49 protein-coding genes, 2 tRNA genes and 3 pseudogenes (1 of these 54 running past the window's edge) are annotated in these 57,671 nt (G+C 68.4%); 32 read left to right on the top strand and 22 right to left on the bottom strand.

The window, feature by feature from the left end:
• A protein-coding gene (locus tag AB1K54_RS14570; protein WP_371203482.1) for a Fic family protein crosses the window boundary here: on the top strand, positions 1–866 show its 3' portion. Its footprint begins 424 nt before the window's first position; only the last 866 of its 1,290 coding nucleotides appear in the window; its start codon lies off the left edge, out of view; the stop codon is at positions 864–866.
• A gap of 192 nt (positions 867–1,058) precedes the next feature.
• Here the strand turns inward: AB1K54_RS14570 and AB1K54_RS14565 are convergent, their stop codons facing one another.
• Entirely contained in the window at positions 1,059–1,559 is a 501-nt protein-coding gene (locus AB1K54_RS14565) for a DUF1990 family protein (protein WP_371203498.1), read from the bottom strand.
• Positions 1,539–1,985, bottom strand: a pseudogene (locus tag AB1K54_RS14560) (cyclase); the annotation flags it as partial. The gene AB1K54_RS14565 and the pseudogene AB1K54_RS14560, both read right to left, overlap by 21 nt.
• Positions 1,986–2,377: 392 nt before the next feature.
• On the opposite strand from AB1K54_RS14560, the gene AB1K54_RS14555 reads away from it, so the two are divergent.
• The 3 genes from AB1K54_RS14555 to AB1K54_RS14545 all read left to right on the top strand — a co-directional run bounded on the left by AB1K54_RS14555 (position 2,378) and on the right by AB1K54_RS14545 (position 5,498).
• Complete coding sequence (locus AB1K54_RS14555; RefSeq protein WP_371203481.1) at positions 2,378–2,896, top strand: ArsR family transcriptional regulator; 519 nt, start codon at positions 2,378–2,380, stop codon at positions 2,894–2,896.
• Between the two features lie 64 nt (positions 2,897–2,960).
• Positions 2,961–3,344, top strand: coding sequence for a hypothetical protein (locus AB1K54_RS14550; RefSeq protein ID WP_371203480.1), 384 nt, complete (start codon positions 2,961–2,963; stop codon positions 3,342–3,344).
• Positions 3,345–4,208: 864 nt separating this feature from the next.
• Positions 4,209–5,498, top strand: a complete 1,290-nt coding sequence (locus tag AB1K54_RS14545) for an ABC transporter substrate-binding protein (RefSeq protein ID WP_371203479.1) — start codon at positions 4,209–4,211, stop codon at positions 5,496–5,498.
• Between the two features lie 115 nt (positions 5,499–5,613).
• On the opposite strand, the gene AB1K54_RS14540 is transcribed toward AB1K54_RS14545, so the two are convergent.
• A complete protein-coding gene (locus tag AB1K54_RS14540; protein ID WP_371203478.1) occupies positions 5,614–6,582 on the bottom strand; it encodes a fumarylacetoacetate hydrolase family protein in 969 nt (322 codons plus the stop codon).
• Between the two features lie 101 nt (positions 6,583–6,683).
• Here AB1K54_RS14540 and AB1K54_RS14535 point away from each other — a divergent pair, with 101 nt between their 5' ends.
• Both AB1K54_RS14535 and AB1K54_RS14530 read left to right on the top strand, forming a co-directional pair.
• Positions 6,684–7,421, top strand: a complete 738-nt coding sequence (locus AB1K54_RS14535) for a phytanoyl-CoA dioxygenase family protein (RefSeq protein ID WP_371203477.1) — start codon at positions 6,684–6,686, stop codon at positions 7,419–7,421.
• A gap of 23 nt (positions 7,422–7,444) precedes the next feature.
• Positions 7,445–8,242: a helix-turn-helix transcriptional regulator gene (locus AB1K54_RS14530; protein WP_371203476.1), complete on the top strand. Its 798-nt coding sequence runs from the start codon at positions 7,445–7,447 to the stop codon at positions 8,240–8,242.
• On the opposite strand, the gene AB1K54_RS14525 is transcribed toward AB1K54_RS14530, so the two are convergent.
• From AB1K54_RS14525 to AB1K54_RS14475, 11 genes and pseudogenes are all read right to left on the bottom strand, one after another.
• The gene (locus AB1K54_RS14525) at positions 8,220–10,775 is read right to left on the bottom strand and encodes a family 78 glycoside hydrolase catalytic domain (protein WP_371203475.1); all 2,556 of its coding nucleotides are present in this window, start codon (positions 10,773–10,775) and stop codon (positions 8,220–8,222) included. The two genes, AB1K54_RS14530 and AB1K54_RS14525, sit on opposite strands and share 23 nt — an antisense overlap.
• On the bottom strand, positions 10,772–11,653 hold the full coding sequence (locus tag AB1K54_RS14520) for a 3-hydroxyacyl-CoA dehydrogenase family protein (protein WP_371203474.1): 882 nt from the start codon (positions 11,651–11,653) through the stop codon (positions 10,772–10,774). Before AB1K54_RS14520 ends, AB1K54_RS14525 begins: the two co-directional genes overlap by 4 nt.
• A gap of 36 nt (positions 11,654–11,689) precedes the next feature.
• On the bottom strand, positions 11,690–13,177 hold the full coding sequence (locus tag AB1K54_RS14515; protein ID WP_371203473.1) for a M81 family metallopeptidase: 1,488 nt from the start codon (positions 13,175–13,177) through the stop codon (positions 11,690–11,692).
• Positions 13,174–14,457, bottom strand: a complete 1,284-nt coding sequence (locus tag AB1K54_RS14510; protein ID WP_371203472.1) for an aspartate aminotransferase family protein — start codon at positions 14,455–14,457, stop codon at positions 13,174–13,176. Before AB1K54_RS14510 ends, AB1K54_RS14515 begins: the two co-directional genes overlap by 4 nt.
• 6 nt (positions 14,458–14,463) lie before the next feature.
• Entirely contained in the window at positions 14,464–15,786 is a 1,323-nt protein-coding gene (locus AB1K54_RS14505; RefSeq protein WP_371203471.1) for a hypothetical protein, read from the bottom strand.
• Positions 15,783–16,964, bottom strand: a complete 1,182-nt coding sequence (locus AB1K54_RS14500; protein WP_371203470.1) for a mandelate racemase/muconate lactonizing enzyme family protein — start codon at positions 16,962–16,964, stop codon at positions 15,783–15,785. The genes AB1K54_RS14505 and AB1K54_RS14500 overlap by 4 nt, the downstream gene beginning before the upstream one ends.
• Positions 16,965–16,986: 22 nt before the next feature.
• Positions 16,987–17,745, bottom strand: coding sequence for an SDR family NAD(P)-dependent oxidoreductase (locus AB1K54_RS14495; RefSeq protein WP_371203469.1), 759 nt, complete (start codon positions 17,743–17,745; stop codon positions 16,987–16,989).
• Entirely contained in the window at positions 17,742–18,677 is a 936-nt protein-coding gene (locus AB1K54_RS14490) for a carbohydrate ABC transporter permease (RefSeq protein WP_371203468.1), read from the bottom strand. The genes AB1K54_RS14495 and AB1K54_RS14490 overlap by 4 nt, the downstream gene beginning before the upstream one ends.
• Complete coding sequence (locus AB1K54_RS14485; protein ID WP_371203467.1) at positions 18,674–19,540, bottom strand: carbohydrate ABC transporter permease; 867 nt, start codon at positions 19,538–19,540, stop codon at positions 18,674–18,676. The genes AB1K54_RS14490 and AB1K54_RS14485 overlap by 4 nt, the downstream gene beginning before the upstream one ends.
• Positions 19,541–19,735: 195 nt before the next feature.
• Positions 19,736–20,278 carry an IclR family transcriptional regulator gene (locus AB1K54_RS14480; protein WP_371203497.1) on the bottom strand — a complete coding sequence of 181 codons (543 nt, stop codon included), beginning with the start codon at positions 20,276–20,278 and terminating at the stop codon, positions 19,736–19,738.
• Between the two features lie 78 nt (positions 20,279–20,356).
• Positions 20,357–20,500: pseudogene (locus AB1K54_RS14475) on the bottom strand (helix-turn-helix domain-containing protein); the annotation flags it as partial.
• 264 nt (positions 20,501–20,764) lie between these two features.
• Between AB1K54_RS14475 and AB1K54_RS14470 the strand changes: the two are divergent.
• The 5 genes from AB1K54_RS14470 (at position 20,765) to AB1K54_RS14450 (ending at position 28,901) form a co-directional block, all read left to right on the top strand.
• On the top strand, positions 20,765–24,073 hold the full coding sequence (locus tag AB1K54_RS14470) for a GDSL-type esterase/lipase family protein (RefSeq protein ID WP_371203466.1): 3,309 nt from the start codon (positions 20,765–20,767) through the stop codon (positions 24,071–24,073).
• Positions 24,074–24,428: 355 nt separating this feature from the next.
• The gene (locus AB1K54_RS14465) at positions 24,429–24,746 is read left to right on the top strand and encodes a hypothetical protein (protein ID WP_371203465.1); all 318 of its coding nucleotides are present in this window, start codon (positions 24,429–24,431) and stop codon (positions 24,744–24,746) included.
• Entirely contained in the window at positions 24,733–27,579 is a 2,847-nt protein-coding gene (locus AB1K54_RS14460; protein ID WP_371203464.1) for an FAD-binding and (Fe-S)-binding domain-containing protein, read from the top strand. Before AB1K54_RS14465 ends, AB1K54_RS14460 begins: the two co-directional genes overlap by 14 nt.
• Positions 27,576–27,926 (top strand): hypothetical protein, encoded by a 351-nt coding sequence (locus tag AB1K54_RS14455; RefSeq protein WP_371203463.1) that lies wholly within the window; start codon positions 27,576–27,578, stop codon positions 27,924–27,926. The genes AB1K54_RS14460 and AB1K54_RS14455 overlap by 4 nt, the downstream gene beginning before the upstream one ends.
• Before the next feature lie 51 nt (positions 27,927–27,977).
• Entirely contained in the window at positions 27,978–28,901 is a 924-nt protein-coding gene (locus AB1K54_RS14450; protein ID WP_371203462.1) for an SMP-30/gluconolactonase/LRE family protein, read from the top strand.
• A gap of 487 nt (positions 28,902–29,388) precedes the next feature.
• Here the strand turns inward: AB1K54_RS14450 and AB1K54_RS14445 are convergent.
• Together AB1K54_RS14445 and AB1K54_RS14440 are read right to left on the bottom strand one after the other, a co-directional pair.
• Positions 29,389–29,461, bottom strand: a tRNA-Met gene (locus tag AB1K54_RS14445).
• 89 nt (positions 29,462–29,550) lie between these two features.
• Positions 29,551–29,724 carry a hypothetical protein gene (locus AB1K54_RS14440; protein ID WP_371203461.1) on the bottom strand — a complete coding sequence of 58 codons (174 nt, stop codon included), beginning with the start codon at positions 29,722–29,724 and terminating at the stop codon, positions 29,551–29,553.
• A 94-nt stretch (positions 29,725–29,818) separates the two neighbouring features.
• On the opposite strand from AB1K54_RS14440, the gene AB1K54_RS14435 reads away from it, so the two are divergent.
• On the top strand, positions 29,819–31,222 hold the full coding sequence (locus AB1K54_RS14435) for a hypothetical protein (protein ID WP_371203460.1): 1,404 nt from the start codon (positions 29,819–29,821) through the stop codon (positions 31,220–31,222).
• A gap of 103 nt (positions 31,223–31,325) precedes the next feature.
• On the opposite strand, the gene AB1K54_RS14430 is transcribed toward AB1K54_RS14435, so the two are convergent.
• From AB1K54_RS14430 to AB1K54_RS14420, 3 genes are read right to left on the bottom strand one after another with little or no spacing between them, the layout of a single operon-like run.
• On the bottom strand, positions 31,326–31,721 hold the full coding sequence (locus tag AB1K54_RS14430) for a YccF domain-containing protein (RefSeq protein WP_371203459.1): 396 nt from the start codon (positions 31,719–31,721) through the stop codon (positions 31,326–31,328).
• 12 nt (positions 31,722–31,733) lie between these two features.
• Positions 31,734–32,171: a hypothetical protein gene (locus AB1K54_RS14425; protein ID WP_371203458.1), complete on the bottom strand. Its 438-nt coding sequence runs from the start codon at positions 32,169–32,171 to the stop codon at positions 31,734–31,736.
• Positions 32,172–32,202: 31 nt separating this feature from the next.
• Entirely contained in the window at positions 32,203–33,840 is a 1,638-nt protein-coding gene (locus tag AB1K54_RS14420) for a PspC domain-containing protein (RefSeq protein WP_371203457.1), read from the bottom strand.
• Between the two features lie 114 nt (positions 33,841–33,954).
• Between AB1K54_RS14420 and AB1K54_RS14415 the strand changes: the two genes are divergently transcribed.
• A complete protein-coding gene (locus AB1K54_RS14415) occupies positions 33,955–35,196 on the top strand; it encodes a PspC domain-containing protein (protein WP_371203456.1) in 1,242 nt (413 codons plus the stop codon).
• Entirely contained in the window at positions 35,189–35,863 is a 675-nt protein-coding gene (locus AB1K54_RS14410; RefSeq protein WP_371203455.1) for a LuxR C-terminal-related transcriptional regulator, read from the top strand. Before AB1K54_RS14415 ends, AB1K54_RS14410 begins: the two co-directional genes overlap by 8 nt.
• Before the next feature lie 24 nt (positions 35,864–35,887).
• Here AB1K54_RS14410 and AB1K54_RS14405 read toward each other — a convergent pair whose 3' ends face one another.
• On the bottom strand, positions 35,888–36,601 hold the full coding sequence (locus AB1K54_RS14405) for a DUF1684 domain-containing protein (protein WP_371203454.1): 714 nt from the start codon (positions 36,599–36,601) through the stop codon (positions 35,888–35,890).
• Between the two features lie 42 nt (positions 36,602–36,643).
• Here AB1K54_RS14405 and AB1K54_RS14400 point away from each other — a divergent pair, with 42 nt between their 5' ends.
• From AB1K54_RS14400 to AB1K54_RS14365, 8 genes are all read left to right on the top strand, one after another.
• Entirely contained in the window at positions 36,644–39,274 is a 2,631-nt protein-coding gene (locus tag AB1K54_RS14400) for an ABC transporter substrate-binding protein (RefSeq protein WP_371203453.1), read from the top strand.
• A 53-nt stretch (positions 39,275–39,327) separates the two neighbouring features.
• Positions 39,328–40,266 carry an ABC transporter permease gene (locus AB1K54_RS14395; RefSeq protein WP_371203452.1) on the top strand — a complete coding sequence of 313 codons (939 nt, stop codon included), beginning with the start codon at positions 39,328–39,330 and terminating at the stop codon, positions 40,264–40,266.
• Positions 40,263–41,123, top strand: coding sequence for an ABC transporter permease (locus tag AB1K54_RS14390; RefSeq protein ID WP_371203451.1), 861 nt, complete (start codon positions 40,263–40,265; stop codon positions 41,121–41,123). The genes AB1K54_RS14395 and AB1K54_RS14390 overlap by 4 nt, the downstream gene beginning before the upstream one ends.
• Positions 41,120–42,685 (top strand): ATP-binding cassette domain-containing protein, encoded by a 1,566-nt coding sequence (locus tag AB1K54_RS14385; RefSeq protein WP_371203450.1) that lies wholly within the window; start codon positions 41,120–41,122, stop codon positions 42,683–42,685. Before AB1K54_RS14390 ends, AB1K54_RS14385 begins: the two co-directional genes overlap by 4 nt.
• Positions 42,686–42,687: 2 nt before the next feature.
• Positions 42,688–43,758, top strand: a complete 1,071-nt coding sequence (locus AB1K54_RS14380; RefSeq protein ID WP_371203449.1) for a peptidase C39 family protein — start codon at positions 42,688–42,690, stop codon at positions 43,756–43,758.
• A gap of 148 nt (positions 43,759–43,906) precedes the next feature.
• Positions 43,907–46,399, top strand: a complete 2,493-nt coding sequence (locus AB1K54_RS14375) for an ATP-dependent helicase (RefSeq protein ID WP_371203448.1) — start codon at positions 43,907–43,909, stop codon at positions 46,397–46,399.
• A 28-nt stretch (positions 46,400–46,427) separates the two neighbouring features.
• A complete protein-coding gene (locus AB1K54_RS14370) occupies positions 46,428–47,309 on the top strand; it encodes a CHAD domain-containing protein (protein WP_371203447.1) in 882 nt (293 codons plus the stop codon).
• 50 nt (positions 47,310–47,359) lie between these two features.
• Entirely contained in the window at positions 47,360–48,373 is a 1,014-nt protein-coding gene (locus tag AB1K54_RS14365; RefSeq protein WP_371203496.1) for a zinc-dependent alcohol dehydrogenase family protein, read from the top strand.
• Between the two features lie 69 nt (positions 48,374–48,442).
• Here the strand turns inward: AB1K54_RS14365 and AB1K54_RS14360 are convergent, their stop codons facing one another.
• On the bottom strand, positions 48,443–48,931 hold the full coding sequence (locus tag AB1K54_RS14360; protein ID WP_371203446.1) for a YajQ family cyclic di-GMP-binding protein: 489 nt from the start codon (positions 48,929–48,931) through the stop codon (positions 48,443–48,445).
• Between the two features lie 236 nt (positions 48,932–49,167).
• Between AB1K54_RS14360 and AB1K54_RS14355 the strand changes: the two genes are divergently transcribed.
• The 7 genes from AB1K54_RS14355 to AB1K54_RS14325 all read left to right on the top strand — a co-directional run bounded on the left by AB1K54_RS14355 (position 49,168) and on the right by AB1K54_RS14325 (position 54,928).
• Positions 49,168–50,397, top strand: a complete 1,230-nt coding sequence (locus tag AB1K54_RS14355; RefSeq protein ID WP_371203445.1) for an extracellular solute-binding protein — start codon at positions 49,168–49,170, stop codon at positions 50,395–50,397.
• 82 nt (positions 50,398–50,479) lie between these two features.
• On the top strand, positions 50,480–52,096 hold the full coding sequence (locus AB1K54_RS14350) for an ABC transporter permease subunit (protein WP_371203444.1): 1,617 nt from the start codon (positions 50,480–50,482) through the stop codon (positions 52,094–52,096).
• Between the two features lies 1 nt (position 52,097).
• Positions 52,098–53,096, top strand: a complete 999-nt coding sequence (locus AB1K54_RS14345) for a sugar ABC transporter permease (RefSeq protein ID WP_371203443.1) — start codon at positions 52,098–52,100, stop codon at positions 53,094–53,096.
• A gap of 3 nt (positions 53,097–53,099) precedes the next feature.
• Positions 53,100–53,276 carry a hypothetical protein gene (locus tag AB1K54_RS14340; RefSeq protein WP_371203442.1) on the top strand — a complete coding sequence of 59 codons (177 nt, stop codon included), beginning with the start codon at positions 53,100–53,102 and terminating at the stop codon, positions 53,274–53,276.
• Positions 53,277–53,291: 15 nt separating this feature from the next.
• Entirely contained in the window at positions 53,292–53,786 is a 495-nt protein-coding gene (locus AB1K54_RS14335) for an FBP domain-containing protein (protein WP_371203441.1), read from the top strand.
• A complete protein-coding gene (locus AB1K54_RS14330) occupies positions 53,783–54,754 on the top strand; it encodes a PfkB family carbohydrate kinase (RefSeq protein WP_371203440.1) in 972 nt (323 codons plus the stop codon). Before AB1K54_RS14335 ends, AB1K54_RS14330 begins: the two co-directional genes overlap by 4 nt.
• 89 nt (positions 54,755–54,843) lie before the next feature.
• Positions 54,844–54,928 (top strand) — tRNA-Tyr (locus AB1K54_RS14325).
• A gap of 128 nt (positions 54,929–55,056) precedes the next feature.
• Here AB1K54_RS14325 and AB1K54_RS14320 read toward each other — a convergent pair.
• Entirely contained in the window at positions 55,057–55,272 is a 216-nt protein-coding gene (locus AB1K54_RS14320; protein WP_371203500.1) for a hypothetical protein, read from the bottom strand.
• On the opposite strand from AB1K54_RS14320, the pseudogene AB1K54_RS14315 reads away from it, so the two are divergent.
• The 3 genes and pseudogenes from AB1K54_RS14315 to AB1K54_RS14305 form a co-directional block, all read left to right on the top strand.
• Positions 55,219–55,488 (top strand): annotated as a pseudogene (locus tag AB1K54_RS14315) (IS30 family transposase); the annotation flags it as partial. The gene AB1K54_RS14320 and the pseudogene AB1K54_RS14315 overlap by 54 nt on opposite strands.
• Before the next feature lie 654 nt (positions 55,489–56,142).
• Positions 56,143–56,826, top strand: coding sequence for a hypothetical protein (locus AB1K54_RS14310; RefSeq protein ID WP_371203439.1), 684 nt, complete (start codon positions 56,143–56,145; stop codon positions 56,824–56,826).
• Positions 56,827–56,985: 159 nt separating this feature from the next.
• The gene (locus AB1K54_RS14305; RefSeq protein ID WP_371203438.1) at positions 56,986–57,552 is read left to right on the top strand and encodes a hypothetical protein; all 567 of its coding nucleotides are present in this window, start codon (positions 56,986–56,988) and stop codon (positions 57,550–57,552) included.
• Positions 57,553–57,671 lie beyond the last annotated feature (119 nt).

Genomic DNA, 57,671 nt, shown 5'->3' with positions numbered 1-57,671 from the left:
AGCACGTCATCGAGCCATCCCTCGAGCGCGGGCTTCGCACCGAACAGAACTGGGTCGGCGGAACAGGCTGGAGCCCTCTGCGCGCCGAGTTCGTTCCTCCGCCAGAATCCGAAGTTCCTCGGCTCGTGGCCGATCTCGCCGCGTTCCTCACCGAGACGTCGGGAAACGCCGTGGTCCGCGCTGCGATCGCACACGCACAGTTCGAGACCATCCACCCGTTCATCGACGGAAACGGTCGCACCGGGCGCGCACTGATCCACACGGTGCTGCGGCGCGCCGATGCGCTGCGGAATGTCCTGATCCCGATCAGCACGGTGTTCGCCGGCGACACCGACACGTACATCGCGGGCCTCACGGCGTTCCGCGCTGACCCGCCGCGACTCGACGAATGGGTCATCTCATTCGCGCGCGCGACGGAACTCGCGGCCGGCAATGCGGTCAGGCTGGCCGAGGACGTCGCCGCGCTGGAGCAGCAGACGCTCGACGACCTCATCGCCTACCGCCGCGCACACGAACTGACGCCGGCGGTTCCGCGACGCGACGCTGTCGTCCTCCGCATCCTGGCCGCGCTCGCCACCGAGCCGGTGCTGACGATCGACGGTGTGGCGCGCAACCACAACGTATCCACCACGGCGGCACACCGCGCACTGAAGGAACTCGAGGATGCCGGCATCCTCGGCCGCACGAAAGATCAGCGCGGTCGCCTTGTCTGCTGGGCCGCCGATCGTCAGCTTGCGCTCGTCGCACTCACCGAGCGCAGCAACCGCGTCGGAGCCGGTGACACAGCCAAGAGAGTGCCCAGCGCCGGTCCGCCTCGCCCCGAGTCAGCACGGGTCGGCTCCCTTCGGCCTGCGGGCGACCATTGAACGCATCCGGTCAGATCAGACGCGACGCCGGGAGTCAAAACCCGCACACAGCTCGGAGGCGAGTTGGGTGCGCCGCGGGCAGCCGGCCGACGGCTGGTCCGGCGTCGTTTGATCCGAGGAGCCTCGGCCAGCTCCGGTCGAAGGGGTTAGGGCTGGGATCACGCTTCAAGAACGCACGATCTGCGTGAGGTTCTATCGCAGCGCCCGCAGATACCGGCGCCGCGCGACGACCTGCGCGATCCGCAGGACGGGGTAGAGCGCCCGCCACGGTTGGGCGGATGTAGGCGCGGTGAGCGAGCGGACCGTGAGGAACACGTCGTCGCCGTCGCGGTGCACGATGAACGCCTCCTCGCCGGTGACAGGATGCCCCGGAAGGGTTCGGTACGCGAAGCCGACTCGCGTGGCAGTCTCGATGACGGATGCCACTTCCACGGGCTCGCGGACGGTGACGCCGAGCAGTCGGGCCGTGATCGCAAGCTGCTGGCCAGGCGTCACCGGGTGCAGGTCTTCGACGGTGAATCCGCTGCGCGTCTTCACCTTCCACCGGAGCACATCGTGCGTCGCGCGATCCCAGACCTCGTCACCGTGCCCGATGAGCGCCGAGACCTCGGAGCGGCGGAATGGGGCAGACTCGTCCGCGGCCCACGCGGGCGACTGCGGGTGCGTGCACGGCGTGGCGTCGAGCGACGCCAGGAGGTGGTGGTTGCGTCGGCGGATCAGTCGGCGCAGGTACGGCACGAGCACGATCCGCTCCGCCAGCCATCCGAAGACCGGCGATGCGAACGTCAGGGTGTCGATCATGACGGTCGAGTCGCCGTCGCGCGTGAAGGTGTGCTCATGACGGAAGGTGCGAAACGGCCCGCGGACCTGTTCGTCCACGAACCTGCCCGGTCGTTCGAGGCTGGTGATCCGCGACGTCATCGTGAACCAGACTCCGAAGTGGCGTGCTCGCCAGGTCACACTCTCGCCGAGCGAGATCGCTCCGGCGGTGACGCCCGCGACGGCGCGCTCGCCGGAGTGCGCCATAGAGGCGACGTGCTCGTCGATGCTCAGGCTCGCGTCGAACAACTGCTCCATCGGCGCCATCGCTCGGGTGACGAGAGTGAAAGAGCTGGGCACCCGTTGATCCTCTCAGAGCGCCGAGGAGGTCGTTGATCGCTGCGCGATGCGTCCGTTCCTGGGCCGTTGCGTCGCGTGAACGTTCACGGAGTGGCGCGGCATTCTTCACTCCGCCCCCGCCGACGGGCTTTGGTGCGCGGAATCGGGCCCCCCGTCGGTCCAGGTTCGAAGCGCCTGGATCGACTGTTCGTCCAGGCCTCGCAGGAGGAGGCTCTTGGGCGCAACCCTGGCGCGTGTGCAGGCGTGCTCAAGACATGTGCCGACCACGCAGGGCGAGAGGGTCGACGGTCCTGACCATCGGTATAACGGACAATAACATCAGCTATATGAGAACCGAGGCGCCGCTCCTCGCTCCGATTTTCCGGTCGGATGGATAGGCGCGCCTGCTGTCTGTGATCCTGCTCGGCGCCGACGAACTGAGCCTGACCGATATAGCTGCCCGGGCAGAGCTCGCCTATCCGACCGCTCACCGCGAGGTCGCGCGGTTGCTGGATGCCGGCATCCTCGTCGAGCGAAACGTCGGGCCAACGCGGCTGCTGTCCGCGAATCCGGACAGTGCGCTCGTCCCTCCCTTGTGGGACATCCTTCAGATCGTCGCAGGTCCGGTCATCCTGCTCTCCCGCGAGCTCGCCCGCATAGACGGGATCGAGTCGGTGTTCTTGTATGGATCGTTCGCGGCGCGGTTGCGAGGCGTTGACGGTCCGGAACCGAACGACATCGACGTGATGGTGATCGGAACGCCCGACGCTGAGCTCGTCTATCAGGCCTGCGATCGGATCGAAGAGTCGGTGCACCGCCCGGTGAACGCGACGATTCTGACGCGCGCTGAGTCGGCGATCGACTCGGGCTTCCTCGACCGGGTGCGCTCAAACCCCACGGTGCCGATCATCGGAGACCTTCCGTGGCCGTGACACCGCTGACCGAAACGCAGCAAAGAGGCCGCCGACGCCCTGGTGTCTGCGCGCCGCCTCGACAATGCCACGCCTGACCCGGCACGCGCTGCTGCGTCTCTCGCGGCGGCGCGTGCGGATCGGCCAGCTTCCGCTGCTCACCAGCGTGGTCGTCGCGTACGACCTCGCATATGACGCCGCGCACGACGTCGGCGAAGCACTGCTCGCCGCCCACGGATACCGCAGCCGCAACGGCGCAGGCCAGCACGAAGCGCTCGGACGATACTTGCGCGCCGTTCTTGACTCGCCGCCGGGTGATCGCGCCGCGAGGCGCTTCGATCGGCTGCGCCGTGCTCGGAACAAGAGCCACTACGACGCGATCCCGCTGGGCTCCGCGGAGGCGGCGCTCGCGCGGCAGACTGCGCAAGAGCTTCATGCCGCTGCTCTCGCACGCGGGATCGGCACATGACGTGCGGGACCTGTACACGGACCTACTCACGATGACCTCGACATCGGATCGGCATCACTGAGCGAGCCGCAGAGGCTCGCGGCCGGCCTTGAAGGCGCGAGTGAATCGGCGACGAGGCTGGATCTGGCTTGTCAACGCTTCTGATCAGGCGCTGATCTCTCATGGAGTAGACGCGACGGCGGGAGTCGAATCTCCGGTTGAGCATGCCGCCGCCTAATGGGGCAGGCGCAGTATCCCTCGGTCAGCGGCCGTCTGCCGCGTGATTACGCGGGTGTCGGGGGAGTGCTCGCACCTGGCCTCGGGCGGATTGAATCAGCTCGTTCGTGCGGCTTGCGCGGGGCTTGTGTCCAAAATGTGTCCACGCCAGTGCGCCTCGAGGGTGAGGCACCCCAACCGACGGGGGCGACGCCGATGCTGTCGAACAGGAAATGTACGCACGTGCCTTCCAGTCGACGAGGTGCGAGTGGGTGGCCGGCACGCGCTGCGTGGAGACGCGTGGGCGGATGGTTGAATCGTTGTTCCTTGGCGATCACCCCGCTTGCGAGGAACTTAGGGCGTGACGGATGGCCAGTGCGCCAATTCGCAGCTCGGTCGGCGCCGCGAACGAGTTCGGTCGTACGGGCGTCCGGCCTCGACTGGGAAGATTCTGGGTCAACGCGGGTTTCGTCGACACCACGGGAGATGCCGTGATCTCCGTCGTCAACCCGTGCGGTGGGCGTCGCTCCCATCCTCTCCGCGTACCGCGCCATGAAGGGCCAACTCCGTCAATGACGACGTCGAACCCGCGACGCTGAATCGTTACATTTACTATGCAAGTTCAGCGTTTATTATATGATCACCCAAGCCTGAGCAAAGGAGCACGTCTTGCAGAACAAGCGTCTATACCCGCTGGTGCTGGTGGTCTCTGCCGCCACCCTACTTACTGCCTGCGCCTCTGGTGGCGACACGGTCGCCCCGGACGGAGAGGCCTCCGGCAAGATCACCGTCTGGAGCACATCGCCCACGGCGGAGCACCTCGTCGAACTCTTCGAGGCGGAGCATCCCGACATCGACGTCACCCTCAACAAGACGGCCGAACCTGCCCAGCTGGAGACCGCCTTCCAGGCGGGGTCCGGCGCACCCGACGTGGCGATGGTGGACTACAGTCTGGTTGGGCAGTACGCGCGAGCCGGCTACCTCGCCCCGCTCGACGACCTGGGCGGCGCAGAAGTGCGCGACGACTACATCGACAGCCTCATCAGTCAGGTTTCGGTCGAGGACAAGCTCTACGGCATCCCCCTTGACGCAGCGCCTATGGCGATGATGTACCGCTCTGACCTCCTCGAAGCGGCAGGTGTGGAGCCGCCCACGACTTGGGACGAGTTCGCGGAAGCGGCGAAGACCTACCGCGCCGCGACGCCGGACGGGTACTTCGTAAACTCGGCCCTGAGCGACCAGGCGCTGAACGTCATGCTGTGGCAGGCAGGCATCACGCCGGTGACGACCTCGGGCGAGGAGATCTCTGTCTCCTACGACAGCGACCAGGCCGTCAAGGTCGCTGAGTATTGGACCGACCTCACCGACGCCGATGCGGCAGCGAGTCTGCCTATTGGAGCGCCGGAGTGGATCCAGGCGGTCGCCGAGGGCAAGATCGCGACCCTACTCGCCCCCGCGTGGTTCAGCGGAGTGCTCTCGAACGTCGCTCCCGACAGCGCCGGCTCCTGGCAGGTCGCGCCCATGCCCACCTGGAAGCCTGGCGAGCGCTCGTCCGCGCAGAAGGGCGGCAGCGCCTACACGGTCAGCGAGCAGAGCAAGAATAAGCTCGCCGCGGCGACGTTCGCCATCTGGGTCAACCACGAGCCCGTCGCCGCCGACTACCTGTTCGAGTCCGATGGTTTCCCGACACTGAAGAGCTACGCGACGGACGCCGAACTGCTCTCCACGCCGTTCGAGTTCTTCGGCGGTCAAGCCGTCAACGAAGTGTTCGCCGAGGAGCTCCAGGCGATCCCGACCGATTGGCAGTGGTCACCCTTCGCGACTGAGACAGCGCGACTGGTCACGGAGGCTGAACAGCAGATCGCCAGCGGCGCCGCTGACGCGAAGGAGGCGCTCGGCACGCTCCAGTCGAACGTAACGAGCTACGCGGAGCGCCAGGGCTTCACACTCAAGAAATAGCTCCCCACGGCCGCGCGGATCGCTGCCCCTCCTCAGGCGGCGATCCGAGCGGCCGTCGCCGCCTCCCCGCAGCAGGGTGGTTCGTCTCCAAGGAGACGAACCACCCTGCTGCGTCTCAGAAGCGAGGAGCGAGGACGCGCTGCGTCTGGGTGCCGAGCCGGGTGATTCCCAGTGTCATGACCTCGCCGCCGCGCAGGAAGATCTCGGGAGAATGCCCCATCCCTACGCCCGGCGGAGTCCCCGTGTTGATGAGGTCGCCAGGCTCGAGGGTGAGGAACTGGCTGAGGTAGTGCACGATGAAGCGCGGGCTGAAGATCATGGTCGACGTCGACCCGCGCTGCCGCCGGACACCGTCGACGTCGAGCCACATGTCGAGGTCGGTCACGTCATCGATCTCGTCCTTGGTCACGAGGTACGGCCCCGCGGGGTTGAAGGTGGGAGCGGACTTGCCCTTGGACCACTGCCCGTTTCGCTCCAGCTGCCACTCGCGTTCACTCACGTCGTTCACGAGCACGTAGCCGGCGATCGCCGCCTCCGCCTCCGCCTCGTCAGCGAGGTAGGAGGCCTTCTGCCCGATGACTATGCCGAGCTCGACCTCCCAATCGGTCTTCGTCGAACCACGGGGAATCTGCACGTCGTCCTCTGGGCCGATCAGCGTATTGGGTGACTTGGTGAACAGAATCGGCTCGCTGGGCACGGCCTGGCCGGTCTCCGCCGCATGATCGCGATAGTTCAGGCCAATGCAGAGAATCTGGTGCGGTCGCGCGATCGGCGCCCCGATGCGGCGGCCTCCGATCGGCTCGCCGCGCCCTGCGCCAGCACGCTCCGCGACGATCGCGGCAAGGTCCCCGAGTCTGCCCGACCCGAAGAAGGCCTCGTCGAAGTCATGGACGACATCGGACAGGTCGATAACCGTGTCGTCGTCGATGAGGGCGCCGGGCTTCTCGAACCCAGCATTCCCGAGGCGGACGAATCTCATGGGGCACTTCCTTGTCGTTCGGGGAGCGTCGCCGAGGAAGGCGATACGGAGATTGTATTGCAAATACGGAGATTGTAATATGCATTGCGAGGTCAGCAGTTTCACGCATGCAGCGAGCAGAACCACCGCAGGCGCACGCATCACCCGCTTCGTAGGCTCGGCGAGCGATCAACCCGACCGCACCTGATCGAACATAGGAAAGAGACATGAGCACACCCCTGGCGAACGACCGCGCCGAGGTCACCGACGAGCAGCGGGCACAGCTGGCCGCATCCGGCTTCTACATCACGGAGGCGCTCTTCGACGACGCCGAGATCGCAGCGATGCGCGATGAGCTCCTCGACATCGCGACGACCCAGCAGGAAGCCAACAAGACCGGCGGCACGTTCGCGTACGCCCTGCACCAGCGCAACATCCGGTGCCGCGAGTTCCTGCGCCACCCGGTCTTCCAGCAGTTGTGCGCCCAACTCCTCGGACCCGACGTCTTCCAGACCTGGAACCAGATGATCGTGAAGATGCCCGGCACCGGCGGCAACTTCGCCTGGCACCAGGACGGCTACTACGGAGCATTCGCCCCGGACGGCACTCCTACCGAGGACCGCACCACCATGGCGGCATCTGACACCCTCACGTTCTGGGTGGCACTGACGGACACCACCATCGAGAACGGATGCCTGTGGGCGCTCCCGGGCCGCCACGAGGAGGGGTTCCTCCCACACCGCTGGAACGAGGAGGGCCAGGAGTGGGTGGGCACCTACTCCACCGAGGCGGAAATTCCCGTCGAGCTCACCGCTGGCCAGATTCTCGTCTTTACCCGTCTGACGCCGCATCGCAGCGGAGCGAACACCACGGACGCGGCGCGCATCGGCTACCAGATCGGCTATGCCGTGGAAGAGGGGCACTACGACCGAGTGCCGTTCCTCGCCGGGGGAGAGCTCGTCTGAGGCGACAACACGCCCGCCCCCTCATGATCGTCTCGTCCGGCGTCGCGTCGCATTCCCCGACCACGGAGTTCCGCCGATTCGACGACTTCCCGTTCTGGACAGCGGGAGTGGTCCTGCGCGGATCGACGCGGTACCGCTCGAGAGGGCTGACGCATATCGCGACGGCGCCGTCGCTGCAGATCGTCCCGCCGGGCACCGCCTATCAGCTGAGCTGCGGCCCCTCCGCCGGCCCATGGGTCGAGGCGTGGGCGGTGTTCGCACCGCCCACGCACTGGACGCGCCTGCTCGCACTCCCCGAACCGCTCCCCGGGATACGCAGTGCAACGGTCCCGCGGACCCCCGCCGGTCACATGATCCTCCGGGAAGTCGTGCGCGGCGTGCGACAGGCGGCAGCCTCGCCCCGCTGGCGGAATGAGATCGTGGCCAGCACCGTCGAGCGGGTGCTGCTCCTCGCCCAGCTGCAGCGTCGCTCTAGCGGCGATTCCACCACGTCGTCGACCGACGAACGGCTCCGCGCCGTCGAGATCGCCATATTCGCCGATCCCGGACGGCAGTGGACAGTGTCGGCCCTCGCAGGTATCAGCCACCTCTCTCCCTCACGATTCGCGCACCTGTTCACGCAGCAGCGAGGAATCTCGCCGATGCGATACCTCGAAGCCGCCCGAATGGAACGCGCCAGAGAGCTCCTCCTATCGACGGCTGACTCCGTCCAGGAGATCGCACACGCAGTCGGCTACTCGAGCCCGCTGCACTTCTCCGCACGCTTCAAGGTCGTCACCTCGATGGCTCCGACAGAGTTCAGGCGTCACCCGCGGGAATGACCGCGACGGCTCGCCGGAATCGGTGCACCCCGGCGCCGCACTCGATCGGTGCGTCCTCGCCCGGCACCCGCACCACGGCGACCGCGGTGGGCGGGACGACGACCTCCAGCTCGAATCCGTCGGAGCCCTGCTCCCATCGGACCTCGATCCGCCCGGATACCGAGTCCAGGACCACCGTTGCCGACGACAGGTCGCCGAGGATCGGCTCGACGGCGAACCGGCGGTACCCGGGCTCCAACGGCCGCAGACCACCGACCCGTCGATGCAGAAAGTCGGCGACGGCGCCGTATGCGTAGTGGTTGAAGGACGTCATGCTGCCTGGGTGTACCCGACCATCCGGGAGCAGCGCATCCCACCGCTCCCACATCGTCGTCGCTCCCATCTCCACCGCGTACAGCCAAGACGGCGACGACGTCTGGGTCAGCATCCGGAAGGCGAGATCGGTGCGCCCTGTCAGGTGCAGGGCGTCGAGGATGTGCGGCGTCCCGAGGAACCCCGTCGACACCGTCGCATCCGCCGCCTCAACGAGCTCCGCCAACCGTCGGCCCGCCCCCGTGAGACGCTCCGGATCGGACAGCAACCCGAAGGTGATCCCGATCGCGTAGACGGTCTGGCAGTCGCTGCGGATGCGACCCTCGGCATCGACGAACTCGGCGTTGAAACCGTCCGCGACGCGAGCGGCCAGGCGCGCGTAGGCCTCGGCATCGTCCGCCCTGCACAACCGGCGGGCAGCCTCCGCCACGTTCTGTGCAGAGCGGAACAGATACGCGGTGGCGACCACCGCGGGATCGGCCTTCGCCGCCGCCGGGTCCTCGGCGGGAGCATCCGGGTCCAGCCAGTCCCCGATCTGTCCAGTAGCGAACCAGACGCCGCGATCATCAGCGAGCCCGGCGATCCGGTCGACCCACCTCGTCATCGATGCATACTGTCGTGCGAGCATCCCATCGTCCGCGAAGGCGTCGTGGAGGCTGAGCGGAACGATGGTGGCGGCATCCCCCCACCCCGCTGCGGGGCTCCACTCGCCGGGGTATACGTTCGGGACGATCCAGGGGACCGAACCGTCGTCGAGCTGCTCCGCGGCGAGATCCTCGAGCCAGCCCGACAGGAATCCTGAGGTGTCGAACAGGAAGTTCGCGGTCGGAGCGAACACCTGGATGTCGCCGGTCCACCCCAGCCGCTCGGCCCGTTGCGGGCAATCGGTCGGCACGTCCAGGAAGTTCCCCCTCGCACCCCAGACGATGTTGCGATGCAGCTGTTCGAGGCGAGTGTCAGAGCATTCGAACCACCCCGTGCGCACCAGGTCGGTGCCCAGCACCTCGGCCGACACGTCGGCCGGATCGAGATCGGGGACACCGTCGATCTGCGCGTATCGGAAACCGCTGAAGGTGAGGGAGGGTACCAACACCTCCTCGGCCGCACCGGACGTCAGGTACGAACACGTCGCCTTCGCATGCCCGAGTGGGCGCAGCGCAAGCTCACCACCGGCGAGCACCTCGGCATGCTTCACCGTCACCTCGGTGCCCGCCGGAAGGCCTCGCACCGTGAGGCGCACGCGGCCGACCAGGTTCTGGCCGAAGTCAACGACGGTCCGGCCGCTCGGCGTCACCAGCTTCTGCAGCCCCGGCAGCGTGTCGGTCACACGGACGGCGGGGCCGCGGCGCGGCACCAGCCGGGCGGCGTCGAAGTCGACCACCTCGACGCCGGAGCGAACGGGACCGCCGGCGGCGAGGGGCGCGCGACTCTCCCCGTTGTAGAGGTCGTCGGCCACGATCTCGCAGGTCTCGGCGCCCCACGACTCGTCCGTGCCGATTTGCAGCTCCGTGCCGTCGTCGAGCGCGGCCTCCAGCTGGACCAGTCCGGCGAGCCGGTCGCCGTAGTTCGAGCGATCCATCTCCCAGGTCAGATTACCGCGGTACCACCCGTTGCCGAGCGTCATCTCGATCCGGTTGGCTCCGGCGCGCAGATGCGGGCGCACGTCGTAGGACTGATAGCGGAGCCGCTGTTCGTATGCGGTCCATCCAGGTGCGAGCTCATCGGTCCCGACGCGGATGCCGTTGATCCGCAGGACGTAGATGCCGAGGGCCGTGATCCACACTCGGGCTTCACGAACTGGTGCCCCCAGGACCACGTCCTTCGTCAGCACCGGCGCTCCCGCGTCCATGCCGCCCAGACCTTGCGGAGAGATGAATGAGGCGGTCCAGTCGCTCGCCTCCAGAAGCCCCACCACCACGGCGAACGGCTCAGACCATTGCGTCCACTGCCCCTCCGCATCGCCCACTCGCACCCGCACGGCCCCCGCGTCTCGCGAGCGGAGACTCTCGAACGGCCACGGGCGGAGGATAGCCGATGCGCCATCGAGCAAGCGCGTCTCCACCCCCACTGCCGTCGCCCACTCCACCTCAGCATGGATCGGCACGATGCGATCTCCCTCCCCGCCGATCAACGTCCAGGAAAGACGCGGGCGGTCGGTGCCGACCACCGCCCCGCTCTCGCCCTGTTCCACGGCGAGCGCACCGACTCGCAGAGCAGTCATGCTCGCGGCTCGGACGCCGCGTCCTCGACCCGGTAGGCCTCGGCGAGGAGATCGGCCATACCCGCGGAGAGCTCCGCGTATTCGGCGGGGTCGAGCTCCCGGAGGCCGCCACTCGACTTCGCGCCGAGGCGGCCGTCGCCGACCATCCGCTCGAGGATCCGCGGTGGGTCGAATCGCGCACCGAGGTGCGTCGAGAGGTAGTTCAGGATCGCGAGGTACGTGTCGAGCCCTCCGAGGTCCGCGCTCAGAAGCGGGCCGAACCGCGCGAGACGCGGACCGAAGGAGGTCCGCACAATCCGGTCGATGTCCTCCGGGGAGGCGAGTCCCTCCTCCAGACAGAGCAGCGCCTCACGGAAGAGGGCGAACTGCAGACGGTTGGCCACGAATCCCGGCGCGCTCCGCACCTGGATCGGCTCCTTGCCGACGGCCGCCATCAGCGCGGAAGCCGCGACCACGGTCTCTTCGCTGGTGCGGGCTCCGACGACCACCTCGACGCACGGAACGATGACCGCGGGGTTGAACCAGTGCAACCCGAGCAGCCGCGATGGGTCATCCAACGCGCCCGCCAGTTCGTCGATGTCGATCGACGATGTGTTGGTCGCAAAGAGGGTGCTTGACGCCGCCAGCTCGTCGATGCGGCGCCACAGTGCGAGTTTGACTTCGACGTCCTCCGACACCGCCTCGATCACCAGCTCGCAGTCGGAGACGGCGTCGTCGAGCTCTCGCAGTGCGATCCGCGGGTGCGCCATGACTTCGACCTGCGCGGCGATGCCGGCGACCGGTTCGACGACCGAGACCCGATACCCTCCATCGCCGAGCGCTAGGGCGATCCCGCGGCCCATGAGGCCACCGCCGATCACCGCGATGTGGGAGGTCATAGAGATTCCTTCGTGTCGATCGGAGTGGGGTCGGCGTCAGAGGTGCGCATCGCGTTCGAGCGGGAAGAGTGGGCGCCGTCGCCGACGGTAGGGAAGCAGCGAGCAGTCCGCGCCGGTGACGCCCGGGGTGTCCACCTGCAAGACCAGGCCGACACGGGGGCCGTATCCCGCCAGCGGCGAGTGCACGCCCTTCGCGACGATCGCCCTGTAGTCGGTCAACGACAGTCCGATCTCCTCCAACTGGACTGGGGTCAGAGGCAGTGTCACCCTGGTGGTCACCACGACGGTCTGCCCCGTCCCAAGGCGGAGTGCAGCGCTGGGCCCGGCGTCGAACCGCCGGAATCCGGCATGCAGCGTGCCCGTCGCCTCGAAGGTGCCGTCGCTGAGCCCGATAACCGTCGCCTTTCCCCTCACCGCGGCGGCGCTCGGGCCGATCACCACGTCGAGGACTCCGCCGACGCCTGTGCGATGGGCGGATGCTGCGGCCGCCGGGTCGTGCACGATCGAGACCAGATCGCGGAAGTCCGTACGGATCGCCGCATCCAGGAGCACCACCGAGTCCCCGGGAGAGCCGCCGCCGACGTTGTCGCCCACATCGAGCAGCAGGACGGGCGTGGCGTCGGTCGAGGAGGCGATCTCCAGCGCCTCCTCCGGCTTCGGTATCCGCGCGTCGAACTCGTCGCGGCGCTCCCACACGCGTTCCGCGAGCGCGCGGGCGAGCTCCGCCGCCTGCACGGGAGCATCGTCGGTGATGACCACTGCGGACATCCCCATCTCTGGCACGTCGGCATACGGATAGCCCTCTGCCACGGTGGCCGTCAGCACCCCCGTTAGAGCCGCCGTCGCGACGACATCGGCAATGACGTCGGACATCGGCGAGACATCCGTGTTCTGGCGGAGGATGTTGATGAAGGCGGGGATCGGCACGAAAGCGAGCGTCGGAACGATGACGCCACGCGCCGCGTCGAACACGAGATGACCGATCTCCTCCGCCATCGGTCGTGCGTCGACGTGCGGGTTGGTCCGGTAGGTGTTCAGCAGATCGGCGGCCTCGCACATCCGCGCACTGATGTTCGCGTGCAGGTCCAGCGAGGTGCCGATGACCACTCCGGGTCCGACCGCGTCCCGGACGACCCCGAGGAGGTGTCCGTCTACATCATCTACGTCCTCCGCGACGGCGGCGCCGTGGAGCACCACGAGCACACCGTCGAAGGGACCGTTGGCGGCCAGGGACTCCCGGAAGTACCCGACCTGCGTGGCGAGCGCCTCCGCTGTCACGGGGCCTGCCGGCACCAGGACGGACAGGACCATCGGTACGAGATCCACCTGCCCGTCCGCCTCGGCGGCGGCGATGAAGCCGCCGGCCGTCGACGCGCTCCCGCGGAACTCGCGGAGCACGTCCTCGCCCCAGAAGGTGCCGGCAGCTCGCACGTAGGCATCGTCCACCTGCACCGGTGCGAAGCTGTTCGCCTCGTGGTAGAAGCCCAGGAGCCCGATCCTGATGCGACGTCGTTCTCCGTTCACGTCAGTGCCTGGAGACTCTGCTCGAACGCGTCGACGGTGCGGTCGATGTGCTCGTCAGTGTGCGCCGTCGACAGGTACCAGCGCCCACCGGGAAGCGTGAAGATCCCGCGGCGCAGGAGCTCGACGATCAGGTCGCCGTAGCGGACTTGGTCGCCGGCGAGGAAGTCGTCGAACGTGTCGAGCCGTTCCACGCCGAGCGTGCACTGCACGACCGGCCCGAGTTGGTTCACCGCTCCAGTGACTCCCGCGCGGCGCAGCACCTCGCGGAGTCCGTCGGCGAGCCTCGCGCCGGCCGCGTCGAGGCGCTCGAACGTCCCCTCCTTGCTGAGCTGCCCGATCGTTGCGACGGCCGCGGTGAGGGCGATCGGGTTGCCGTTGTACGTTCCCGCATGCGTCGTACCGCTGGTGACCTGATCGATGATGCTCGCCTTGCCGACGATGGCGGCGAGCGTGATCCCGCCGGCGATCGCCTTCGCAAGCACCACAAGGTCGGGAACCACCCCGAATCGTTCGACGGCGCCTCCCAGGGCGACACGGAACCCCGTGATGACCTCGTCGAAGACGAGCACCACGCCATGGGTCGTGCATAGGGCGCGCACGGCCTCGAGGAACCCTGCGGGCGGGTGGATAACGCCGGAGTTGATCAGCACGGGCTCAAGGAACACCGCCGCGACATCGGAGCGGTCGGCCAGGAGCGCCGCGAGCGCGTCGGCGTCTCCCCACGGCAGCACATCGACGTACTCGTCGACGTCGGACTGCTGCCCCTTGGTGTCGCTCCTGCCTGCCCGCGGTCGATAGCCGACGAGCATCTGGTCCGACCACCCGTGGTAGTGGCCGGCGAATCTGACTATGCGCTGCTTGCCGGTCCATGACCGCGCGAGACGGAGGGCGCTCAGGTCGGCTTCGGTGCCGGTGTTGGACCACAGCACCCTGTCGAGGTCGGGGTAGGCCGTCAGCAGCGCCTCGGCCGCGAGATACTCCAGCTCATGGCCCGAGCCGTACGTCGCCCCCTTGGTGATCTGCTCGGACACCGCGGCGACGAGCGCCGGGTTGCCATGGCCGAGGATGTTCGGCCCCCACCCCAGCACGTAGTCGATGTACTCGTTGCCGTCCACATCGAACAGCAGTCCGCCCTCACCGCGATCGAAGAAGATCGGATGCGGACGGGCGCTCGCCCTCAGTCCGGTGGAGACGCCACCGCCGAGACTCGCCCGTGCTCGCTCGTAGGCGGCCGCGGATTTCGGCCACGCCTGGATGATGGTCGCTTCTGTCTGGTTCACGGCAGGTCACTCCTTCGCGATGCGGGACGGTGTTGTGGGAGACGGCGCCGGTCGGAGCACGACGACCGAGTGGGCGGGCAGCATCATCTCGCCAGCGTTGTCGAGGGAGGGGCTGCCGGTCTCCTCTCCCAACTGCCGCGCGGCGTACTCCGCACTGCTGGGCAGTCCTGTGATGACGCATCGGACGACGTCGGCGGTCGGGTTCGCGATGAGCATCTCGATCTCGGTATCCCGTCCAGCGGCGATGGCGTAAAGCCCCGAGGTCGTACCGTCGAAGGTCGCGCGCACGCGGGGCAGCCCGCTCAACCGACCGAACTCGCGGAAGACCCCGTACGTCGGAAGTGCCGCGCCGAAGTCGTCGAACAGCCCGCAGTACCAGCCGCGGGGCTGGCCGTCATAGTAGTTCGCGACCGTGACCGAAGTGTCCTGGAGCGCGCAGAGCACACCCGCGGCGAACGACGCGCCCTCCATACCCTTCACGCGGTCGAAGAGGAAGCGCCGCACGCGCACCGGATCGGTCTCGGCAGGGTCAACCTCGGCGATGTGGTTCCACTCGTTGAGGTGGATCTCGACATCGTCGAAGCCGTACTCAGCGAGCCAGCCATCGACGAGGCGCGCGTTGTCGACGATCGACGAGACCTTGTCCGCGTAGGTGTGCCACGAGAAGAAGTCCAGGGGAAGCCGCTCGTCACGACACCGCCGGAGGAACTCACGCGTGTGCGCCTCGTTGATCATGGTGCAGGCCGGTCCGCCGATCCGGATCTCGGGGAAGGCGGCGCGGATCGCCTTGGCCGTCACCGCGTAGAGCGTGAAGTACTCGTCATCGGTGCCACTCCACATGACGCCGATATCCGGATTGTCCGCTTCGTTCCAGATTTCCCAGTGCGCGATCCCGTATGCGTAGCCGTCTGCCCAGCCCTCGTTGTAGTGGCGGATGATGCCCAGGCATACCTGCGCCCACTTCGCCGCGTCGGCAGGCGGATGCACGAAGTACTTGCGCCTCGAGTGCTCGATGCTCTCACCGAGGCGGTACACGATCGACGCGCCGGTGGCGACGATCGAGGCGATGTAGTCGTCGGTGCGGGCGAAGTCGTAGGAGTCCGGATCGGACGGATCCCGGTCGAAATCGGGGAAGATCGTATGGATGTCGACCTCCCACGCATGCGGCCAGTTGGGGTCGTGCAGTCTTACGAAGGGGATCTGCGCCTCGCGATAGAGGTCGGACGCGTCGACGAGTCCGCCGTACGTAACTGGGCCGTTATTCACGCCGTGGAGCGCGCGCACGAGTGTTCCGTCGGGAGCCCCGACATCCAGGACGACCTCGTTCATCGCGTCGACTCGCGCACTAGTGTCGAGCTGGTGAGGAACTCCTCGGTGAGCGACGCGCCGAGACCGGGGCGCTCCGGCGGAGACATGCGGCCGTCCGTGACCTCGAAGTGCAGCTCGACCATGCGCGGGTACACGTCGTTCAGGAACGCACGGAGCACCTCCTGGTAACCGACGATCGAATGCGAGGCCGCCAGATGCAGACCTGCGAGCAGGTTAATCGGCCCCGTGCAGTCGTGCATAGATGCCACGACGCCGTAGGAACTGGCGAGGGCGAGGATGTTCCGTGCTTCGCTGATGCCGCCGCACCATGACGGATCGAGGTGGACGTAGCCGATACCCTCGGCTTCGAACATCCGCCGAAACTCCCATCGGCCCATCAGGTACTCGCTTGCCGCCACCGGCACCTGGCTCGCGGCATGCAGACGCGAGAGCACGGTCGGGTCGTTCGCGAGAACCATGTCCTCCGCCCAGCGGACATCGAGGTCCTCGACCGCGCGCAGGATTTGGATCGCCGGAGCGAGCTGCCACTTGCCATGGCCTTCGAGCATGATCTCGATCCGGTCGCCCACGGCGGAGCGGATCGACTCGAGGATGCCCCGCCCCGTGGCGAGGTCGCGCCCGGTGATCGAGCGCCCACCGTCGGCGTCGGCGAACTGGTCGAAGGGCCACAGCTTCATCCCTGTAAACCCCTGTTCCAGGAGCTCCGCGGCGAGGTCACCCGGGTCATTGAGGGCCCGCCACAGGTCGTCCTTGTCCGCGTGAGGACCGCGGCCCACGACGCTGCCCGTGGCATACGTGGATCCGGCGCAGGTGTTGTAGACGCGGGTCGGCATCTCCCCCGCACCCCCGAGCATCTGGTAGACCGGCGCGCCGAGAAGCTTGCCCTTGAGGTCCCACATCGCGAGGTCGACGGCCGAGAGCGCCCGCATGTCGGTCCCGCCGGCCCCCCGCCGCGCGGAGGCCACGTACTCGCGCTCCCACAAAGTGCCGTCGCGCAGCGCATCGGTGCCGATGAGCGCAGGGGCGATGACCTCGTGCACGTAGGCGGCGACGGTCTTCGGCGTGTAGTAGGTCTCTCCCAGGCCTACGGCACCGGAGGAATCGTGGATCTGGACGAAGGTGAGAGTGGCCGCGCCCGCGTTAGGGTCATGCAGCGTCTCGACGCGTTCGATGGTCATTGTGCACCTTTCGTAGATTGCATCAACTGGCGCCCCCGTCGATGGCGAGCACCTGGCCGGTGATGAAGGACGCTTCCGAGCTGAGCAGGAAGCGGACCGTGTGGGCGACGTCTTCCGGCAGACCGCGGCGTCGGATGGCCTGGGTTGCGATCACGGCGTCGTCGACGTCCGGCCCGAAGCGCTCGGTCTCAGACTCCGTACGGATGGCGCCAGGCATGACGGCGTTGACCCTGATCCCGTCGGCGCCGACCTCTCGCGAGAGCGTGCGCGCCATCCCGAGCAATGCGGACTTCGAGACGCTGTAGTGGAGCCGCCCCGGTTGGCCACTGCGTGCCATGGTCGAGCTCACCAGGACGATGCTGGCGTTCGGACTGGCCGCCAACAGATCGAACGACGCGCGTGCGACCAGCCAGGCGGCGCGTACGTTCACGTCCATCGTGAGGTCCCAGTCGTCGAAGCTGATCTCGCGCCAAGGCGTGATCCGGTCCACCGCCGCGTTCGAGACCACGGCGTCGAGTCGTCCGAAGTCTGACGCGATGTCCGCGACGAGCGCTGTCACGGCCTCCGGGTCCCGGAGGTCGGCGGAGTAGGCCACGGCGCTTGCGCTAGTGGAGGTGAGTTCCGCGGTCAGCGCCCGCGCCTTCGCCTGCATCGGTTCGGTGGGTTCGTGGGCGGCCGCGATGTCCCACCCAGCCTCGATGAGACTGCGGCAGGTTGCTGCACCGATGCCACGCGAAGCGCCAGTGACGAGGGCGACGGGACGACCGTCGTCGACGCTCATCGGATCGCTCCCATTGCCAGTCCGCTGCGAAGCTGGCGGTGCATGGCGATGAACAGCGCCATGATCGGCAGTGCCGCGAGCAGGCTCGCTGTCACGATGATCGGGTAGAGGATCTCGCCCCCGGCGAGCGGCGACACGGACTGCCGGTTCCAATCGTTGAGTCCGATCGTGATGGGGAACAGGTTCGGATCCGTGAGCACGAGCAGCGGGATGAGGTAGCTGTTCCAGGCGCCGACGAACATGAGCAGGAAGACCGTCGCGAGGCCGGTCCGCGCCACCGGGGGGATCATGGTCGTCAGGATGCGTGTCTCGCTGGCACCGTCGACGCGCGCGGCGTCGATCATCTCGGTGGGCACGGAAGCGTCGAGGTATGTCCGCAGAAGGTACAGACCGAAAGGGCTGACCATCGTGGGTAGGACGACGGCGAGTGGACTGTTGATGAGGCCGAGCCACCCCATCAGCTGGAAGATCGGGACGGCGAGCGCTGTGCCGGGGATCATCATCGCTCCGATGATGATCCAGAACAGCACATCGCGTCCCTTGAACCGCCACACCGAGAATGCGTAAGCCCCGAGGTACGACGTGACGGTGGCGCCGAGCGCGCCGACTGTCGCATAGCCGATGGAGTTCGCCATCCAGCGGGTGAAGATGCCGCCGTCCTGTGTGAAGACGCCGGCGACGTTCTCGAAGAACTGAGGCTCGGAGGAGAACCAGAAACCGAAGGTCGAGAAGATGTCACCGTTCGACTTGGTCGCGTTCACGACCACCCATTCGAGCGGGATCAGGACGTAGATCGCCATCGCTGCGAACAGCACCAGGCTCGATGTCCGCGTCCCCCAGCGGCGAGGGGCGCTCGTGCGGCTCGGCGACGTGCCGCCTCGCGCGGGTGCGGAGCCTTTGCGGACGGGAGCGAGCGTCTGGGCGCCGGTCATGACACGTCCCGGTAGCGCCGCGTGACGCGGAGGTAGACGACGGAGAAGGCAATCACGATCGCTCCGATCACGAAGGTCATCGCCGAGACGTAGTTCATTTGCTGTCCCGAGGCGGCGAGCGAGTAGGCGTAGAGGTTGGGGGTGAAGTCAGAAGTGATGACCATCGGTGCGATCGTCTGGAGCACCTGCGGCTCGGCGAACAGCTGGAGCGTGCCGATGATCGAGAAGATGACGATCGTGGAGACGACAGGGAAGATCATCCGGGTCTTGATGCTGAGGGCGATCCGCATCGGGCCCGCTCCATCGAGGCGAGCGGCTTCGACAGTCTCAGGCGGCACGCTCTTCAGCGCGGAGTAGAACACGATCATGTTGTAGCCGGCAGCGAGCCAGATCCCGATGTTCGCGATCGAGGGCATGATGAGCTCTTTGCTCACAAGGTTGAGATCGATGCCGAACCACCCAGCGATCTCAGTGAACGGGCTGATGCTCGGGCCGTAGAGGAATCCCCACATGAGCGTGGCGATTACGGACGGGATCGCATACGGAAGGAAGAAGAGCGTCTGGAACACCCCGTGGTAGGGGACCGCGCCCGAGTCGGCGACGAGGGCGAGCAGGAGCGGCAGCAGGATCGCGACCGGGATCGCGATCGCCGCGTAGAGCACGATCCGCCCGAGAGAGCCGAGGAAGGACGCATCGGTGAGAACGCGAATGTAGTTCTCGAGACCGACGAACGAGACGCCGCCTATGAGCTTCTTGGTGAAGAGGCTGTTGGTGAGCGCCCCGACGAGGGGCGCGATGAAGAAGACCGCGAAGAGCGCCACGAAGGGGAGTACGAGCAGGTAGGGCACCCATTGCCTGCGCACCCACCATCGTCTTGATCGCACCATTGCCTCCAGTTTGTATGACGATAGATAGGTTTACATATCAATCTGGACGCAGTCAACCCCGAAGCGAGCGATGGATGTCGCACCGGCTCGGGGGAGCCTTGACACCCCGGATCATTGCGGGGCATCCACCGCAACAGTGCGAGGACGGAAGGGGGCGAGTGGTCGAGCGCTTCAGAGGGGCGTGCGGACCGCGGGGGCTTCGCCTCGCAGAAGCATGCCGATTCGTGCGGACACCTCACGCAGTCGTTTCCCTAGGCGCTCCACGACTGCTTCATCGACACGCACCATCGGCCCGGAGACACTGACTGCGTAGCGTGTGTCCTCGCCCGCTTCGATCGCCGCCGCCACGCACACGGCGCCCATCTCGTTCTCTTCGTCGTCGATGGCGAACCCGCGCTCTCGCGCGTGGACGAGCTCGGCGATCAGAGCATCCGTTGACTGCACCGTGCGAGGAGTCCGCTGCTGGAACTCGACATCATGGAAGATGCTGCGCACCGTTTCATCGTCGAGGTTCGACAGCACGGCCTTGCCCAATGCGGTTGCATAGGCCGGATCCCGCTCCTCCATCGAGGTCATCATGCGCAGCGGGTGGAGGCTTTCGAGAACCTTGAGGTAATGCACCTCCGGACCGACCAGTAGTCCGAAGTTGACCGTCTCCCCGAACTCCGACTGGAGATCCTCGAGGAACGGGGTGGCGATCTCGACAGGATCCACGTCGGATCCCACCATCGAGCTCAGGGCTCTGAGGTTGCTCCCGGGCACGAATCGCCGCGAGTCCTTGTCCTGCGCGATGTAGTCACGTTCGATGAACGTGTTCACGATGCGATACACCGCGGCCCTCTCTACGCCGGACGCCTCCGCGAGCTCGCCGAGGGTCATCGGACCGGACCAGACGATTTGCTCCAGCACATCGAGCGCCTTCTGCAGAACGTTCACCGTCTGACGGCTTCCGTTCGGCCGCGAGATCGAGTCGTGAGTACGCACCTGCACCTCTTCACTGTGTTGACGGAGCCCAGAGCAGAAGTATCACCCTCGACTCCCATCCCTGGATCGGACAAGTGTAAACCAATTGTTTGCACACCAAGCTTTCCAGTCTCACGCGAGCCCAGAGTTTGGTAGACAAATCCGCATTGCGCATTACAAACTTCGCTGATACGGTCGGCGCAGCTCTGCATCTCACGCCCTTCAGAGGAGACCACGTTGCGCACGATCTCGAAGCTGCTCACCGCGATGCTGGCATCGGTCGCTCTGCTCGCGACCAGCCTGGTGGCGAGTGCCCCCGCCTACGCCGCCGCGACCACCTATTACGTCAGTGCGTCCGGCGGCAGTGACACCAACGACGGCCTGTCCCCAGCGACCGCATGGAAGACGCTCGCGAAGGTGTCGGCGCGGACCTTCTACGCAGGAGATTCCGTCCTCCTCAAGAGTGGCGACACCTGGAGCGGCGAGAGCCTCACGCTGCTCGGCAGTGGAACCTCGTCCAACTGGATCACCCTCAGCGCCTACGGAACCGGGGCGCGCCCGGCGATCAAGCCGTACCCCTCGGTCGCCGCCATCCCCGCCGAGAACCCCACGGACCCGGCGGCGAACGGCATCCTTTACGCGATCTATCTCCACAACGTGGCCGGCTGGAAGATCAAGGGACTGGAGATCGGGTTCTCTAAGAGCGGCATCGTGCACGTCAACGACGCCGCCGGAGTGCGTGACGGCCTCTGGATCGAAGACGTCTACGTGCACGACATCGTCAAGTGGCCGTTCACTCCGTTCCCCGACCCGGAGAACCGAGACCCCGTGCTCCAGCGCATGTCATATTCGGTCGGCATCTTCACGTTCCGCGAAGAAGGCTCGCCGGCCGAGCGCCTGCAGAACGTCACCATCAAGAACGTGACCGCGGAGCGTACCGACGCTCCCCTCGAGGTGCGGCATGCCGACAATGTCAACATCAGCGATGTCCATTCCGTCGACTCCTACCGCGAAGGCCTGCAGCTCACAGGCATCAACTACGGCACCGGGAGCTTCAGCGGAACGCTGAAGGACAGCAGCTTCATCCGGTCCGGGTTGAGCGGGATGCCCTGGGGCACCGCCGGCGTGCAGTTCAACGCCGTGAAGAACTTCGTCGCCGACAATATCGAGGTGAGCCACACGCAGGCTCCCAACGATGTCGACGGCGTCGGCATCGACTACGAAGGACTCAACGTCAACGTCACCGTCAAGAACAGCTACATCCACGACAACTTCGACGAAGCAGTGATGATCTACCGAAACCCCCAGTGGAGCGGTGGTGTGGAGAACGTCAACACCAGCTTGATCGACAACGTGTTCGAGAACAACGGACTGGGTGCGCTCGTTCGGCCACATGCCGCCTTCCTCACCCACGACTTCAACGTGGGCAACGGTGGGACGATCACCGGGAACACCATCGTGAAGAGGGACCGCGATCAGTCGCTGAACGTCATCGCTGGCCGCACTCCCGAGCTAAACGAGTTCTGGCCTGTCGACGGCGGCTACACGATCGGCGGGAACGTCGTGAAGCTGAAGAACGGCAACATTGTCAACTACGCGTCCACCGGCTTCGGCGGCACACAGGGTGCCGGCAACTGGAGCTATCGCCAGTACGACGGCTCGAGTCTGACGAACCTAACCTGGAACGCCACCAACCGCACCTGGGTCGGCAGCTCGCCGTACATGCTCGTCGGCGAAGACTGGATGCACCCTGCCGGCGGCGTGCTGGCGGAGCGGATCTGGACGGCACCGCAGGCCGAGACCATTCGCATCACCGGCAACCCTCGCAAGACGGATTCCGCGCTGGGCAACGGCGTGATCACGAGCATCTGGAAGAACGGCACGCAGATCTGGGCGAGCGGGGTGACCACCACGACCCGGGTTACTCACGATCTTCAGGTGACTGTCGAGCCGGGCGACCTGATCGCTTTCGTGCTCGATGCGCACGGCGACACCTCGTACGACAAGACCACGTGGAATCCAGTGGTGGAGGAAATCCGACAGACCATCTACACGCCGAGCACGGACTACGCGTCCGCCCAGGGGTTCTACAACTGGCGCTACAGCGAGGTGAGCAGTTCCGGTGAGGGCGACCTTGTGTGGGACGCGGCGAACAAGGTGTGGACGGGCTCGGTCGCCAACCTCTACGTCGGCCGCGACTGGCAGCATCCGGGCATTGGCCGACAGTCCGTCCGCAAGTGGATCGCGCCGACCTCGGGGACGATCGCCATCACCGGCATCGTGAAGAAGTACGACACCACGGGCGGGAACGGCATCATCGCCGGCATCCGCAAGAACTCCGCGTCTCTGTGGACGTCCGGCCCCGTAACGACGCTCGCCGGCGTGTCCACTAACGCCACCACGACGGTCGCGGCGGGCGACATCATCTCGTTCACGGTCGACGCCAACGGTGAGTCGTCGTACGACAAGACGTCGTGGGATCCGACGATCGTGCTGACACCGTCGTTCGACTTCGCACAGGCGATGTCGCCGTACTGGGAGAGCACGAAGATGTACAACGAGTCCGTGCAGATGATCTCCACGGGAGGCGGAGCGCCTCAGGCGCCACTGCTCTTCACGCCGACCGGCCAGATCGTCGTCAAGAACTCTGCGCTGACGACGACCTACGCGGAGGGCACGGACTGGGCCTATGACGCGGCGACGAACTCCATCCGGCTCCTGCCGGGTTCGGCGGCGGCGTCGATGACGAGTGCCGAGTTCTCGCCGACCACCATCCCGACTGGATGCTTCTCCGCCGACAAGGTGGGCGGCGGGACCGTCCTCGGATGCGAGGGCGGCTACCTTCACGACCGCCAGCTCGCGGTCTCCTATCCCCATGCCGCGTCGGGATGGGGCGGGGTCCCGATCTATCAGGGCGCACAGTTGCCAAAGACCGTCGCGAAGCTGACGTCCGGATCACCGATCGGCGTGACCCTGTACGGCGACAGCATCTCGGTGGGCCACAACAGCACCGCCTCTTTCGGCGGCACGCCGAACACTCCCAACTGGGGAACGCTGGCGATGGTGGCGTTACAGGCGAACTACAGCTCGCGCATCACGTTCCGCAACCCCTCCTCCTCCGGTGAGGACTCCGCCTGGGGGGCAGCCAACGCCTCTACGCGGGTGGCCGCAGACCATCCGGATCTCGTGGTGATCGCGTTCGGGATGAACGATGGGACGGGGAACGTAACGGCCGCCGCCTTCAAGGTCAACGTGCAGTCGATCATGAGTGCCGTCACCGCGGTGAACCCCGACGCCGAGTTCATCCTCGTCGCCCCGACAGTGGCAAACCCGGTGACGACATACGCCGGCACCCAGGCCACGTACAAGGCGGCCCTCGACCAGCTCGCCGGCGTGGGCGTCGTGGTCATGGACATGACGGGGCTGCACCAGAGGTTGCTATCGGAGAAGCGCTTCCAGGATATGACGGGCAACAACGTCAACCACCCGAACGATTTCCTCTCGCGGGCCTACGCACAGGCACTCGCCACGATCCTCATCCCCTGAGCGCACTGGAACGCAGAACACGCCGAACCCTACTTCGAGGATGCGGCGCTTCTGCGTACGGAATGACTGCTCGCCGGCGGCGACGTTCTTGTACCTCGGTTTGGACGACACCAACACCCTCGGAGCCGCCAAGGGCGTATTCCAGTCTTACCAACCCAGCATCCCATCGGCGTGATCCTCGAAATCCGCCGGCCCGGCGATGACCCACCAAGATCCTCATGAACGGCCCAGGGCATGCCGTCGTCGACTGCGGGACCACCCCACCGACATCGAGACCTAGCGACGGGACGCCCTCGTGACGCGCAAGCTGCCGTCCAAGCCCGCATCTTCAGCCACCCACACGAGAAGAACCAGCGTGACTACTCCTCCTGCCGATCCGCGCATCACCGAACTCCTCGACGCGATCGCCACCACCGCCCCCGGCCACACGACCACCTGGACCAACAGCGGCATCGAGGTGGCCGTTTACGGCCAACGCCGCGACGAGCTCCACACTCCCGCACCCGGGGCCGCCATCAGTGTCTCGGGGCGCATCCGCCCCATCCACAACGCGTCACCGCGTCGAGGCTGGGAGCGGCTATACGTGGACGATGTACCGCAGCCCGACCAGGGTGCCGACTTCGTCTTCCGCGTCGGCGCATCGGGCTCGAAGGTGTCGCGTGAGTCGCACTGATCCCGGGATCACCGGCACCGCCACCCTCACTGCGGTCGACCCCCAGTTGATTGCCGCGATCGAAGCGGTCGGGGCGGCCGTCGGAGTGCGGGCGACCGATCGCCTCGCGGGCGCGCACGACGCATCGCATTACCTCCTCATCCCACAGGCCGTGGTGACCCCGACGGATGTCGACGAGGTTGCTCGGGTGATGGCCGCGGCCCGTGCGGTTGGTGCCTCGGTGACGCTCCGATCGGGTGGGACGAGCCTGTCGGGTCAGGCCGGTACCGATCAGTTGCTGATCGACACCCGCCGCCACTTCCGCCGCATCGACGTCCTCGATGACGGTGATCGAGTGCGGGTGCAGCCTGGTGCGACGGTGCGTGCGGTGAACACCCGGCTGGCGCGGTATAAGCGCAAGCTGGGTCCGGATCCGGCCAGTGAGATCGCGTGCACCGTCGGCGGGGTGATCGCGAACAACTCCTCCGGGATGTCGTGTGGCACCCACGCCAACGCCTACCGCACCCTCGAGTCCGCCATCCTCGTGCTCCCATCTGGCACCGTGCTCGACACCGGTGCCGTCGACGCCGCGGAGCGGTTCGCCGAGGCTGAGCCCGAGATCCATGCCGGGGTGATCACGCTGCGTGACCGCATCCGGAGGAACCCCGATTCGGTTGAGAAGCTGCGAACGCTGCATGCGATCAAGAACACGATGGGGTATGGCCTCAACTCGTTCCTCGATCACGATGACCCGCTCGATATCCTCACCCACCTGGTCGTCGGGTCGGAGGGCACGCTCGCGTTCGTCGCCGAAGCGACCTTCCGCACCCTTCCGGTGAAGCTGAACCTCGCCACCGGGCTGCTCATCTTCGCGAACCTGCGTGACGCGACCGCGGCACTTCCGGCACTGGTCGAGGCAGGATTCGCGACGATCGAACTGCTGGATGCCGCATCTCTACGCGTCGCGCAGCACGACCCCGAAGCGACCCCCGACCTCACCAGCCTCGTCGTTGTCGATCATGCGGCGCTGCTGGTGGAGTTCCAGGAGGAGTCCGAGATATCCCTCGTCACGCGCCATACGGCTGCGGCCCCGGTCCTCGCGTCGCTGCCGCTGGTGAATGAGGTGAACCTCACGTCGGATGCCGCGACTCGTGCGCAGCTGTGGCACATCCGCAAGGGGTTGTTCACCGCGGTCGCCGGTTCCCGTCCGGCGGGGACGACGGCGCTGCTGGAAGACATCGCCGTACCGGTGGAGCGTCTCGGCGAGACCTGCGAACGGCTCATCGCACTGCTCGAGCGCCACGGGTATGAGGGGAGCGTGATCTTCGGTCATGCGAAGGACGGCAACATCCACTTCCTCGTCAACGAGCGCTTCGACGACCCGTCCCTGCTGGCCCGCTATGAGGCGTTCACCGAAGACATGGTCGCCCTCGTCCTTGCCCAGGGTGGCACGCTGAAGGCCGAGCACGGCACCGGACGGATCATGGCCCCGTTCGTGCACCGTCAGTACGGCGACGAACTCTACGACGTGATGTGGCAGGTGAAGCGGCTCATCGACCCCGGTCTGGTGATGAACCCCGGGGTGCTTCTCACTGACGACCCGCAGGCCCACACCCGGCACTTGAAGACCGCCCCAACTGTGGAGTCCGAGGTCGACCGGTGCGTGGAGTGCGGGTACTGCGAGCCGGTCTGCCCGTCCCGCGATGTGACGCTGACGCCGCGCGAGCGGATCGTGCTGCGCCGAGAGATCCAACGCGCGACCGACTTGGGCGACGAGATCCTCGCCCGCGCCCTGCGCGACGAATACGGGTACGACGGGGTGCAGACATGCGCGGTCGACGGCATGTGCCAGACCGCGTGCCCGGTGCTGATCAACACCGGTGACCTGGTGCGGCGGCTGCGGAAGGAGCATCAGAACGCGGTCGCGCAGGCCGGGTGGAACCTCGCCGCGAAGCAGTGGGATGCCGTCTCGGCCGGGGGCGGCGTCGCCCTGACGGTCGCGAACGCGGTGCCGACCGCTCTGCCGGCGCTGGCGACGAAGCTCGGACGAGGCATCATCGGCGGCGACACCGTCCCGCTGTACACCGAGGACCTGCCCGGAGGCGGTTCGCGGAGACGAGTGATCGATGCGGAGGTGCCAGTAGCGGTGTTCTTCTCGTCATGTACGAACACCATGTTCGGCCCGGTTGGCGGCGACGGGGTCGCGGAATCGTTCCTGCGCCTGTGCGAACGCGCAGGCGTGAAGGTGAAGACCCCCGATGATCTGCCCTCGCTGTGCTGTGGCACCCCATGGAAGTCCAAGGGTCTGTCCGACGGGTATCAGACCATGACCGATCGGGTCGCGGCATCCCTCGCCCGCGCCACCGACGGTGGACGCCTACCGGTCGTCTGCGACGCCTCAAGCTGCACCGAAGGTCTTCACGTGCTTCTCGACGCCGCCGGGCGGGCGGACATTCGGGTGGTCGATGCGGTCACGTTTGTCGACGAGCACGTCCTCTCACACCTCCCCGTGGGCGAGAAGGTCGCCTCCGTCACGGTGCACCCGACCTGCTCGTCCACGCATCTCGGAATCAATCCTGCGCTCACCAGGGTCGCGGGGGCGGCGGCGGAGTCGGTCGTCGTTCCAGAGAACTGGGGATGCTGCGGCTTCGCCGGAGACCGCGGGATGCTGCATCCAGAACTCACACACGCCGCGACCCGCCTCGAAGCCGCTGACGTCGCCGCAGCCGGATCCGACGTGCACGCATCGCTCAACCGCACCTGCGAACTCGGCATGACCCGCGCAACCGGCACCCCCTACCGCCACATCTTGCAGGTGCTCGAAGACACTATCCACACGGGAGAGCGACAGTGACCGGTGTGCGAGGGATGCACGAGGACGATGCGGCGGATCTGCGGTCGCTGGTCGTTCGGTTCGGCATCGCCGTGGCTAAGCTCGAGATCATCGAACGCCTCGCCCAGGGGCCAGCGACGATCGCCGACCTCGGAGCCGCGTGCGGGTACACCCGGCACGGGGTCGAGCCTCATCTGGACGTGCTCGAGAGCCTCGGTCTGATCTCGTCGGCGGTCGTAAGGGTCGAGGGGGTCTGCCGACCCACCCGCCGCTACGCGCTCGAGGAGCATCGCCTCGACGACCTTCGTTGGGCGCTGCACGACGTGCTCGACTTCACCGATGCAGACGCGCGGCGGCGGTCCGCGTGAGCGGACGGGTTCGAACGCGCGCAATCGCCGCGATCACTGACCGGAGACGGAGTGGGTGACTACGACCACGCGCCGCTGCTGGGACTGCCACGGGTGGCCACCGGAGTGGCGCACTTCCTCGCCGAAGGGCCGATGTGGGACCCAATCCGAGGTCGCATCCTCTGGGTCGACATCATGGACGGCGCGGTCCACCAAGGGCGGTTCGCCTACGGCGGCGCGATCGAGGCCGAGGATACGGTGGCGTTCCCCGACACGGTCGGCGCTGTCGCCGTGTCGAGCGCGGGGGAGTGGTTGGTTGCCGGCACCCGACGTCTTTATGTGCGCGACGTCGACGGAGGGGTCACCGCTGGCCCCGAGCTCGTCGATGTCGAGGGGCGCCGGTTCAACGATGGGAAGTCCGACCCTGCTGGGCGCTTCGTCGTCGGCACGAAGGGTCCCGGCGACGAGCAGCTCGTCCAGGTCGATCTCGATGGCGTCACGGTCCTGGACGACGACCTCACGCTGTCGAATGGTCTCGCCTGGACCCGCGACGGCCACACCCTCTACACGGTCGACACAATGAGCCGTCGCATCCATGTCCGCGACTATGATCCCGCCACGGGTGCGGTGGGTGTGCGACGGGTGTTCCTTGAGATCAAGAAGGGGTACCCCGACGGGATGACGATCGACAGCGACGACCATCTGTGGGGCGCGTTGTGGGGCGAGGGATGCGTCGTCCGCATCGCGCCGGGCGGTCGCATTGTGGGGCGCGTCGACGTGCCCGCTCCCCACGTTTCTTGCCCCGTGTTCGCTGACCCTGATCTCGAAACGCTGGTGATCACGACGGCCACCCAGGGTCTGAGCCCCGAAGACCTCTCCTCACACCCGCTGTCGGGGCGCCTATTCACAGTCAAGACCGGGCACCGCGGCATCCACCCGAATCTGTGGGCCGGCACCCTGCAGAGCAGCACCCCCTCCCTGGAGGAACACACCTGAAGGTCCTGCGTATCGGGGGAACCCTCCGCCGAGAGATCCGCCGCCCTCGTCTGCGACGACCGCGATATCGACCGTCCGACGCCGTGACCGACTTCGAGGAGGCCGTCTTCGGGTCTCCGGATGCCTGCACCACGGTCGTACCCCCCTCCGGCACCATGGGCACGCCGAGCAACTCGGTGCCGGCCGACGCACCCCGATGATGCTGATTCGATGGGGAGACGGGCTCTTTGCAGCAGCCAAGCGAGGTTCCTTCGGCACCGCCGGTCGAGTGGTGGCCCTCCAGAGAATGCTCGGACACGCGTCGGCTGCCATGACCCTCGGTGTCTATGCGGATCTCTTCGACGAGGATCTCGATGCCGTCACAGCAGCCATGAGCCGTGCTCGTTCGGCAGCACTCGTGTCCAAAATGTGTCCAGGCGAGGCCGAGGATAGCAACTGAGCTTCTGGCGATCCCAGTGTTTTCAAAGGGTGACGCGCACATCGAGGTTGACGCGACGGCGGGAGTCGAACCCGCGAACACCTCCGGGTATGAACCGGGGGCCGGGAGCCGCCCGGGCGCCGCGATGGATCCACGCTAACCCGAGGCATCCGTCGAAAACGTCTGTGTAACCGAAGTTTTCCCTATGCGACACAACGTGACACAAATGGGTCAGGCGAGCGGGTCCCAGATGAGCTCGACGCCGGCCGCCGGGGGCGCCTGGCCGCCGCACGCGCACACGCTGCCGCTCGGTCGCTGGTACCGCGCGTGATCGCTCAGGTGCAGCCGTCGGCGTCGGCTCGGAACGTAGCGCGTGCCGTGCCCGGCGGCCGGGCTCTTCCGCACGCCGAGTGACGACAGTGGTCGGCGCTTCCCGTTCTGTGGGTCGCGCGAGTTCGGCGTGTCATTCGCGGGTTCCGCGGCGATCTAGGCTAGGTGGATGACAACGGCGACCCGGCGAGGCATCATCGCTGCGGCCACCGCCCTCATCCTGCTCGCCCTCGGTGCCGGCGTCGGCGTCGTCGTGGGCGACGCGCTCGGCACCCACGTGCAGCACTTCGACCTCATGCGCCCCGGCGCACCGATCGTCGCCGAGGCCGAAGCATCCGTCGCCGGACCCGGGTTGATCGCGACGATCGCCGGCCATCGCAAAGCGGAGTCGACCGCCGAGGCCGTCGACGCGGTCGCGGCCACCGCGCGCGTGCGCGACGGGATGCAGAAGACGGATGATCTCGACACTCCGCCTTCGGCGGCACTCGATCCGGTGGCCTCGACCTGGCGCGACCCCGCCATGAGCGAGGCCTACACCGGCGCGACCGACACCCTCGGGCTGCTCGGCGCCTACCGCGAGATGCTCCTCGAGCAGACCGAGTGGCACCGTACCCTCGCACCCGTGGCATACGAGCGGTGGAAGACCGCCGGTGACGACGACGTCGAGCGCGCCGCCGCCTACGTCGCCGCGTACGAACGCGACGTCGACCACTCCGCGTGGAATCTCACCGCCGCCGAGCTCAGCACAGACCGCGACCTCGCGATGGCGTGGGCCGCCCGCATTCTGCTGCTGCTCGCGCTCGCGTGGGTCTTGATCGGCATGCTGTCGTCGCGCACGCGCCTCGTGCGCCGCCCCGGCGCCGCGGCCGCGCGAGCGGCGTGGCTCGCCTCGACCCGCCCGTGGCGCGCGAGGGAGTCGACGCTCGGCCTGCTGCCGCTCGACCGGTGGCTGCTGCTGATCATTCCGGCGGGCCTGCTCGTGGCGACCCGGGCGATCCAGACATCGCTCCTGTCATGGACGCACCTTGCCGTCGTTCTCGGTGCGTGGCTCGTCTTCGCGCTCGTGCTGCGGCTGTGCGTGCGCAACCGCTCGCCGTACCCCGTCATGGCCGCCATCGGCGGGGTGGTCGTGCTGCGCTGCGTCGTGAGCCTCATCGCGGTGTCGTTCACGGGCCCGGGCGGGTACTGGTACGGATTCTGGACTGCCCCGACGCTGCGCTTCGCCTACATCACCGTGGCGTTCGCGCTGTTCGCGTGGGCGTTCGTCGCCGGCGCGTGGGCGCTGTCGACCCAGGTCGGCGCGCGCCGGGCCATCGGGTTCGTGCTCGCCGCGGTCGGCGCGGGCCTCGCGATTCCCGCGTTCGTCGTCGCCCTCGTGGGGCTCGAGCAGGCCCTCACCGTCTGGAACGACCAGATGGGGCTGCTCCCGTGGGGCGTGGTGCGCATCCTCGGCGTCACGACGTTCCTCGAGATCCCGCCCGAGACGGCGTGGTACGCGGCCGGTCTCGGCGTCGTCATCGCCGGGGTCGGTGCGCTCCTTGCCGCGAAATGGCGGCCGGTCGCGGCATCCTGAACCGGCTCTCGAATCAGATGCACCCGCGGCGGTATGGGCGGCGCCGCCCCGGCCGAGCTGCCCGTATCGGAACGTGCCGGAGGCGCACTGACGAGGCAGCCGCTCAGGAGGCCATCGCCTGGGCCTGCGCGACCGGCACGATGTCTTTGCCGAGCGGCATGAGCGAGATCGGCACGAGCTTGAAGCTCGCGATGCCCAGCGGAATGCCGATGATCGTGATGCACAGCAGCGCGCCGGTGACGATGTGTCCGATCACCAGCCACCAGCCTGCGAGAATCACCCAGATCACGTTGCCGAGGAATGACCCGACCCCCGCGCCGGGTTTGTCGACGATCGTGCGGCCGAACGGCCACAGCGCGTACAGACCCACGCGGAACGACGCGATCGCCCACGGGATCGTGATGATCGGGATGCACAGCACTACGCCCGCGAGCACGTACCCGAGGAACATCCAGAAGCCTGACAGGACGAGCCAGATGATGTTCAGCAGGGTGCGCATGGCTCGATTGTGTCAGTCGGATGCCGCGAGACGGCTGGGTGTCCGCTCGGGCCGCTCGAGGCCGCGCTGCACCCGCCGGATGAGCCCTACGACCCCGGCGACGAGCACGAGGCCGCCGATCGCGAGCAGCACGTAGGCGACGATCGCGGCGGGCGAGAGAGTCAGCATCCAGTTCGCGAAGCCGTCGCGCCGCGCGGGGCTCGAAGCGACGAAGAGAACGGATGCCGCGGCCCCCGCGAGCACGAGCCCCCACACGATCGCGGCCCAGCGGGTGCGTGGGCGGGGGAGCGGGCGGCCGGCCTGAGGCGTCGTCGGGACGGGCGGGGCGGCGGCGGGTGCGGCCGGAAGCGGTGCGGTGAGCGAGGGTGCGGCGGGCGCCTCGCCGGCGACCGTCGCCCGCTCGTGCTGGGCGGACTGGCCGTGGTGCCGGCCGGTGGGGTTCGAGGTCATGGCGGAATCCTTCGGGTGAGAGGCGGGGTGCTCAGCGCACGTAGACGGTGATGTAGACCGAGCCGTTCGTCTGCGTCAGGTGAACGGACTGCGAGGTGAGGCCGGTGCTGCGCGGGTCGGAGTTGCGGGTGGACCACTGGAACCGCGCGCCGCCGCCCGGCCGGTCGGTCGCGCGCACGACCCCGTCGTCGGAGATCTCGCCGTTGGACTCGCGTACGCGCGTGTAGGTCACGCCGCCGGCCTCGAGATCGGCCGTGAGCGACAGCGCGGTGCCGGGAGTGACCTCGATGAACGTCGCCCCGACCCCCTTGCGCACGGTGATGTCGCCGGCGGTGACGTGCTCGGTGTCGCTCAGCCGGCCGAGCGCGATCGTCGTCGTGCCGAATGGCTGGATGTACTCGCGGTCCCACGACGCCGTGCCGGTATTCGTGGACCCGATGACGAGGTTGCCCGGCCCCGCGCTGAGCGCCGCGATCACGCCCGAGCCCACGAGCACGATCGCGACCGCCGCGAGGAAGCCGCTGCGGCGTCGGGCGACCCCCGCCACGACCATTGCGAGCGACACGACCATCGCGGCGACCAGCACTCCGATCGCGCCCGCGAAGTCGGCCGTGTCGGTGTCGCCGAGCGCGAAGAGCGACGAGGTCGCAGCCGCCACGAGGGCCGCGCCGAGGGTCGCGACGACGAACACGAAGCTCGTGCGCGGCTTCGTCGCCCGGCGCACGCGGCGCCGCTCTGCCGCCTCGGCGGCGAACGCCCGCGCGGCCGCGTCGCGCTCGACGCGGGCCTGCTCGCGCGCGGCCTGTTCGGCGTCCTGCTGGCTGCGCCGCCACGCGTCGCGCTGCGCGAGCCACTCGTCGTGCTTGGCACGCCACTGTGCGATCTCGTCGCCGGTGGCGGTGGGCGCGGCGACGGGCTCCGGGCCGGGCTCCCCGACGGGCTCCGGGCCGGGTGCCTCGATGAGGTCGGGGGCGGGCGCGGGGTCGAGGTCGGGGGCGACGGCGGGACGCGCCACCTGCTCGCCCCCCACGAGTGAACCCGGGGCGGCGGGGTTCGCGGAAGCCGTTCGCGAACCGGGCACGGTCCCGCCCCGGGGGTCTTTGGCGGCTCGCACGGCGAGCCAGATGCCGAGCGCCACGAGGGCGCCGACCAGCAGTACGGTGAGCGCGGTGCCGAACACCGGGCTGCCGCCGAAGCTCCAGAACTCCCACGCGCGGTCGAACACGGCCGCGAACGGCCAGAAGACGATGCTCATCAGCCACGGCACGATCGGGAAGACGCTGATCGCGGCGATGATGAGCACCGCGACCATCGCGGGCTCGAAGCGTCCGCGGAACAGCTGCTGCAGCAGGATCCGCCCCTGCGTGTCGGGCAGCAGCGCCCACGCCACCGCGTAGACGAGCAGCGCCGGCAGCCCCACGATCGCCGCGACCACGAAGATGCCCCGCACGATGATCGGGTCGATGCCCATGCGCAGCGCCAGGCCCGAGCACACCCCGCCGATCCAGCCGTGCGTGCGGGGGATCCCGAGATCGCGCACCCACGAGAAGAAGCGGTTCTCGGGCGCCGGCATGCCCGCGGGGGCGGGCGGCGGCGGCCCCGGGTCTGCGGCGGGGGATGCCTCGGGGGCGGCGTCAGCCGGTGCGGGTGGCGCGGACGGTTCGGTCATGTCTTCAGCGTGCCGGGGGCGGGCGCCGGGCCGCTATGGGGTGGATCCCTGATTCGACCCTGATCTCGGCTTCGGCCCGTCGGCGTCGTCGGACGCGGATGGTTGTATGGCTTCATGACCTTCGCCGCCGCCCGGCCCGCGCCGCCCGACGCGCCGCCGCGGCCTCCCCTGCGGCGCCCGCGCGAGTGCGCCGTGTCGGGCGTCTCGGCGGGTCTCGCGGCGCACCTCGGCGTCTCGGTGTGGCTCGTGCGCACGCTCTTCGTGCTGCTGGTGCCCCTGTGGGGCGCCGGCCTGCTCATGTACGCCTGGCTGTGGGCGTTCATGCCGTGGGCGCCGGCCGAGGGTGGCGACGAGATCGCGGATGCCTCGCCCTCGCGTCGCGCGCCGGTGGCGTGGATCCTCACCGGGGCGTCGGTCGTCGCCCTCGTGGCATCCTTCTCGATCACCGCCGTCTACGGCAGCCCGCTCGTCATCATCACCGAGGTGCCCGCGGCATGGATCGCCGCGGTCGCGGCGACGACGGCGTTCGCGGCGGGGGCGGGCCTGTGGGCGACGATGATCGACCGCGCCGACCCCGCGCGCGGACCGCGGCAGGAGCTCGCCGTGCGGATCACGGCGACCGTCGTGCTCGTGGTGCTGATCATCACGGTGGTCTCGACGATGCGGCAGACAGGGCCGATGGGGTTCGGGGTTGCGCTCATCCCGATCGCGGGGCTCGCGCTCGTCTACGCCTCGACCCTGATGCGTACGTGGCGCGAGCTGTCGCAGGAGCGCATGCGCCGCATCCGCGAGGAGCAGCGCAGCGAGATGGCCGCGCACCTGCACGACTCAGTGCTGCAGACTCTTGCGCTGATTCAGAGCAGGGCGGGCGCCTCGAGCGAGGTCGCGCGCCTGGCCCGTGCGCAGGAGCGCGAGCTGCGCGCGTGGCTGTACGACGGGGATGCCCCGGCCGACAGCGACCTGCCCACCGACCTGCGCGACTACGCCGCGGCCCTCGAACTCGACTACCCCGTGCACATCGACGTGGTCTCGGCGGGGCTCTCGGCGGAGCGCGCGAGCGGCGAGGTCGCTGCGGCCGCGCGCGAGGCGATGCTCAACGCGGCCCGCCATGCGGGCGGCGAGGTGTCGGTGTACATCGAGGGCCGCGCGACGGGCGTCGACGTGTACGTGCGCGACCGCGGGCCGGGGTTCGCGATCGACGCGGTGCCCGGCGACCGGCTCGGCGTGCGCGAGTCGATCCTCGGCCGCATGCGCCGCGCGGGCGGCACCGCGAGCGTGCGCGGGGGCGTCGGCGGCGTCGGCACCGAGGTGCACCTGCATCTGGAGGGCGCGCCGGGGGAGCCGCGCCGTGGGTGACCTGCTGCGGGTCGTGGTCGTCGACGACCACTCGATCTTCCGCTCGGGGCTGCGCGCCGAACTCGACGACTCGATCGACGTGGTCGGCGAGGCGGCCGACGTCGCGGGGGCGATCGCGGTGATCGCGGATGCCGCGCCCGACGTCGTGCTGCTCGACGTGCACCTGCCCGGCGTCGAGACCTCCGGCGCTCCGGCGGCCTCGGGAGGCGAGGCAGTCATCCGCGAGGCGTCCGCTCTGTCTCCGCGCACGCGCTTTCTCGCGCTGAGCGTGTCCGACGCGGCCGAGGACGTCGTGCGGGTGATCCGCGCGGGTGCCCGCGGCTACATCACGAAGGGGTCCTCCGGCACCGACGTGGCGCATGCGGTGCACGCGGTCGCGGGCGGCGACGCGGTCTTCTCGCCGAGGCTCGCGGGGTTCGTGCTCGACGCCTTCGGTGCGGCGGCGGGGGAGACCGCCGTCGCGAGCGACGAGCTCGACCGCCTCTCAGCCCGCGAGCAGGAGGTCATGCGCCTCATCGCGCGCGGCTACTCCTACAAAGAGGTCGCGGCCGAACTGTTCATCTCGGCGAAGACCGTCGAGACGCACGTGTCGGCGGTGCTGCGCAAGCTGCAGCTGTCGTCACGCCACGAACTCACGGCGTGGGCGTCGGCGCGGCGCCTGCTCTGAACCGGCCGGCACGGGCGAACCGAGTCAGCGGACGACGAGTTCGCCGCCGCGCACCGGCACCGTCCAGCGGTTGCCCGCCGGTGGGAAGACGCACACGTAGTGGTCCGAGAACGCGCACGGCGGAAGGTAGGCGCGGTTGAGGTCGACGGTGGTCGTGCCGTCCGCGGCGGGGGCCGCGATGCGCAGAAACCGGAACCGGTAGCTCTCGCTGCCGCTCGTGGCATCCGAGAACGCGGCGAACAACGACCCGTCGTCGAGCACGTCGAGGGTCAGCCCCAGGTCGGCGCCGCCCAGGGCGAACGACACGACGCCGTCGTAGGTCGTATCGGCGCGGTGGCCGTCGACCGACTCGGCGGCCTCGTGCGTCGGGGTGCGGCTGAAGACGGCGGGCGCCACCAGGGCGGGGTCATACGCGGCGCGCACGATGTGCGAGATGCCGCGGCGGGCGGCAGCCTGCGGATCGAAGACCCGCAGCGCGAGCGCGCCGTCGCGTGCGAACCCGCGCAGCTCGAGATCGCCGATCGCGAGCGCGTCGCCCGGTGCCAGCGCCACCGTGCCGGGGAGCCCCTCGCCCGAGCCGATCGCGGCGAGGCCGTCGGTGTGCCACAGTCCGGGGGCTGCGGCGGCGGGTCGCGGTGTGGCGTCGAGCCAGTCCGTCGCGGCGAGCGAGGCGAGCCCGCGCGGAGCCCAGACCGCTCGATCGCGGGCCTTCTGCCACACGGCGTAATCATCGATCATCCGACTACCCTATCTATGCGCGCATGTGTATAGCATGACCCTATGTATGAGGGTGACAACGCAGAGACCGAGGCGGTCACCCGCGCCCTCGACCTGCACTCGCTGCGCATCCTCGTCGCGATCGACCAGCACGGCTCGATCAGCGCCGCCGCGCGTGCCCTCGGCATCGCCCAGCCCACCGTCACCCAGCACGTGCAGCGGCTCGAAGCCCGCCTCGACGCCGCCCTCGTCGCGCGAACCCCCCGCTCTGCCCGGCTCACGCCCGTCGGAGCGATCCTCGCCGCGCACGCCCCGCGCATCGACGCGAGTCTCACCGCCGCCGCGACCGAACTCGCGCGCGCCCTGGGCCGCCGCGGCGGCACCGTGCGGCTCGCGGCAGCGCCCGACACCATCGATCACGTCGTCGCCGCCGCTCTCGGGCAGCTCGCCGACGAGCTGCCCGACATCGTGGCGAGCCTGATCGAGGCCGTCGACGACGCCGACGCGCTCGCGATGGTGCACGACGGCCGCGCCGACATCGCCGTCACGACCGACGTCACCGGCGCTGCCCGCCACCCCGCGCTGCAGCGGTCGGGCCTGCGCGGCGTGTTCCTCTTCGCCGAAGAGATCATCGCCGTGACCGCGGTCCCCGTCTCAGGCGCCCGCATCGACCCGGCCGAGCTCGCCGACACCCCGTGGATCCGCGGCGACGGCACCATGGGCGACGTCGTCGCCGCCGCGATCGGGCGGGCCGAGGCATCGGCCGATCTCGTCGTCAGCCGCCCCCACGCCGCCGTCGCTCTCGCACTCCACGGCCGCGGCACCGCGTTCGTGGCCGAGGGCGACCTCGCCGGCCGGGTGCTTCCGTCCGGCGTCCGGGCCGTCGCCCTGCGGCCGGCGCTGCGCCGCCGCACCTCGGCTTCGACGCTCGTCGAAGCCGCGCGCATCCCCGCCGTCGCCACGGCGCTGCGCATCCTCGCATCCCACCGTCCCCCTGCAGAGACCGACGCCCTCGTCGACGCCCGCCGTCGAAGCGCCGGTCACCGAGCGCGGTTCCAGGCCGCACCCACCCCGAAGGAGAGCGCCACCATGCCCTTGCCGTCCACCTCTCGTCTGCTCAAGGCGGGGGCCGTCGCCGTCGCCGGCGCGCTCGCGCTCGCGGCGTGCTCGAGCCCCGCGCCGAACGAGTCCACCGGCGCCGACACCGGCGCAGACATCGACCACATCACCGTGGCACTGCCCGGCTCGCTCTCGTCGCTGTACGTCGGCCAGGAGGCCGGCATCCTGAACTACTACATCGCCTCGATCGTGCAGGAGGGCCTGGTGTCGATTGACGCGCAGGGCCGCATCCAGCCGGGGCTCGCGGAGTCGTGGGAGCAGACCGACGACATCACCTACGTGTACGAACTGCGTGACGACGCCAAGTTCCAGGACGGCACGGACGTGACCGCCGACGACGTCGTGTTCAGCCTCGAACAGGCGCGCGACGAGACGGCGTCGCCGGGTCTGGCGTACTACCTGAGCAATGTCGACACGATCGAGAAGACCGGCGACAGCGAGGTCACGATCACCCTGACCGCGCCCGACGCCGCATTCGCCGCCAACATGAGCACCGGCGGCGCCGCGTTCATCACGTCGCAGGCGTTCTGGGAGGCCAACGACGGCGCGGTCGGCACCGCCGACTCGCTGCTGCTGGGCTCGGGTCCGTACCAGGTGACCGAGTTCGCCCCCGACTCGCACGTCACGTTCGAGCGCGTCGACACGTGGTGGGGCGAGCTTCCGAAGGTGAAGGAGATCACCGTCGAGTTCGTTCCCGACGAGTCGACCCGCCTCATCGCCGCGCAGTCCGGCGAGCTCGACGTCGCCTTCAACGTGCCCCTCGCGCAGTCCCAGCAGTGGGAGAACCTCGACTCGATGCGCGTGGAATACGTCAACGACCTGTCGTACGTGGGCCTCTACTTCAACACGAGCGTCGCGCCGTTCGACGACCCCAAGGTGCGTGAGGCGTTCGCCCACGCCGTGGATCGCGACGCCTACGTCGACAAGCTGCTGCGCGGCCACGGCGAGGCGGCCACCGCGATCATGACCCCCGAGTCGCTCGGCAAGGCGTACGACGCCGACGAGGCGCGCGAGAAGCTCGCCGGCATCCCGCAGTGGGACTTCGACCTGGATGCCGCCAAGAAGGCGCTCGCCGCGTCGTCGGTGCCCGACGGCTTCGAGACCGAGATCCTCACTCCCAACACCGGGCCGCAGCTGGGCACCGCGGCACAGGCCCTCGCGCAGAACCTCGCCGAGATCGGCATCACGCTGAACGTGCGCGAAGTGCCGATCGAGGAATGGCTCGCGAGCCTCGACGCGTCCGGCGACCACGGCGTGAACTACATGTGGTACTTCTCGACGCTCGGCGACCCCGGTGAGGTTCCCGGGTACGTGCTCGGTCCGGGCAACCCCTCCGCGTGGGAGGACCCCGAGGTGCTCGACCTGCTCGCGCAGTCGTCCGTCGAGTCCGACCCGGCCTCCCGCATCGACCTGCTGCTGCAGGCCGAGACGATCCAGGCCGAACAGGCGATCAACGTGCCGCTGTGGTGGGGCCAGTCCGCGACCGCGTTCGCGAACGACCTCGGCATGCGCGACTACAGCTCGTTCGCCTTCATCTCGTCGTGGCCGACTCAGCTGTACCGGGCAGGCAAGTGACCCAGACGGTCCCCTTCCGAGCGCGCGCAGCGCGGCATTCGTCCCTGGGGCGGATGCTCGCGCTGCGCGTGCTCGGCATGCTCGCGGTGCTCTTGGTGCTCTCGGTGCTGATCTTCGCGCTCGTGCACCTGGCGCCGGGCGACATCGTGAAGAACCTGCTCGGCAACCGCCCGGCCTCGCCCGAGGCGGTGCAGGCGATCCGCGACCAGTACCACCTCGACGATCCCGTGTGGCTGCAGTACCTGTCGTGGCTGGGCGGCGTCCTCACTGGCGACCTCGGCCGGTCGATCCGGCTGCAGACCTCGGTCGCCGACGCGATCGGCAGCAGGCTGTGGCTGACTCTGATCCTGTGCGGGCTGGCCTTCGCGGTCGCGCTCGTCACCGCCATCCCGTTCGGCGTCCGCAGCGCGGCCAAGGCGGGCGGCGCTGTCGACCGCGCCGCGAACGGCTTCGCGATCATCGGGATGTCGGCGCCGACGTTCGCCATCGGGCTGCTGCTGCTGTGGGTGTTCGCGTACTACCTGCGCGTCTTCCCGGTCTACGGCGCGGGCAAGGGCGGACTCGACACGCTCTGGCACCTCGTGCTTCCGGCCGTCACCCTCGCGCTGGGCCTCGGCGCGATCGTCCTGAAGCTCACCCGCACCGCGATGCTGCGCGAGCTCGAGGCGGACTACGTCACCTCGGCCCGTGCCCGCGGCATCGGCGAGCGCGCGGTGCGGCGCATCGCCCTGCGCAACGCCGCGATTCCGATCGTGACGGGCGCGAGCCTCGTGCTCACCTTCCTCGTCGGCGGCACCGTGCTCGCCGAGACCACGTTTGCCCTCCCGGGCCTGGGCACGCTGCTGCAGGACTCGGTGCTGTTCAAGGACATCGCCGTCGTGCAGTCGCTCACGCTGCTGATCGCCGTCGTGATCGCGGTGATCGCCCTCCTCGCCGACCTCGCCTACCTCATGCTGGATCCGCGCCTGCGCCGGACGGGGCTGCCGTCATGACCGCCGCCTCCGACCTTCTCTCCGCGCCCGTCGGCCCCTCTGGCCGTCGCACACCGCTCACGGCGGTGCTCGCCCTCGCGTTCCTCGCGGTGGTGGCGGTGGCCGTCGTCGCCGGGCCCCTGGTCGTGCCCGACGCCATGCGCCAGGACATTCTCTCCGGATTGCTGCCGGCCGGCTCGCCGGGGCATCCGCTCGGCACCGACGAACTGGGGCGCGACATCCTCGCGATGACGGTGGCAGGCGCGGCATCGGCCCTCGTCGGCCCCGTGTGCGTCGCGATCGGCTCGATGGTGCTCGGTGTCGTGCTCGGCACGCTGGCCGGCTACCAGCGCGGCTGGCTCGACGTGGTCATCAGCCGCTGGACCGACCTGCTGCTGGCACTGCCGGTCCTGCTCGCGGCGATCGTGGTGTCGGGCGTCTTCGGCGGCGGCTACTGGGTGATCGTGGTGCTTCTGATTCTGCTGTTCTCGCCCTCTGACATCCGCATCGTCCGCGCCGGCGTGCTGGAGCAGTCCGCGCGCCCGTACATCGAGGCCGCGCGCATGCTGTCGCTGTCGCGCTGGAGGGTGATGTTCCGCCACATCCTCCCGAACGTGTCGACCCTGGTCATCACGAACATGATGCTCAACGTCGCGTTCGCCATCGTCGCGTTCTCGTCGCTGTCGTTCCTGGGGGTCGGCGTCGCGGCCGGCACCGCCGACTGGGGCCGACAGCTCACCGACAACCGCGCGATCATGTTCGACAACCCGGCCGCGGTCGTCGTTCCGGCGCTGCTGATCATCCTGGTCGCGTCGTCGGTGAACTACCTCGGCGACTGGGCCGGCCAGCGCCTGTCGCGAACGGGGGACGCCGCATGACCGGCGTGCGCATCGAAGGCCTCTCGGTCACCGGACCCGACCGGGTCATGGTCGCGCCCTTCGACGCCGAGATCGCGGCGGGGCGCACGCTCGCCCTCATCGGCGAGTCCGGCTCGGGCAAGACGCTGTCGGCGAAGGCGCTCGTGGGCCTGCTGCCCCGCGGGTTCCGGGGTGCAGGCTCGGCGCGGGTCGGCGAGACCGCGTTCGCGCTGGACGGGACCGATGCCGCGTGGCGGCGCCTGCGCGGCGGCACGGTCGCGCTGCTGCTGCAGGACCCGTTCACCAGCCTCTCGCCGGTGCACCGCTGCGGCGCGCAGATCGTCTGGACGATCGAAGCCGCACGGGGTCGGCGCCTGTCGCGGGCCGAGCGCGACGCTGAGATCGCCGCGCGGCTGGCCGAGGTCAAGCTCCCAGCCGAGGTCGCCCGCGCCTATCCGCACCAGCTGTCCGGAGGCATGCGCCAGCGCGTCGCGATCGCCGCCGCGCTGGCGGCCGACCCGCGGCTGCTCATCGCCGACGAGCCCACGACCGCGCTGGACGCGTCGAACCAGGCCGAGATCCTCGACCTGCTGCGGTCGATCCAGCGCGAGCGGCACCTGTGCGTGCTGCTCATCTCGCACGACCTCGGCCTCGTGCGCGGACGCACCGACGAGGTGCTCGTGATGCGCCACGGCGAGGTCGTCGAGCGCGGCGCGACCGCGACGGTGCTGGCCGAGCCGCGGCATCCGTATACGAAAGCCCTGCTCGAAGCCGACCCGGTGCTGTCCGAGCGCTTAGCGCCGGCGACCGCCGCGCCCGTGGGCGAGGCCCTCGTCAGCGTGCGGGGACTCGGCAAGCGCTTCGGCGACCGCACGGTGCTCGATGACGTGTCGCTCGACATCCCCGCGGGGCGCATGGTCGGAATCGTGGGCGAGTCCGGCTCGGGCAAATCGACGCTCGCACGCTGCATCGCGGGCCTGGAGCATGAGGACGCGGGCACCATCGCCTTCGACGGCGCCGCCCTCGCCCCCGGTCGCGGGTCGCGCACGCCGCAGCAGATGCAGATCGTGTTCCAAGACCCGTACTCGACCCTGAACCCGATGATGTCGGTGGGGGCGATCCTGCGCGAGGCGCTCGGGGTCGCCGGGCGCCCGGCATCCGAGGTCGGCACCCTGCTTGAGACCGTCGGGCTCGGGCTCGAGTTCGCCGGCAAGCGACCCGCGCAGCTGTCGGGCGGGCAGCGCCAGCGCGTGGCGATCGCGCGGGCCCTGGCCCCGCAGCCGCGGCTGCTGATCTGCGACGAGTCGGTCTCGGCGCTGGACGTGTCGGTGCAGGCGCAGATCCTGGGCCTGATCGGGCGGCTGCGCGACGAACTGGGCATCGCCGTGCTGTTCATCTCGCACGACCTCGCCGTCGTGCGGCTGCTCGCCGACGAGGTCACCGTGCTGTGGCGCGGGCGCGTGGTCGAGTCGGGTCCGTGCGAGCGGGTGCTCACCGCGCCCGAGCACGAGTACACCGCGCTGCTGGTGGCGGCGGCGCATCGCGAGAACACGTCGGGCGCCGCGTCCGACCGAGAGGAATGACGGTGTCGTCTGACGAACAGATCCCGGCCCCCGCGGCCGTCCCCGACGAGCAGTTGCAGGCGGCGCTGGGCGCCGATCGCGCCGCGCTGTGGACGCTGCCGCGTGAGGGCTACCGTCCTGAGCTGTCGGTCGTCCGCGACCACGACGGCGCGCCGCGCGCGGCCGTGCTCACGAGCGGCCGCCCCGCGACGGCGGCGACGAAGATCGTCGACGTGTGGTGGCGAAGCGGCGCCGAGGCCGACGCCGAAGCGCTCGTGCGCTCCGTCGTCGAGCGTGCGCGCGAGCGCGGCGACGTCGCGGTGAAGTGGCAGGTGGCACCGGATGCCCCCGCCCCGGCGCTCATCGAGGCGCTCGGGTTCGCCGAGCTGCGGCATCCGTGGAGCGCCCTGGGCACCGAGGGGACCCGAGGCTTCGTGCGGTGGCTGACGGATGCTCCGGCCCGCGAGCCCGGCTACTACGCGCAGTCGACCCTCTTCACGTGCGGGTCGGTCGCCGCCCTCATCGCGGCGGATGCGCACGGGCACGCCGGCTTCGCCGGCGACGGCGTCCGGGACCGCGACCTCGAGGTCGGCTTCTGGCGTCGGGCCAGCAACTATCCCGCGTGCGAGCCGGTGGGACTGGCGGTCGCGCTGCAGGAGCATCTGCCCTCGCTCGGGGTCGAGGTCGCGCTCGACCACGACGGGCCGGTGCTCATCGAGGGCTTCACGGGCTTCGACCGCGACTTCCGCGCCGAGCTGCAGGCCGAGTCCGCACAGCGCGCCGAGGCGCTCGGGATCCCGCTCCGTCGCGACCGCGCGGCCGTCGACGAGATCATCCGTCGCGTGGGCGCGGGCGAGTGCGCGCTGCTGCTCATCGACGAAGAGCCCATGCACGGCGAGACCGGGCCGCACTGGGTCACCGCGCACGGCGTGGCAGGCGCCGCGCTCGTGGTGGATGACCCGTGGATCAACGTCGAGGCGGGCGAGACGTGGGTCGACACCCACGCGATGCCCGTCCTCCCCGGCGACGTCGATCGGCTCGTGCGCTGGAGCGACGCGGGCTACCGGGGCGTGGTGTTCACCGCGGGGCGGTGACTCGCCCGCGGTCTTCGTGAGGAGAACCAGCGGGCGAAGGGAGTTCTCGGATGAATTCCTCCTCGGTTCGCTCGTTCTCCTCGGAATCCGCGCCGGGGCTCCGGTCGGAGGCTCGCGTGTCGGCGGCCGCGCCTAGACTTGGGGGGCCATGACCGACGCCAGCACCCCTCTCATCGTCGGCGGTGACCGCGGGCCGCGCCAGGGCGCCGGCCGCCCCGACGAAGACCTCCTCGAAGGCCTCAACCCGCAGCAGCGCGAGGCGGTCGTCTACCGCGGCCCGGCGCTGCTCATCGTCGCGGGGGCGGGGTCCGGCAAGACGAGCGTCCTCACGCGCCGCATCGCGAGCCTGCTGCGAGGCAAAGAGGCGTGGCCGAGCCAGATCCTCGCGATCACCTTCACCAACAAGGCCGCCGGAGAGATGCGCGAGCGCGTCGAGCACCTCGTCGGCGACAGCGCGCGGGGCATGTGGATCTCGACGTTCCACTCGGCGTGCGTGCGCATCCTGCGCCGCGAGGCGCAGCAGTTCGGCTTCACGTCGTCGTTCACGATCTATGACTCGGGCGACTCTCGCGCGCTCATCAAACGGCTGGTGAAAGAACACGAGGCGGATGCCTTCGGCCTCACGCCCGCCGCCGTGCAGAGCCGCATCTCGAAGCTCAAGAACGAGCTCGCCGACGCCGAGTCCTTCGCGCGCCAGGCGAACCTGAGCGATCCCGCCGAGCGGGTGTTCTCCGAAGTCTTCGCCGCCTACCAGCGCGAGCTGCAGCGCGCGAACGCGTTCGACTTCGACGACCTCATCGCCCAGACGGTGTACCTCTTCCGCGCGTTCCCGCACGTGGCCGACGTGTACCGCAGGCGGTTCCGGCACATCCTGGTCGACGAGTACCAGGACACCAACCACGCCCAGTACGCGCTCATCCACGAACTGACCAGGCCGGTGGGCTCCGATGCCGCGCCCATCGCGGCCTCCGGCGGCATGATGATCTTCGATGCGCCGCCTGCCGCGTCTCGATATACGCCTGACGGCGCACTCGACGACCGGACTGCCGGATCATCGCTGACCGTCGTCGGCGACTCGGACCAGTCGATCTATGCGTTCCGCGGCGCCGACATCCGCAACATCACCGAGTTCGAGCGCGACTACCCGGGCGCGAAGGTGGTGCTGCTCGAGCAGAACTACCGTTCGACGCAGAACATCCTGTCGGCGGCGAACGCCGTCATCGGCAACAACTTCGACCGCAAGGACAAGAAGCTGTGGACCGATGTCGGCGCCGGCGAGAAGATCGAGGGCTTCACCGGGTACTCGCAGCACGACGAGGCGCAGTTCGTGGCCGACGAGATAGGCGCCCTGCACGGCGGCGGCATCGACTACAGCCAGATGGCCGTCTTCTACCGCACCAACTCGCAGTCGCGCGCGCTCGAAGAGATCTTCATCCGCTCGGCGGTGCCCTACAAGATCATGGGCGGCACGAAGTTCTACGAGCGCGCCGAGATCAAAGACGCCCTGGCCTACCTCGTGGCCGTCGCCAACCCCGCCGACGAGATGGCGCTGCGGCGCATCGTCAACCGGCCGCGCCGCGGCATCGGCGACGTCACGATCGAGACGATCGCGCGGTATGCCCGCGACGAGCAGATCACATTCCGCGATGCGCTCGCCAACGCCCCCGCGCTCGGGGTCGGCCCCAAGATCCAGGCGGCGATCACGCATCTCGACGCGGTGCTGGCCGAGGCATCCGATCTCATGCTTCCGCCCTCGGGCGAGCTCGCCCCGCCGACGGCGATCACCGAGGGGCTGCAGGTGCTGCTCAACAAGGGCGGCTACTACGACGCCCTGCGCGCCAGCCGCGACCCGCAGGACGAGGCGCGGATCGAGAACCTCGACGAGCTCGTCGCGGTCACACGCGAGTTCGCGCGCAACAACCCCGAGGGCACGATCCTCGACTTCCTCACCGAGGTGGCGCTGGTGTCGGATGCCGACGACCTCGACGACGCGTCGGGTTCGGTGTCGCTCATGACGCTGCACACCGCCAAGGGCCTCGAATACGACGCCGTGTTCCTCACCGGCGTCGAAGAAGACCTGATCCCGCACCGGATCTCGGCCGGCGAGCCGGGCGGCCCGCAAGAGGAGCGACGCCTGTTCTACGTGGGCATCACGCGCGCCCGCAAGCGCCTGTACCTGTCGCTCGCGATGACCCGCGCCCAGTTCGGCGAGGTGTCGGTAGCCATGCCGAGCCGGTTCCTGCAAGAGATCCCGGCCGAGCTGCTGCACTGGAGGCAGTCGCCGGGCGATGTGAACTCGCGCGGCGGATCCCAGTCGCGGGCGCTGAACGCGCGGCGCGGGGCGGGATCCGGGTTCGGCGGGTCTGGCTCCGGCGGTCGCTACGGCGACGACCTGGTGCCGCTGGCCAAGCGCACCCCGACCGGGTCGATCGAGAAGTTCGCCAACCGCATTCCGGCCAAGATCCGAGACAACGGCGATCTCGAACTGGCGCCGGGCGACCGCATCCGTCACGACGACTTCGGCGAGGGCCGGGTCGACCTCGTGACCGGCGAGGGCGCGAAGCGCGTCGCCCACGTGCGGTTCGACAAGGCCGGGGCCAAGAAGCTGCTGATCAAGGTCGCGCCGATCGAGAAGCTGTAGCGCGGTCGTCCGCGACGGGGGGCATCGAGTGGGATCGCCAGACACGGAGTCCGCCACCGTCGGGCAGGTGCTGTGCGTGGTCGTGCGCACAGCGGCCGCCCGCGTGACCGGCACCGAGACGGCTGCGCTCGACGATGAGCCCGACGGGGTGCACCAGCACCGCACGGCGGTGCGGCGGCTGCGCAGCGTGCTCGCGGGCTTCCGCGCGCACCTCGACGAGGCGGCGACGAACCGGCTTCGCGTCGAGTTCGCGGTGTGGGGTCAGCAGTTGGGACTCGTGCGCGACACCGAGGTGCGCGCCGATGTGGCGGCGGCCGCGATCGACGAGCTCGACCTGGTCGACCCCGACGTGTGGCGGCGCCTCGTCGACGACGAGCGCGACGAGTACGGCCGCGCGCACGCGAGACTTCGCCACTTGTGGGACGAGCCGCGCGCCCGCGCGCGCCGGGCGGCGTTGCGCGAATTCGCCGCCGATGTGCCGTTGACGGGCGAGCCCGATACGGATGCCGCCGACGTGCGTGCGGTGGTGCGTGACGAGGTGCGGCGGGTTCGGCGTGCGGCGAACCGCAGCGACGGGTCGATCGAGTCCCTTCACGCCGTGCGCAAGGCCGGACGCCGGCTGCGGTACGTGGCCGAAGCGCTTTCAGACGCGGCGCCCGAGCTGTTCGGCGAGGACTGCGCCGAGTTCGCCGAGGCCGGTGAGGCCATCCACGACGTGTTCGGAAACCACCGCGACGTGCTCGTGTTTCTGGAGCAGCTGCAGCTCACCCGGGCCCGCGCGGGCCGCGCGGGCGAGCGCGTCGAGTCGTACGATCTGCTGGTGTCCCGTGCGCAGCAGCGCGTGGGCGAGTTCGCGTCCGAGTTGGGCGATGTGCTGAAACGGGTCGGCGCCGCGATGCCCGACCAGTAGACCGCCGGATCACGACGGTTCAGAAGCCGACGACGAAAGAGAGCATGACGATGCGTGGAGTCACGATGTACGCGCCGGGCGACGTGCGGGTCGACGACCGCCCGATGCCGACGATCGAAGAGCCGACGGATGCCGTCATCAAGCTCGCCGCGACCTGCATCTGCGGGTCCGACCTGTGGCCGTACCGCGGGGCGAACCCTGTCGACCACAACCAGATGGGGCACGAGTACGTCGGCACCGTCACCGAGATCGGCTCGGCGGTGAAGAACATCAAGATCGGCGACTTCGTCGTGGGCTCGTTCTATGCGTCCGACAACACGTGCGAGATCTGCCGGGCGGGCTACCAGACCCATTGCGTGCAACGGCAGGCGCCGGGGGGTGCGCAGGCTGAATACATGCGCGTCCCGCTCGCCGACGGCACGCTGGTCGCGACGCCCGGTCAGCCCGACCCCGAGCTGATCCCGTCGCTGCTCGCGGCATCCGATGTTCTCGGCACCGGCTGGTTCGCCGCGGTGGCCGCCGAGGTCGGACCGGGCAAGACCGTCGCGGTCGTCGGCGACGGCGCCGTGGGGCTGCTCGGCATCCTCGCGGCCCGTGAACTGGGCGCCGAACGGATCATCGCGATGAGCCGACACGCCGACCGGCAGGCTCTCGCACGCCGGTTCGGGGCGACCGACCTCGTCGCCGAACGCGGCGACGAGGGTGTGGCCAGAGTCAAGGCCCTCACGGGTGGCCTCGGCGCGCACTCGACGATCGAGGCGGTCGGCACGCAGGAGGCGATGCAGCAGGCGATGCGCGCCACGCGCGCCGGGGGCCACGTGGGCTTCGTCGGCGTCTCGCACGGCGTCTCGGTCGACGGGCGGCGCCTGTTCTCCTCGGGCATCCACCTGCACGGCGGGCCCGCGCCCGTGAGGCGGTTCCTTCCCGACCTGATCCAGCTCATCTGGGACCGCAAGATCGACCCCGGGGTCGTCTTCGACCTCGTGCTGCCGCTCGAAGAGGCCGCCGAAGGCTACCGCGCGATGGACGAGCGGCGCGCTGTCAAGGTGCTGCTGACGGTGTGAGGCCGGTGCGGGGCGCGGGTGTCGTCACGGAGCGGGCGAACCTCAAGGGCGCAGGGGCACGCCCCGGCTCTACCGGTAGTTGACGTACTGCAGGTCGACGTCGAGGTCGGCGGCCTTCAGCAGCCGCTGCACCTCCTGCAGGTCGTCGCGCGACTTGGACTGAACGCGCAGCTCGTCGCCCTGGATCTGCGCCTTGACGGACTTGGGGCCCTCGTCGCGGATGATCTTCGCGATCTTCTTGGCGTTCTCGGACGAGATGCCGTCCTTGATGGTCGAGGTGAGGCGGAACTCCTTGCCGCTGGCGACGGGGTCGCCCGACTCGAGGCTCTTCAGCGAGATGCCGCGTTTGATGAGCTTGGACTGGAACACATCGAGCACCGCCTTCGCGCGCTCCTCGGAGTTCGCCTTGATGAGCACGGCTTCGCCGCTCCACTCGATCGAGGCGCCGGTGCCCTTGAAGTCGTAGCGCTGCTCGACCTCTTTGCGCGCCTGGTTGAGGGCGTTGTCGGCCTCTTGGTGATCCACTTTGCTGACGATGTCGAAGGAGGAGTCTGCCATGCGCGGCAGTCTAGCCGCCGGCTCGCGGACCGACGGCGAACGGATGCCCCGCCCCGCGGCATCCGTCATTCCAGGCGTCTCGCGAATGATCACGAGATGGTATCGGCTGCGGGTTCGGGATTGCGCGGAAGAGGGTCATCCGAGAGACTGTAAGCGCTTGCAGTGCAATGTGAGCGACCGGGTCGCCGCCGACTGGGCGGTCGCCTGTCCAATGCATTCGAGAGAGGCACACTCCGATGAAGGTGAACAAGAAGGGTGCAATCGGCCTTGCTGCGCTCGTTGCGGGCAGCATGCTCGCACTCGCGGGCTGCGCAGGCGGGGGATCGTCGACTCCGACCGAGCCCGCCGCCGGCGAGCTGACCGTGTGGGTCGACTCCGACCGCGCCAAGGCACTCAAGGATGTCTTGGCGGACTTCGAGGACGAGAAAGGCATCACGGTCAACCTCGTCATCAAGGACAACTCCAAGATCCGCGATGACTTCACCGCGGCCGTTCCCACCGGCAAGGGCCCCGACATCACGATCGGCGCCCACGACTGGCTCGGCTCGTTCGTACAGGACGGCCTCGTGCAGCCGGTCGAACTCGGTGACAAGGCATCCGAGTTCCAGGATGTCGCCATCTCGGCGTTCACGCACGACGGCAAGGTCTACGGTCTTCCCTACGCGACCGAGAACATCGCGCTCATGCGCAACGCCGACCTCGTCCCCGAGGCGCCGACCTCGTTCGACGATATGATCGCCAAGGGCACCGCCGCAGGTACGAAGTACCCCTTCGTCGTCGGTCTCGACCCGGCAAACGCCGACCCGTACCACCTGTACCCGTTCCAGACCTCCTTCGGGAACTCCGTCTTCGCGCAGAACGCCGACGGCACGTACGACGGCTCGCAGCTGACCATTGGCGACGAGTCCGGCCAGGCCTTCGCGACGTGGCTCGGCGCGCAGGGCGCGGCCGGCACGATCAACCTCAACCTGACGCAGGACCTCTCGAAAGAGGCCTTCAACGCGGGTGAGTCGCCCTTCATCCTGACCGGCCCGTGGAACGTGGCCGACGCTCAGGCCAAGGGCATCAACATCGCGATCGACCCGATCCCGTCGGCCGGTGGCCAGACCGCTGCTCCGTTCGTGGGCGTGCAGGGCTTCTACGTGAGCGCGAAGACCGAGAACGCGCTGCTGGCCAACGAGTTCCTCGTGAACTACATCGCGACCGAGCCGGTGCAGACCGCGCTGTACGAGGTGGGCAACCGCCCGCCGGCACTGACCGCCGCGTACGAGAAGGCCGCGAGCAACCCGATCACCAAGGGCTTCGGTGACATCGGCGCGTCCGGCTACCCGATGCCCAGCATCCCCGAGATGGGCTCCGTGTGGGAGTTCTGGGGTGTCGCCCAGGCGAACATCATCAAGGGCGCCGACCCCGTGTCGACGTGGACCAAGATGGCCGACGACATTCAGGCCAAGATCGGCGGCTGAGGTCGCCAATGAGGGCGGGGTGCGTCTTGACGGCGCATCCCGCCCTCGCCAGTCTCGGTATTGCACACGACGGGAGTCGAAGATGACAGGTCCCACGCTCGACGAGGTCGAGACCGCAGAGCTCAAGGACCCTCAGGCCGAGCGCCGCAGGCGCCGCGCGGAACGGTACGCCGAGGCTGCCTCCGCAGGCTGGAAGGTCTGGCTCTTCAAGATCATCGCCCTCGCGATCATCGACGCGCTCGCCGTCTACGCGCTGCTCGTCCTGTTCCAAGAGGGCAACTGGGTCGTGGGGCTCGTGCTGGCGGCGGCGACCGTCGGCGTCAACGTCGTCTACCTCGTGCCGGGACTCCTGCCCGCGAAGTACCTGACGCCGGGTCTCATCTTCCTGTTCGTCTTTCAGATCTTCGTCGTGATCTACACGGTCTACATCGCCTTCACCAACTACGGCTCCGGGCACATCTCGACCAAGGATGACGCGGTCAACGCCCTCCTGCTCCAATCGCAGACGCGCGTCCCGGACTCGCCGACCTTCCCCGTGCGGATCCTCGAGCAGAACGGCGAGTTCTTTCTGCTCACGACCGACCCCGATACCAGCGAGTACGTCGTCGGCGGCGAGGAGCGGCCCCTCGAGCCGGTCGACGGCGCGAGTGCGACCGGCGCCCCCGGCTACACCACCCTCGACTTCGCGGGAATCGTCGCCAATCAGGCCGCGATCACCGCGCTGGCTGTGCCGATCTCGGACGATCCGAACGACGGCTCGCTGCGCACCACCGACGGGTCGAGCGCGTATCTGTTCACGTCGACGCTCGAGTGGGACCCGGGCGCCGGGACCATGACCGACACGACGACCGGCACCGTGTACACCGACACCGGCGAGGGCGCCTTCACGGCCGAGGACGGCTCGCGGCTGCTGCCCGGCTGGCAGGTCGTGGTCGGATGGGACAACTTCGCTCGCGCATTCGGCAATCCCGACATCCGCGGCCCGTTCTTCGCGGTGTTCGCCTGGACCCTCGTGTTCGCGACCCTGTCGGTGGCGACGACCTTCGTGCTCGGAATCTTCCTCGCCATCGTCTTCAACGATCCACGCATGAAGAGCAAGAAGTACTACCGGGTCTTGATGATCCTGCCCTACGCGTTCCCCTCGTTCCTGTCGGCCCTCGTGTGGGCGGGCATGTTCAACCAGGACTTCGGCTGGATCAACCAGGTGCTCTTCGGAGGCGCCGAGATCCCATGGCTGCAGGATCCGTGGCTGGCGAAGTTCGCGATCCTCGTGGTGAACCTGTGGCTCGGGTTTCCCTACATGTTCCTGGTGTGCACGGGCGCGATCCAGTCGATCCCCGAAGACATCCAGGAAGCCGGCAAGGTCGACGGCGCCGGGGTGTGGGGAGTGTTCCGCTACATCAAGTTCCCGCTGCTGCTGGTCGCGGTGGCGCCGTTGCTCATCTCGTCCTTCGCGTTCAACTTCAACAACTTCAACATCATCTATCTGCTGACGCAGGGCGGCCCGCGCTTCCCCGATGCGCCGATCAACATCGGGCAGACCGACATCCTCATCTCGATGGTCTACAAGATCGCCTTCACAGGGGCGATGCGCGACTACGGCCTCGCGAGCGCGTTCTCGCTCATCATCTTCCTGCTGGTGGCGACCATCTCGTATGTCGCGTTCCGCCAGACCAAGACCCTGGAGGAGCTGAACTGACATGAGCGACCAGGCCACCAACCCCCGTCCCGGCGGCGACGATGTCGTCGACCGCTTCGCCCGCACCGAAGGCACCGCCGCGGTCGCGATCGCAGAAGACGCCGCAGGCGCCCCCGGCGACGACCGCAAGGTGAAGCTTCCTCGTCGCCCGTTCGGGCGGTACTTCCGCGAGACCGGGTGGCGTCACCTCGTCGGCATCGTGATGATCGTGTTCTCGGTCTTCCCCCTGCTGTACGTCCTGTCGGCCTCGCTCAATCCGAGCGGATCGCTGCTGACCGCGACCGGCCTCTTCCAGACGGTGAGCCTCGACAGCTACGTCGAGCTGTTCCAAGACCCCATCCGCCCCTACGGCAACTGGTTCGTCAACACGATCATCGTGGGCGTCATCACGTCGGTGTGCACCGTGATTCTGTGCGCGCTCGCCGCCTACGCGTTCTCGCGCATGCGCTTCAGCGGCCGGCGCTTCGGACTGCTGAGCCTGCTTCTGGTGCAGATGTTCCCGCAGCTGCTCGCGATCGTTGCGATCTTCCTGCTCATGTCGGCGATCTCGGACGTCTTCCCGGCCCTCGGGCTGAACAGCCTCATCGGCCTGATCATGGTCTACCTCGGCGGCGCGCTCGGCGTGAACACGTTCCTCATGTACGGGTTCTTCAACACGGTGCCCGCCTCGATCGACGAGGCGGCCAAGATCGACGGAGCCGGCCACGCGCGCATCTTCTTCACGATCATCCTGCGGCTGGTCGCCCCGATCCTCGCCGTCATCGCGCTGCTGTCGTTCATCGCCACATTCAACGACTTCATCATCGCGTCGGTGATCCTCGTCGATCCCGACAAGCAGACCCTCGCGGTCGGGCTCTATTCGTACGTCTCGTCCGAGACCTCGAAGTACTGGAGCGTCTTCTCGGCCGGTGCCGTGCTGGCGGCGATCCTGCCGATGGCCTTCTTCCTCTCGGTGCAGAAGTACATCGTGGGCGGGCTGACTGCGGGCAGCGTCAAGTAGCCAGTGCCGGCCGCAGCCCGGGGAGAGGCATCCGTCAGTGCTGTCCACAGGTCGGCGATCGCGTCGTCGTTCGAGATCGGCATCCACAACGCGACCCTCGCGATCGTCACCGCGAGCCTTCGTTCCACGCGCCAGGATTCTCGCGACGCGTCGGCGGGCATGCCTAGACTGAGCGCGTGACGGCGAGGAGGACCCATGCGCCCGTTGACTGAAGAGGATGTTCGCGCGTCGTTCGTGAACGCGGTCGCCGACGATCTGCGGCTGCTCGCGCTGCCCGCGGATTTCATGATCACCGACTGGGACCATCTGGACTTCCTGGCGTGGCGAGATCCGCGCTCGCGGGGCCGCGGCTACGTGATCACCGAGATCGACGGCCGGGCGGCCGGAGTGGTGCTGCGCGCGGCCGAAGGCGTCTCGCGCGCCCGCTCGGGCATGTGCAACCTGTGCCACACGATGCAGCCCGGCGATCAGGTCACGCTGTTCACGGCGCGCAAGGCGGGCGCGGCGGGTCAGCACGGCGACAGCGTCGGCACCTACATGTGCGCCGACCTGTCGTGCCACGAGACGGTGCGCCTGGCCGCCCCGCTCGCGCCGAACGAGGTGCGCGCGAGCGTCGACCGCCGCATCGACGGCACGCGCGAGCGCACCGAGGCGTTCGTGGAGCGCGTGCTCGAAGGGCGGGCGGCGTGACCGGACGCGTGGTGGTCATCGGCGATGCCCTCATCGACGAGATCCGCGCCGACACCGGCGTGCACGAGTTCGTCGGCGGCGCCGCGCTGAACGTCGCGGTGGGGCTGTCGCGCCTCGGCGTGCCGACCGCGCTGATCGCGATGGTCGGCGACGACGCCGCCGGCGCGCACATCCGCTCCTACCTCGAGACCTTCGGGGTGGAGCTGCTGGCCTCTCCGTCGCCGCTCGGCTCGTCGCGGGCGGTGAGCGTCCGCAGCGGCGGGGGCGAGCCGGAGTACACCTTCAACGACGCGGCGCAGCAGCGCCGGGTGCGGTTCGGCGCGCGCGAGCGCGCGGCGATCGCCGACGCCCCGTTCGTCGTCGTGAGCTGCTTCCCGTTCGACGACGTCGCGCAGACCGGCGCGCTCGCCGATGCGGTGGCGGGCGCGCGCCTGGCCATCGACCCGAACCCGCGCACGGGCATGATGCACGACCTCGACGAGTTCCGCCGCGGGTTCGAGCGGCTGGCGGCCGGGGCATCCGTCGTCAAGGTCGGCGAAGACGACGCGGCGCTGCTCTACGGCGAGCCGCTGGACGCGCTGCGCGCACGACTGATCGACGCCGGGGTCGATGTGGTGCTGGCGACGCAGGGCGCCGCCGGCGCGACGCTGGAAGCGGGCGGGACACCCACGCCTTCTCGAGACGACCCGGACGCATCGCGCGAAGACTCCAGGCGCGCGGGCACAGCGGTGACCCGGCCGGTCTCGAAGCTTTCGGGAAGCATCGTGGACACGATGGGTGCGGGCGACGCGGCGTTCGCCGCGACGGTCGCGGCGCTCGTCGAAGCCACCCCCGCCGATGCAGACGAATGGGGTGCGGTGCTGCAGAGTGCGATGGATGTCGCGGCCGCGACGTGCCGCTTCGAGGGGGCGCTTCTGCGGTTGCCGTCGGCCCTCGTCGGGCCCGACCTGGACCGGTTGGGCACGTGAGGCAGGCCCGATTTCTGGTGCCCGGCCATACGGGGTAATATTGTGGATCGCGCCTCCGGTCGACTGAGAAAGCCGGGCGGGTGCGCATTGGCGAGTTACCCAAGTGGCCAAAGGGATCTGATTGTAACTCAGCCGGCTCAGCCTTCGGGGGTTCGAATCCCTCACTCGCCACCAACTGAAAACCCGCGGAAAGCCCAGAAAGCCCCTGCCGGACTACTACCCGGCAGGGGCTTTCTCTCTCACGGGCCTCTCACAGAAGCCCCCATTTGCTCGATTCGGCGGCTACTACTCCGTCGAATCGCTCACGCGGCTCTCGCGCTCGCCCACACCTCAGCGGCCTCGGCGATGCCATCCGCGCCGCGCTCGGGGAAGTAGACCTGGAGGTAGACCGCCAGCGTGTGCCCGAGCCACGCGGCCCCCTCGGATGGCGCTACACCGAGCCGTGGGCTCACGTCACCGCCGACGTCCTGATCAGTGAGCGGCCCGCGGAGGCGGAAGACCGGGAAATCCCGGGTCACCACGAAGGCGATCTCATCATCGGCATCAACCGGTCCGCGATCGGCACCGTCGTCGAACGCACCACCGGCTTCACCACCCTCGTTCATCTGCCCCGCGAGGACGGGTGGCGGGAACAGCCGATCGTGAAGAACGGGCCGGCCCTATCCGGCTACGGGGCGCTGTCGATGAACAGGGCGCTGGCAGCAGCGATGAGCACCTTGCCGGCGGAGCTCAAGCCTGGATCGTGTCACGCTAGTGCCCCGCGGCGGGCGGGAGCGCGGCGAGGATCTCGGCGGCTTCGCCAGCGGGTGGGGTGGTCGCGGTGAGCTGGTGGCCGTCGATACTGATGGTCACGTCGCGTAGTGGCCGAAGCGCGCGGACGATGCGACGAACACTCACTCCTGTGCTCGCGTATCGCGAGAGTCGAACGTCTCACCAGCCGCCTTGACGACCTGTTCCCGGGCGGCAAGGTCCCGCACGTGGACATCGACACACCCAGCGCGACCCATTACCCGGCCACGCACTTCCCCGACAGCACGGGAGCCCCACACGTCCACACCGACACAATCGACGGGCCGTCCGCTCCGATTGACCGGGCCGACACCGGAACGCGGCACGACGCCATCGACGCGCCAGCGAACGACGGACCGGGTGGGCCACTTGCTCCGAGCGACCCGCCTGATACGCGAGCGAGTGACGGTTCTGGAGCGCGGGTAAAGCTGTCAGACGGGGAGACGTCACAGTATGCGAGTGACCCGCGGGTGATTCGCGACGGCGAGCAGGCGAAAGTCCCCGAGACGGTGGGTTCGGGTCGTGCTCCTGAGCAGCACACGCCGGCCAATAGAGCCGAGGCGTGGGAGAACGCCTGGAGGGATGAGGATGGCGTTCGGGTGGACCCGCGCACGGGCGCGCCCCTCATCGAGTTCAATCGTGTGGGTGGCGCGGGTTGGGAGATGCGATGGGTTCCGGAGTGGCAAGAGTGGGTTGCATTCAACCGTGGTGACGGGTGGGGTGCCAGCCCGCGCCCGATTCCGGCGGAGCTCGACGTCGACTATACGCGTGCAGGCGACTACACGTCCGGGGATGTGCACTATCCGGGAGATTATCCGCCCCACACGCCCGATACGACTTACGTCAACGGGAATGATGAGTCGGGCTGGGCACCCGTGAACCGCGGCGAGGACAGGCCGTGGATGGGTGCGCAGGAACAGATTTCTGGCATCCTCCGCGACGAGAATGGCCACCTTCTGGAATGGCACCAAGTAGACCGTGAGACAGGTAAAGTGGTGGAGTTCGACGGGCACACCTGGCGAGGCGACCCGCCCCTCACCGAAATCTTCCTAGAAGTCAAGGATGGTCACTCACCGCTGTACTGGGCGCCGGACAGTCCGATATCAGTGTCCCGAGCTGAGCGTATCGTTACGCAGATGCGGCAACAGCTGGAGTCGCTTCCAGACAACGCGGTGCTTGAGTGGCATGTCACCGACCCGCATGGCGCGGTAGCAATTCGCCAAATCATGCTCCGCGCGGAAATCTACGACGTTGAAGTTGTCTACACACCGACAGTTGGATGATTATTGGGAACTCTTGACACCGTGAGTGTCGTCAGCGCGTGGGCTTCTACGTCGGAGTCTGTGGAGTGGATTGCGGAGCGTACGGACGCGCTTGCTCAGCGATTGACTAGCGATTTGGGCGCGACCGGATGGGAGCTTTCGCTCCCCTCTCCGACTTCGTTGGCAGATGAGGAAGAAGACTGGTCGTCGACCCGTGTGGCATGGGAAGGAGATAGGCCCGGATTGGTTCGGCGATGCCCGGAATCAACGACGGTCGAATCCGACAGGGTTCACGAGGGCTACACGCTCAACCTGTATGCCGGGACGCCACGTGGTGAAATTGTGGTGATGCGCGTTCGTGCTGGCGGCGATTTGCTCGGACGGCGAGTGCCGCTGCATAGCGTGCAGGTCGAGGTCATGGCCGCGAGGGGAGAGACGGCGCCTGACGGCGTCACGGAATCGCTCGTCCGCGCCGTGGCTGAGGTGTTAGCTCCCCTGAAGGTAACCGAAACAAGCTCTGGAGTCGGTGTCTTTGCGCGACGTGGGGGGTGGAAGATTGGGCCGGGACGTGAACTGTGGTTGCATGAGAACGTGTTGTCTGATGGGCTACTGTCGGCGGGAATGTCGAAGGAGAGGGTCGGCCAAGGATGGTTGTACTCGGTGCCGGACGACTGGTCGGTGTCGCAAGTGGTGACTGCACATGATGAGTTTCGTGAGTTGAATCGACTCGACGTGTTGCCTCATTAGCCTCGATCTTTCATCGGGCCGTTGATCGGGGGTGTTCGGCGTCGTTGCCGGGGGTGTGGTGCTGATTCTGCTGTGAGGGTACGACAATGGCCGCGTGGCGCTGCGGTGGCGGGTCTCCG

The sequence above is a fragment of the Microbacterium sp. BWT-B31 genome (assembly GCF_041379855.1).
Taxonomy (GTDB): domain Bacteria; phylum Actinomycetota; class Actinomycetes; order Actinomycetales; family Microbacteriaceae; genus Microbacterium.
The sequence above is the reverse complement of the archived record's forward strand: the minus strand, read 5'-3'. Positions and strand labels throughout refer to the sequence as shown.

Excerpts from the sequence above, each read along its gene's own strand:
- AB1K54_RS14415 (WP_371203456.1), top strand. The coding sequence starts at position 33,955 with ATGACCTTCGCCGCCGCCCGGCCCGCGCCGCCCGACGCGCCGCCGCGG.
- AB1K54_RS14520 (WP_371203474.1), bottom strand. The coding sequence starts at position 11,653 with ATGACCTCCCACATCGCGGTGATCGGCGGTGGCCTCATGGGCCGCGGG.
- AB1K54_RS14395 (WP_371203452.1), top strand. The coding sequence starts at position 39,328 with ATGCTCGCGCTGCGCGTGCTCGGCATGCTCGCGGTGCTCTTGGTGCTC.
- AB1K54_RS14375 (WP_371203448.1), top strand. The coding sequence starts at position 43,907 with ATGACCGACGCCAGCACCCCTCTCATCGTCGGCGGTGACCGCGGGCCG.
- AB1K54_RS14345 (WP_371203443.1), top strand. The coding sequence starts at position 52,098 with ATGAGCGACCAGGCCACCAACCCCCGTCCCGGCGGCGACGATGTCGTC.
- AB1K54_RS14420 (WP_371203457.1), bottom strand. The coding sequence starts at position 33,840 with ATGACCGAACCGTCCGCGCCACCCGCACCGGCTGACGCCGCCCCCGAG.
- AB1K54_RS14360 (WP_371203446.1), bottom strand. The coding sequence starts at position 48,931 with ATGGCAGACTCCTCCTTCGACATCGTCAGCAAAGTGGATCACCAAGAG.
- AB1K54_RS14405 (WP_371203454.1), bottom strand. The coding sequence starts at position 36,601 with ATGATCGATGATTACGCCGTGTGGCAGAAGGCCCGCGATCGAGCGGTC.
- AB1K54_RS14530 (WP_371203476.1), top strand. The coding sequence starts at position 7,445 with ATGATCGTCTCGTCCGGCGTCGCGTCGCATTCCCCGACCACGGAGTTC.
- AB1K54_RS14495 (WP_371203469.1), bottom strand. The coding sequence starts at position 17,745 with ATGAGCGTCGACGACGGTCGTCCCGTCGCCCTCGTCACTGGCGCTTCG.
- AB1K54_RS14535 (WP_371203477.1), top strand. The coding sequence starts at position 6,684 with ATGAGCACACCCCTGGCGAACGACCGCGCCGAGGTCACCGACGAGCAG.
- AB1K54_RS14490 (WP_371203468.1), bottom strand. The coding sequence starts at position 18,677 with ATGACCGGCGCCCAGACGCTCGCTCCCGTCCGCAAAGGCTCCGCACCC.
- AB1K54_RS14335 (WP_371203441.1), top strand. The coding sequence starts at position 53,292 with ATGCGCCCGTTGACTGAAGAGGATGTTCGCGCGTCGTTCGTGAACGCG.
- AB1K54_RS14525 (WP_371203475.1), bottom strand. The coding sequence starts at position 10,775 with ATGACTGCTCTGCGAGTCGGTGCGCTCGCCGTGGAACAGGGCGAGAGC.
- AB1K54_RS14550 (WP_371203480.1), top strand. The coding sequence starts at position 2,961 with ATGCCACGCCTGACCCGGCACGCGCTGCTGCGTCTCTCGCGGCGGCGC.
- AB1K54_RS14350 (WP_371203444.1), top strand. The coding sequence starts at position 50,480 with ATGACAGGTCCCACGCTCGACGAGGTCGAGACCGCAGAGCTCAAGGAC.
- AB1K54_RS14365 (WP_371203496.1), top strand. The coding sequence starts at position 47,360 with ATGCGTGGAGTCACGATGTACGCGCCGGGCGACGTGCGGGTCGACGAC.
- AB1K54_RS14505 (WP_371203471.1), bottom strand. The coding sequence starts at position 15,786 with ATGAACGAGGTCGTCCTGGATGTCGGGGCTCCCGACGGAACACTCGTG.
- AB1K54_RS14390 (WP_371203451.1), top strand. The coding sequence starts at position 40,263 with ATGACCGCCGCCTCCGACCTTCTCTCCGCGCCCGTCGGCCCCTCTGGC.
- AB1K54_RS14400 (WP_371203453.1), top strand. The coding sequence starts at position 36,644 with ATGTATGAGGGTGACAACGCAGAGACCGAGGCGGTCACCCGCGCCCTC.
- AB1K54_RS14385 (WP_371203450.1), top strand. The coding sequence starts at position 41,120 with ATGACCGGCGTGCGCATCGAAGGCCTCTCGGTCACCGGACCCGACCGG.
- AB1K54_RS14425 (WP_371203458.1), bottom strand. The coding sequence starts at position 32,171 with ATGACCTCGAACCCCACCGGCCGGCACCACGGCCAGTCCGCCCAGCAC.
- AB1K54_RS14435 (WP_371203460.1), top strand. The coding sequence starts at position 29,819 with ATGACAACGGCGACCCGGCGAGGCATCATCGCTGCGGCCACCGCCCTC.
- AB1K54_RS14430 (WP_371203459.1), bottom strand. The coding sequence starts at position 31,721 with ATGCGCACCCTGCTGAACATCATCTGGCTCGTCCTGTCAGGCTTCTGG.
- AB1K54_RS14500 (WP_371203470.1), bottom strand. The coding sequence starts at position 16,964 with ATGACCATCGAACGCGTCGAGACGCTGCATGACCCTAACGCGGGCGCG.
- AB1K54_RS14355 (WP_371203445.1), top strand. The coding sequence starts at position 49,168 with ATGAAGGTGAACAAGAAGGGTGCAATCGGCCTTGCTGCGCTCGTTGCG.